50 protein-coding genes (2 of these 50 running past the window's edge) are annotated in these 57089 nt (G+C 69.8%); 27 read left to right on the forward strand and 23 right to left on the reverse strand.

From position 1 onward, the window contains the following. Nucleotides 1-881: the beginning of an ATP-dependent Clp protease ATP-binding subunit gene (locus tag WDU93_RS01140; RefSeq protein ID WP_337316495.1), read on the reverse strand. 1648 nt of this gene lie to the left of the window's left edge; the window shows 881 of its 2529 coding nt (coding positions 1-881); its start codon is at nucleotides 879-881; its stop codon lies beyond the left edge, outside the window. 180 nt (nucleotides 882-1061) lie between these two features. On the opposite strand from WDU93_RS01140, the gene WDU93_RS01145 reads away from it, so the two are divergent. The 6 genes from WDU93_RS01145 (at nucleotide 1062) to WDU93_RS01170 (ending at nucleotide 5058) form a co-directional block, all read left to right on the forward strand. Continuing rightward, nucleotides 1062-1670, forward strand: coding sequence for a DUF2975 domain-containing protein (locus tag WDU93_RS01145; RefSeq protein ID WP_337316498.1), 609 nt, complete (start codon nucleotides 1062-1064; stop codon nucleotides 1668-1670). Then, complete coding sequence (locus WDU93_RS01150) at nucleotides 1670-2404, forward strand: Rossmann-fold NAD(P)-binding domain-containing protein (RefSeq protein WP_337316500.1); 735 nt, start codon at nucleotides 1670-1672, stop codon at nucleotides 2402-2404. The genes WDU93_RS01145 and WDU93_RS01150 overlap by 1 nt, the downstream gene beginning before the upstream one ends. Continuing rightward, a complete protein-coding gene (locus WDU93_RS01155; RefSeq protein WP_337316502.1) occupies nucleotides 2401-2640 on the forward strand; it encodes a helix-turn-helix domain-containing protein in 240 nt (79 codons plus the stop codon). The genes WDU93_RS01150 and WDU93_RS01155 overlap by 4 nt, the downstream gene beginning before the upstream one ends. Nucleotides 2641-2701: 61 nt before the next feature. Next, nucleotides 2702-3049, forward strand: coding sequence for a hypothetical protein (locus WDU93_RS01160; protein ID WP_337316503.1), 348 nt, complete (start codon nucleotides 2702-2704; stop codon nucleotides 3047-3049). A 54-nt stretch (nucleotides 3050-3103) separates the two neighbouring features. Continuing rightward, nucleotides 3104-3451, forward strand: coding sequence for a hypothetical protein (locus tag WDU93_RS01165; RefSeq protein WP_337316505.1), 348 nt, complete (start codon nucleotides 3104-3106; stop codon nucleotides 3449-3451). A 146-nt stretch (nucleotides 3452-3597) separates the two neighbouring features. Then, entirely contained in the window at nucleotides 3598-5058 is a 1461-nt protein-coding gene (locus WDU93_RS01170) for a dicarboxylate/amino acid:cation symporter (protein WP_337316506.1), read from the forward strand. A 68-nt stretch (nucleotides 5059-5126) separates the two neighbouring features. Here WDU93_RS01170 and WDU93_RS01175 read toward each other — a convergent pair whose 3' ends face one another. Further along, complete coding sequence (locus WDU93_RS01175; RefSeq protein WP_337316508.1) at nucleotides 5127-6851, reverse strand: cation:proton antiporter; 1725 nt, start codon at nucleotides 6849-6851, stop codon at nucleotides 5127-5129. A 65-nt stretch (nucleotides 6852-6916) separates the two neighbouring features. Here WDU93_RS01175 and WDU93_RS01180 point away from each other — a divergent pair, with 65 nt between their 5' ends. Then, a complete protein-coding gene (locus WDU93_RS01180) occupies nucleotides 6917-7960 on the forward strand; it encodes an LLM class flavin-dependent oxidoreductase (protein WP_337316511.1) in 1044 nt (347 codons plus the stop codon). 219 nt (nucleotides 7961-8179) lie between these two features. Further along, nucleotides 8180-9121, forward strand: a complete 942-nt coding sequence (locus tag WDU93_RS01185; RefSeq protein ID WP_337316514.1) for a hypothetical protein — start codon at nucleotides 8180-8182, stop codon at nucleotides 9119-9121. Between the two features lie 240 nt (nucleotides 9122-9361). Here the strand turns inward: WDU93_RS01185 and pheA are convergent, their stop codons facing one another. Continuing rightward, nucleotides 9362-10312, reverse strand: coding sequence for a prephenate dehydratase (gene pheA / locus WDU93_RS01190; RefSeq protein WP_337316516.1), 951 nt, complete (start codon nucleotides 10310-10312; stop codon nucleotides 9362-9364). Nucleotides 10313-10391: 79 nt separating this feature from the next. Between pheA and pgm the strand changes: the two genes are divergently transcribed. Beyond that, entirely contained in the window at nucleotides 10392-12035 is a 1644-nt protein-coding gene (gene pgm, locus WDU93_RS01195; RefSeq protein ID WP_337316518.1) for a phosphoglucomutase (alpha-D-glucose-1,6-bisphosphate-dependent), read from the forward strand. A gap of 184 nt (nucleotides 12036-12219) precedes the next feature. Here pgm and WDU93_RS01200 read toward each other — a convergent pair whose 3' ends face one another. From WDU93_RS01200 to WDU93_RS01225, 6 genes are all read right to left on the reverse strand, one after another. Beyond that, a complete protein-coding gene (locus tag WDU93_RS01200; protein WP_337316519.1) occupies nucleotides 12220-13329 on the reverse strand; it encodes a glycerate kinase in 1110 nt (369 codons plus the stop codon). Further along, nucleotides 13326-14357, reverse strand: coding sequence for a LacI family DNA-binding transcriptional regulator (locus WDU93_RS01205; RefSeq protein WP_337316521.1), 1032 nt, complete (start codon nucleotides 14355-14357; stop codon nucleotides 13326-13328). Before WDU93_RS01205 ends, WDU93_RS01200 begins: the two co-directional genes overlap by 4 nt. Continuing rightward, the gene (locus WDU93_RS01210; protein ID WP_337316523.1) at nucleotides 14354-15136 is read right to left on the reverse strand and encodes a sugar phosphate isomerase/epimerase family protein; all 783 of its coding nucleotides are present in this window, start codon (nucleotides 15134-15136) and stop codon (nucleotides 14354-14356) included. Before WDU93_RS01210 ends, WDU93_RS01205 begins: the two co-directional genes overlap by 4 nt. Nucleotides 15137-15199: 63 nt before the next feature. Then, a complete protein-coding gene (locus WDU93_RS01215) occupies nucleotides 15200-16060 on the reverse strand; it encodes a sugar phosphate isomerase/epimerase family protein (RefSeq protein ID WP_337316525.1) in 861 nt (286 codons plus the stop codon). Then, the gene (locus WDU93_RS01220) at nucleotides 16057-17304 is read right to left on the reverse strand and encodes a dihydrodipicolinate synthase family protein (RefSeq protein ID WP_337316527.1); all 1248 of its coding nucleotides are present in this window, start codon (nucleotides 17302-17304) and stop codon (nucleotides 16057-16059) included. Before WDU93_RS01220 ends, WDU93_RS01215 begins: the two co-directional genes overlap by 4 nt. 4 nt (nucleotides 17305-17308) lie before the next feature. Continuing rightward, nucleotides 17309-18472, reverse strand: coding sequence for a Gfo/Idh/MocA family protein (locus tag WDU93_RS01225; RefSeq protein WP_337316529.1), 1164 nt, complete (start codon nucleotides 18470-18472; stop codon nucleotides 17309-17311). A 142-nt stretch (nucleotides 18473-18614) separates the two neighbouring features. Between WDU93_RS01225 and WDU93_RS01230 the strand changes: the two genes are divergently transcribed. The 3 genes from WDU93_RS01230 to WDU93_RS01240 all read left to right on the forward strand — a co-directional run bounded on the left by WDU93_RS01230 (nucleotide 18615) and on the right by WDU93_RS01240 (nucleotide 22259). After that, nucleotides 18615-20348, forward strand: a complete 1734-nt coding sequence (locus WDU93_RS01230) for a SulP family inorganic anion transporter (protein WP_337316531.1) — start codon at nucleotides 18615-18617, stop codon at nucleotides 20346-20348. Nucleotide 20349: 1 nt separating this feature from the next. Beyond that, entirely contained in the window at nucleotides 20350-21150 is an 801-nt protein-coding gene (locus WDU93_RS01235) for a tyrosine-protein phosphatase (protein WP_337316533.1), read from the forward strand. Nucleotides 21151-21242: 92 nt separating this feature from the next. Beyond that, nucleotides 21243-22259, forward strand: coding sequence for a hydroxyacid dehydrogenase (locus WDU93_RS01240; protein ID WP_337316535.1), 1017 nt, complete (start codon nucleotides 21243-21245; stop codon nucleotides 22257-22259). Between the two features lie 12 nt (nucleotides 22260-22271). Here WDU93_RS01240 and WDU93_RS01245 read toward each other — a convergent pair whose 3' ends face one another. After that, nucleotides 22272-23264 (reverse strand): LacI family DNA-binding transcriptional regulator, encoded by a 993-nt coding sequence (locus WDU93_RS01245; protein ID WP_337316537.1) that lies wholly within the window; start codon nucleotides 23262-23264, stop codon nucleotides 22272-22274. Nucleotides 23265-23344: 80 nt separating this feature from the next. Here WDU93_RS01245 and galT point away from each other — a divergent pair, with 80 nt between their 5' ends. The 7 genes from galT (at nucleotide 23345) to WDU93_RS01280 (ending at nucleotide 29982) form a co-directional block, all read left to right on the forward strand. Beyond that, the gene (gene galT / locus WDU93_RS01250; protein ID WP_337316539.1) at nucleotides 23345-24520 is read left to right on the forward strand and encodes a galactose-1-phosphate uridylyltransferase; all 1176 of its coding nucleotides are present in this window, start codon (nucleotides 23345-23347) and stop codon (nucleotides 24518-24520) included. Nucleotides 24521-24795: 275 nt separating this feature from the next. Then, nucleotides 24796-25971 carry a galactokinase gene (galK, locus tag WDU93_RS01255; RefSeq protein ID WP_337317270.1) on the forward strand — a complete coding sequence of 392 codons (1176 nt, stop codon included), beginning with the start codon at nucleotides 24796-24798 and terminating at the stop codon, nucleotides 25969-25971. 48 nt (nucleotides 25972-26019) lie between these two features. After that, nucleotides 26020-26997, forward strand: a complete 978-nt coding sequence (galE, locus tag WDU93_RS01260; protein ID WP_337316541.1) for a UDP-glucose 4-epimerase GalE — start codon at nucleotides 26020-26022, stop codon at nucleotides 26995-26997. Between the two features lie 4 nt (nucleotides 26998-27001). Then, on the forward strand, nucleotides 27002-27514 hold the full coding sequence (locus WDU93_RS01265) for a GNAT family N-acetyltransferase (protein ID WP_337316543.1): 513 nt from the start codon (nucleotides 27002-27004) through the stop codon (nucleotides 27512-27514). 203 nt (nucleotides 27515-27717) lie between these two features. After that, the gene (locus tag WDU93_RS01270) at nucleotides 27718-28185 is read left to right on the forward strand and encodes an Lrp/AsnC family transcriptional regulator (protein WP_337316545.1); all 468 of its coding nucleotides are present in this window, start codon (nucleotides 27718-27720) and stop codon (nucleotides 28183-28185) included. A 55-nt stretch (nucleotides 28186-28240) separates the two neighbouring features. Next, nucleotides 28241-29644: an NAD(P)/FAD-dependent oxidoreductase gene (locus WDU93_RS01275; protein ID WP_337316547.1), complete on the forward strand. Its 1404-nt coding sequence runs from the start codon at nucleotides 28241-28243 to the stop codon at nucleotides 29642-29644. Next, the gene (locus WDU93_RS01280) at nucleotides 29641-29982 is read left to right on the forward strand and encodes a cupin domain-containing protein (RefSeq protein WP_337316549.1); all 342 of its coding nucleotides are present in this window, start codon (nucleotides 29641-29643) and stop codon (nucleotides 29980-29982) included. Before WDU93_RS01275 ends, WDU93_RS01280 begins: the two co-directional genes overlap by 4 nt. A 32-nt stretch (nucleotides 29983-30014) precedes the next feature. On the opposite strand, the gene WDU93_RS01285 is transcribed toward WDU93_RS01280, so the two are convergent. Both WDU93_RS01285 and WDU93_RS01290 read right to left on the reverse strand, forming a co-directional pair. Further along, nucleotides 30015-30611 (reverse strand): TetR/AcrR family transcriptional regulator, encoded by a 597-nt coding sequence (locus WDU93_RS01285; RefSeq protein WP_337316551.1) that lies wholly within the window; start codon nucleotides 30609-30611, stop codon nucleotides 30015-30017. Beyond that, complete coding sequence (locus tag WDU93_RS01290; protein ID WP_337316553.1) at nucleotides 30608-32086, reverse strand: APC family permease; 1479 nt, start codon at nucleotides 32084-32086, stop codon at nucleotides 30608-30610. Before WDU93_RS01290 ends, WDU93_RS01285 begins: the two co-directional genes overlap by 4 nt. Before the next feature lie 121 nt (nucleotides 32087-32207). On the opposite strand from WDU93_RS01290, the gene WDU93_RS01295 reads away from it, so the two are divergent. Next, nucleotides 32208-33326, forward strand: a complete 1119-nt coding sequence (locus WDU93_RS01295) for a DmpA family aminopeptidase (protein ID WP_337316555.1) — start codon at nucleotides 32208-32210, stop codon at nucleotides 33324-33326. Nucleotides 33327-33459: 133 nt separating this feature from the next. Here the strand turns inward: WDU93_RS01295 and WDU93_RS01300 are convergent, their stop codons facing one another. Next, on the reverse strand, nucleotides 33460-35001 hold the full coding sequence (locus WDU93_RS01300; RefSeq protein ID WP_337316557.1) for a PucR family transcriptional regulator: 1542 nt from the start codon (nucleotides 34999-35001) through the stop codon (nucleotides 33460-33462). Nucleotides 35002-35103: 102 nt separating this feature from the next. Here WDU93_RS01300 and WDU93_RS01305 point away from each other — a divergent pair, with 102 nt between their 5' ends. The 3 genes from WDU93_RS01305 (at nucleotide 35104) to WDU93_RS01315 (ending at nucleotide 39621) form a co-directional block, all read left to right on the forward strand. Then, the gene (locus WDU93_RS01305) at nucleotides 35104-36588 is read left to right on the forward strand and encodes a CoA-acylating methylmalonate-semialdehyde dehydrogenase (protein ID WP_337316559.1); all 1485 of its coding nucleotides are present in this window, start codon (nucleotides 35104-35106) and stop codon (nucleotides 36586-36588) included. A 20-nt stretch (nucleotides 36589-36608) separates the two neighbouring features. Then, on the forward strand, nucleotides 36609-37997 hold the full coding sequence (locus WDU93_RS01310) for an aspartate aminotransferase family protein (protein ID WP_337316561.1): 1389 nt from the start codon (nucleotides 36609-36611) through the stop codon (nucleotides 37995-37997). Nucleotides 37998-38181: 184 nt separating this feature from the next. Then, nucleotides 38182-39621 (forward strand): carboxylesterase/lipase family protein, encoded by a 1440-nt coding sequence (locus tag WDU93_RS01315; protein WP_337316562.1) that lies wholly within the window; start codon nucleotides 38182-38184, stop codon nucleotides 39619-39621. A 77-nt stretch (nucleotides 39622-39698) separates the two neighbouring features. Here WDU93_RS01315 and WDU93_RS01320 read toward each other — a convergent pair whose 3' ends face one another. Further along, entirely contained in the window at nucleotides 39699-41711 is a 2013-nt protein-coding gene (locus WDU93_RS01320; protein ID WP_337316564.1) for a hypothetical protein, read from the reverse strand. Nucleotides 41712-41922: 211 nt separating this feature from the next. Then, nucleotides 41923-45363 carry a bifunctional proline dehydrogenase/L-glutamate gamma-semialdehyde dehydrogenase gene (locus WDU93_RS01325; protein ID WP_337316566.1) on the reverse strand — a complete coding sequence of 1147 codons (3441 nt, stop codon included), beginning with the start codon at nucleotides 45361-45363 and terminating at the stop codon, nucleotides 41923-41925. Nucleotides 45364-45453: 90 nt separating this feature from the next. On the opposite strand from WDU93_RS01325, the gene WDU93_RS01330 reads away from it, so the two are divergent. Then, a complete protein-coding gene (locus WDU93_RS01330) occupies nucleotides 45454-46347 on the forward strand; it encodes a LysR family transcriptional regulator (protein ID WP_337316568.1) in 894 nt (297 codons plus the stop codon). Nucleotides 46348-46370: 23 nt separating this feature from the next. Here WDU93_RS01330 and WDU93_RS01335 read toward each other — a convergent pair whose 3' ends face one another. From WDU93_RS01335 to WDU93_RS01350, 4 genes are read right to left on the reverse strand one after another with little or no spacing between them, the layout of a single operon-like run. Further along, entirely contained in the window at nucleotides 46371-47282 is a 912-nt protein-coding gene (locus WDU93_RS01335; protein ID WP_337316570.1) for a DNA-methyltransferase, read from the reverse strand. Next, nucleotides 47279-48328, reverse strand: a complete 1050-nt coding sequence (locus WDU93_RS01340; RefSeq protein ID WP_337316572.1) for a lipoate-protein ligase LplAB — start codon at nucleotides 48326-48328, stop codon at nucleotides 47279-47281. Before WDU93_RS01340 ends, WDU93_RS01335 begins: the two co-directional genes overlap by 4 nt. 43 nt (nucleotides 48329-48371) lie before the next feature. Further along, a complete protein-coding gene (locus WDU93_RS01345) occupies nucleotides 48372-49226 on the reverse strand; it encodes an alpha/beta hydrolase (protein WP_337316574.1) in 855 nt (284 codons plus the stop codon). 25 nt (nucleotides 49227-49251) lie between these two features. Then, the gene (locus tag WDU93_RS01350) at nucleotides 49252-49983 is read right to left on the reverse strand and encodes a copper homeostasis protein CutC (RefSeq protein ID WP_337316576.1); all 732 of its coding nucleotides are present in this window, start codon (nucleotides 49981-49983) and stop codon (nucleotides 49252-49254) included. A 70-nt stretch (nucleotides 49984-50053) separates the two neighbouring features. Here WDU93_RS01350 and WDU93_RS01355 point away from each other — a divergent pair, with 70 nt between their 5' ends. The 3 genes from WDU93_RS01355 to WDU93_RS01365 are packed head-to-tail and all read left to right on the forward strand — an operon-like array spanning nucleotide 50054 to nucleotide 53011. Further along, nucleotides 50054-50494 carry a MarR family winged helix-turn-helix transcriptional regulator gene (locus WDU93_RS01355; RefSeq protein ID WP_337316578.1) on the forward strand — a complete coding sequence of 147 codons (441 nt, stop codon included), beginning with the start codon at nucleotides 50054-50056 and terminating at the stop codon, nucleotides 50492-50494. A gap of 5 nt (nucleotides 50495-50499) precedes the next feature. Further along, nucleotides 50500-51828: an MFS transporter gene (locus tag WDU93_RS01360; RefSeq protein WP_420064035.1), complete on the forward strand. Its 1329-nt coding sequence runs from the start codon at nucleotides 50500-50502 to the stop codon at nucleotides 51826-51828. A gap of 4 nt (nucleotides 51829-51832) precedes the next feature. Continuing rightward, nucleotides 51833-53011, forward strand: a complete 1179-nt coding sequence (locus WDU93_RS01365; protein ID WP_337316582.1) for a multidrug effflux MFS transporter — start codon at nucleotides 51833-51835, stop codon at nucleotides 53009-53011. A gap of 4 nt (nucleotides 53012-53015) precedes the next feature. Here WDU93_RS01365 and rocD read toward each other — a convergent pair whose 3' ends face one another. From rocD to WDU93_RS01385, 4 genes are all read right to left on the reverse strand, one after another. Next, nucleotides 53016-54212 carry an ornithine--oxo-acid transaminase gene (rocD, locus tag WDU93_RS01370; protein WP_337316585.1) on the reverse strand — a complete coding sequence of 399 codons (1197 nt, stop codon included), beginning with the start codon at nucleotides 54210-54212 and terminating at the stop codon, nucleotides 53016-53018. Next, nucleotides 54205-55188 (reverse strand): type VI immunity family protein, encoded by a 984-nt coding sequence (locus tag WDU93_RS01375; RefSeq protein WP_337316587.1) that lies wholly within the window; start codon nucleotides 55186-55188, stop codon nucleotides 54205-54207. The genes rocD and WDU93_RS01375 overlap by 8 nt, the downstream gene beginning before the upstream one ends. A 9-nt stretch (nucleotides 55189-55197) precedes the next feature. Further along, nucleotides 55198-56073: a dimethylargininase gene (gene ddaH, locus WDU93_RS01380; protein ID WP_337316589.1), complete on the reverse strand. Its 876-nt coding sequence runs from the start codon at nucleotides 56071-56073 to the stop codon at nucleotides 55198-55200. A gap of 307 nt (nucleotides 56074-56380) precedes the next feature. Continuing rightward, on the reverse strand, nucleotides 56381-57089 hold the 3' end of the coding sequence (locus WDU93_RS01385; protein ID WP_337316591.1) for a proline dehydrogenase family protein. The gene runs 3128 nt beyond the window's last position; 709 of the gene's 3837 nt are visible here — the last part of the coding sequence; its start codon lies off the right edge, out of view; it ends in the stop codon at nucleotides 56381-56383.

Below are 57089 nucleotides of genomic sequence, written 5' to 3' on the forward strand. Positions count from 1 at the left end.
CCCACGAGGGTGTGGATCTCGTCGATGAAGACGATGATGTCGCCGCGCGTGCGGATCTCCTTGGTGACCTTCTTCAGACGCTCTTCGAAGTCACCGCGGTAGCGGGAACCGGCGATGAGCGAGCCGAGGTCGAGCGAGTAGAGCTGCTTGTCCTTGAGCGTCTCGGGCACATCGCCCTTGACGATCGCCTGGGCAAGGCCCTCGACGACGGCGGTCTTGCCGACGCCGGGCTCACCGATGAGGACGGGGTTGTTCTTGGAGCGACGCGAGAGGATCTGCATGACCCGCTCGATCTCCTTCTCACGGCCGATCACCGGGTCGAGCTTGTTGTCGCGCGCGGCCTGGGTGAGGTTACGGCCGAACTGGTCGAGCACCTGCGAACCGCCCTGCGCGGACTGCTGGTTCTCGTGCGTCTGCGCGCCGACCGCGGCCGGCTCACGGCCGGGAGCGCCCGAGAGCAGCTGGATGACCTGCTGGCGCACCTTGTTCAGGTCGGCGCCGAGCTTGACGAGCACCTGGGCGGCGACACCCTCGCCCTCACGGATGAGGCCGAGCAGGATGTGCTCGGTGCCGATGTAGTTGTGGCCGAGCTGCAGCGCTTCGCGCAGGCTCAGCTCGAGGACCTTCTTGGCGCGCGGGGTGAACGGGATGTGCCCCGTCGGCTGCTGCTGCCCCTGACCGATGATGTCCTGCACCTGCTCGCGCACGGCGTCGAGCGAGATGCCGAGGCTCTCGAGGGCCTTGGCCGCGACACCCTCGCCCTCGTGGATGAGGCCGAGCAGGATGTGCTCGGTGCCGATGTAGTTGTGGTTGAGCATCTTCGCCTCTTCTTGGGCGAGGACGACGACACGACGGGCTCGGTCGGTGAATCTCTCGAACATGCTGTGACTCCTTTTCGCACGCGGCGAAGCGGCTGTGCGCCTTGTACATCGAGAGTAACCACCGGGCGAAGCAGGAATGCCCGTGTTCGCCGTCGGCATAGAGGGGTCTTGACGGATTTATCGACAGTCGTTATGTTAACGAAAAGCGATAACAACGATTATCGATATGGAGGTCGGGACATGAGCGGTGAGACACGAACATTGAGCAGAGCGGATGCTCTTGCCATGGGCGCCTTCGTCGTCGCGGGGGTGGCGATCGCCGCCTGGACCGCGTGGAACGCAGGGGCGCGGATCGTCGAACTCGTCCGGGGCACGGACGTTGGGGTGGTGGTGGATTTCATGGGCACGCCCGTACAGGCAGCCGCTTCGGGTTCCGCTGTCCCCGTCGCGCTGGACAGCGGAACGGTCACCGTGCCGCAGCTGAACTCGGGCGCGATCGCCTACGGCGTCATGGGGCAGGTCGCCTTCGTCGTCACGGTCATCACGATCGTCTTCTGCCTGGTCGCGCTCAGCCGCCAGTTGCAGCGCGGTCGCGTGTTCGGCCGCCGCAACACGGCACTCGTGATGACCGCCGGTATCACGGGGCTCGTCGGCTTCACGGCATCCGACTTCTTCGGGAGCATGCTCGCGAACTCGGCCATGTTCCAGCTGGTGGACGACCCTGTCGAGATCGCGCTGCTGACCGTCGACCCCTTCACCTTCGTGCTCGCGGCGTTCGCGATTGCCATCGTCGGCAGCGTGTTCACAGTCGGGGCACGACTGCAGCGCGAAACGGAAGGATTGATCTGATGGGAACGTTCAACCTCGCCCTCACCGCCCTGGTGGTGGCGCTCGTGGCGATCGCTATCTGGCTTCTCGCGAAGCGCCTGAGTGAGGGCAACCAGCGGGCCTTCGATCTGCTGCGCTTGCTCGCATGGATCATCACCGTGCTCCTGCTCGTCGTCGGGGCAGTGGGCCTGGCCCTCAACCTGGCGAGCCCGTCGGTCACGATGGACGTGCCGTACAGCAATGTCTGGCCGATGCCGATGCCCGGTGTCACCATCGAATCCTCTGGTGCGAGCATCGAGGGGTCGACGACGGCGGTGGCACAGCTGACACTGTCTGGGCTGTCACCGGCTCCGCGCATCCTGTGGGCGATCGGGCAGTTGCTCTCCGTACTGCTGCCGGCCTCGGTGGCCTTCCTCGTCGCTCGTGCGGCGGGACAAATGAAGGCCGGCGCGCCGTTCGCTCCGGTGCTGGTGCGCACCATCCAGATCTGTGCTGTCGTCATCCTTGGAGCCGGTGTCCTCGGCCCGCTGCTCACCGACGTCGCCGGATCCATGGCCTCGAACGAGGCCCTGGTGTTCGGCGCCTCGATGACCGGATACCCGGACACGTGGACGGTGCAGGACGCACTGCCTCAGCCGGCCGTCCTCGTCACCCTCGACCTGTGGCCCATCGGTGTCGCCGTGGCGCTGTTCGTGCTGAGCGCCGCCTTCCGCTACGGCGCCCGGCTGCAGAAGGAGACGGAGGGCCTGGTATGAGCCCCGCAGCGAGCGACGACGAGTTCACCGGCATCCACTGCCGGCTCGACGAACTGCTCGCCGCGCGAGACATGACCCTCACCCAGCTCAGCGAGGCTGTCGGAGTGAGCATCGTGAACCTCTCGGTGCTCAAGAACGACCGAGCCCGCGCCATCCGCTATTCCACCCTGCGCGCGATCTGCGATGCGCTCGACTGCGAGGTGGGCGACCTGCTCGTGCTCGCACCTCGAGACTGATGGGTATTTGTCCCCATGCGCGGAACCCTAGCGATTGCCTGTGAGCCCGTAGCCTGGGGGCATGAACATCGACCGGAACCTGCGTTCACGTACCTCCCGCCTCCTCCTCGCGCTGCCCGTCGCGGCACTCGCCTTCTCCCTCGCCGCCTGCTCTGGAACCGTTGAGCGTCCCACGGCGGAAGAGGTCTCCACCGGCCTGAAGAAAGTCCTCGAAGAGCAGGGCGCCGGCGATGCCGTCACCGACGAGATCGCACTGTGCCTCTCAGAAGCGCTCGTCGACTCCAAGGTCTCCAACGAGACGCTCAAGGCCATCGCTGATGGCGACAGCGAAGCACGCACCAACAATGAGGACTACAACCTCGTGCTGACCACCATGCAGGAAGCCGGCACGGACTGCATCACGCAGTGACCTGTCTCACCCCGGCGCTTCTCGCCGGCTACCGCGAACCCGTACGCTGATCGCATGAACGTCGACCGGAACCTGCGTACACGCACCTCTCGCCTCCTCCTCGCGCTGCCCGTCGTGGCTGTCGCGCTGTCCCTCGCCGCCTGCTCGGCCCCCGTCGAGCGCCCGTCCTCCGACAAGGTCGCCGACGGCATCCAGCAGATCTTCGAAGACGGCGGCCTCGGCGACTCGTTCACCGAAGCGCAGATCACCTGCATCGCCGACATGCTCGTCGACTCCGACGTGTCCGACCAGGACCTCGCCAACATCGCCGACGGCAAGGACGTACAGACGAGCGCGGAGGCCGCGAAGCTCGTCGAGGAAGAGATGACCGTCGCCGCTCAGGAGTGCTTGACGGCGGAGTGACCCGAGGGTTTCGTGAAGGATGACGGATGCTGCGGCATCCGTCATCCTTCGTCATTCCCGCCCAAGGAATGAGGCAGGACTCCTAGCGTTGAGAAGGTAGGGCCGAAACTTCGAGCCCGCCGATGCACCCCCGAGCAAGGAGTCCCATGAGTACGACAGCGCGCGCCCAGAAGGCGCCAGACACCCGAGGTCCGGTCCGCAGACTGCTGACCTCCTTCGGCTTCCAGATCATCGCAGCACTCGTCCTCGGCATCGCCGTGGGCCTGCTCGCGCGGGGTCAGGGCGCGACCGCCGACAGCCCCACGGGTCTGTCGGCCACCCTCGACACCATCGGCAGCTCCTACGTCACGCTGCTGCGCGCCGCCGTCGTGCCGCTCATCTTCACCGCGATCATCGCCAGCATCTCGAACCTGCGTCGCGTGCAGAACGCCGCGCGCCTGGCCGGACAGACGCTGCTGTGGTTCGCGATCACCGCGTTCATCGCCGTCACGATCGGCATCGTGCTCGGCCTGGTCATCCAGCCGGGCGCGCGCGCCGGCGAGGGCCTCGAGACCGGTGAGCCGTACACCGTCGGCACCTGGTGGAACTTCCTCCTCGGGCTCATCCCGCAGAACTTCCTCGGCCTGGGTGTGAACACCCAGCTCGACCTCGAAGCCGGAACCGCGGCCTCCAGCGTCAGCTTCAACATCCTGCAGGTCATCGTCGTCGCCACCGTCGTCGGCATCGCCGCGCTGAAGGCCGGCAAGAAGGCCGAACCGTTCCTCGTGTTCACCGAGTCGCTGCTCAAGGTCATCCAGCGGGTGCTCTGGTGGATCATCCGCATCGCCCCGATCGGCACCTTCGGCCTCATCGGCGCCGCCGTCGTCAAGTACGGCTGGGAGAAGCTCGCCTCGCTCGCCTGGTTCGCCATCGCCGTCTACATCGGCCTCGCGCTCGTGCTGTTCGTCGTCTACCCGATCCTCGTGCGCAGCAACGGCCTGTCGATCAAACAGTACTTCTCGGGCGTGTGGCCGGCCGTCCAGCTCGCCTTCGTCAGCCGCTCGTCGATCGGCACGCTGCCACTGACCGAGCGAGTCACCGAGCGCAACCTCGGCGTGCCGCGGTCATACGCCTCGTTCGCGGTGCCGTTCGGCGCCACGACGAAGATGGACGGCTGCGCGGCGATCTATCCGGCGATCGCCGCGATCTTCGTCGCCCAGTTCTTCGACATCGAGCTCAGCATCATCCAGTACCTGCTGATCGTGCTCGTCTCAGTGGTCGGCTCTGCCGCCACCGCGGGCACCACGGGCGCTGTCGTCATGCTCACCCTCACGCTGTCGACCCTGGGCCTGCCGCTGGAAGGTGTCGGTCTGCTGCTCGCGATCGACCCGATCCTCGACATGGGCCGCACCGCGGTCAACGTCGCCGGCCAGGCGCTCGTGCCCACGATCGTCGCCAAGCGCGAGGGCATCCTCGACGAGGAGCTCTACAACGCACCGCGCCAGGGGCTGCCGTTCGCCGAGGACGACGTCGACGACGACAAGACGGATGCCACCCCGGATGCCGTCTCGGATGCCGCCTCGGATGCCGCGGAGTCGGACACCGCTGAGGCCGCGCCCACCCGCTGAGGCCTGACGAGAAAGCCGCCTGCCGAACCCGGCAGGCGGCTTTCTCGCGTCCAGAGGCCGTCGAGCGACTACGGCGAAGAGGGGGTGGGGCGCAGGGCGCCCTTCGCGTCGAGGGTCAGCTCTTCGGCATCCATCTCGTCGATGAGCTCACGCATCACCTCTTCGTTGAGCTTTCCGGCATCCCGCTCCTCGAGCACGATCCGACGGCGCACCGCCAGCCACCCGCGCGACATCGTCGAGAACTCGTCATAGGTGGGGCGCATGTCCTCGCGGCGCGAGCCCTCGGCATCCGTCTCGACGCGCACCAGGCGCTGCGCGAACGCATCGAACGCCGGCAGGCGATCCTCGCCGCGCTCGGCCGCCCAGGCCACGCGCTTCTTGCGCAGATAGGCCTTGCCCACCTCGCGGGTGCGGGAGCGCACCTCGGCGATCTCGCGCTGATCCTCCTGCGCCTCGGAGGCATCGACCACGCCCAGCGCACGGATCAGAGCCGGCAGCGTGAGGCCCTGCAGCAGCAGAGTGCCGACGGTCACGACAAACGCGACCACGACGATCGCGTGTGCGGATGCGGAGCTCAATCCGGCCAGATCGGATGCCGCCACCGCGATCGCGATCGTCACCACGCCCCGCATGCCCGCCCAGGAGATCACCGCGTTGTCGCGCCACGACAGGTGGGTCTTGCTGTGTTCGGCTTGCAGCTCCTCACGCGTGAGCGGCGGCCGGAACCGGCCGGGACGCTCGGTGGAGCGTTGCTGCCACTGCTCGAGCCGCCCGCTCGCCTCGGCGCGCTCCCAGCGGCGCAGCGCGGCACGCTGCCACATCTTGCCCCAGGACGACGCCGGGAAGACGAACATCGGCCGCACCACCAGCACCGTGACGAGCACGCCCACCGAGAGCAGCAGCACAGTGCCGGCCTCTCCCTCGCCGAGCTCCGTGAGCACACGAGGCAGCTGCAGGCCGATGTAGGCGAAGACGAACGCCTCGAGCAGGAAGTCCATCGACTGCCACAGCGGCTTCTCCTGCTGGCGGGTGGTGTAGCTCGTCTGCGGGGAGTTGTACCCGACGAACAGACCCATCGCGACGACCGCGAGTACCCCCGACCCCAGCAGATGCTCGGCGATCGCGTACGCGCCGAAGGGAGCCAGCAGGCCGAAGGTGCCATTGACGACCGGATCCGGCAGGCGCATGCGCAGCTGGTGCAGGCCGATCCCGAAGACAAGACCCACGGCCACCCCGACGACGACCGCGACGATGAACTGCCAGATGCCGTCCCACACGCTGAGCGTCGCGCCGGCGAGGATCGCCGCGAACACCCGGTAGAGCGTCAGCGAGGTGGCGTCGTTGATCAGGCTCTCACCGGAGAGCACGTTCATCACACGGCGGGGAAGCCCGAGTTTGCGTCCGATGGCGGCGGCCGAGACAGCATCCGGCGGGGCGACGATCGCGCCGAGCAGCAGAGCCCCCGGCAGGGTCAGCGAGGGCATGATCAGGTAGGCGATGAGCCCCACGGCCACCGCGGTGACCAGCACCAGCCCGATGCCGAGGCGGCGGATCTGCGGCAGCGCCTTCGTGAAACTCACGAACGAGACGTCGAGGGCCGCCGAGTACAGCAACGGCGGCAGCACGACGGCGAGCAGCACGTGGCCGTCGATCTCGAGTTCGGGCACGAACGGCAAGAAGGATGCGGCGAGCGCGACGACCGTGACCAGCAGGGGCGACGGCCACCCTCTCCAGCGGGCGATAGCCGCCACGGCGACCGCACCGACGAGCACGTAGAAGATCTCGGCATCCATGCCGAAATCGTACGGGGTGCGGAAGAGCCGGAATGGAGCCGTGAGGCCGGCGGTTGACCTTGGTGATGACTATGCCGCAGCTCTCCGTTCTTGACCTCGTCCCCGTGCGCAGCGGGCAGACCAGCGCGCAGGCGGTGGCCGCCTCGCTCGCGCTCGCGCAGCACGCGGATGCCCTCGGGTACACCCGTTACTGGTTCGCCGAACACCACAACATGCCGGCCGTGGCATCCACCACTCCCCCGGTGCTCATCGCGGCCGCAGCCGCGCGCACGCAGCGCATCCGGGTGGGATCGGGCGGCGTGATGCTGCCCAACCATGCGCCACTGATCGTGGCCGAGCAGTTCGCCGCTCTCGAGGCGATCGCCCCCGGGCGGATCGACCTCGGCCTCGGGCGCGCGCCCGGCAGCGATCCGGTGATCACCCAGCTGCTGCGCGCCTCAGGCACCGCGGGCGATGTGGACCGCTTCCCCTCGCACGTGCAGGACATCGCGCTCATGCTGCAGCCCGACGGCGCGACGGTGCAGTTCACGTCGGGTGGCGAGTACGGGGTGCGGGCGACGCCGGCGGCATCCGGCGCTCCGCAGATCTGGCTGCTCGGTTCGAGCGACTACTCCGCACAGCTGGCCGCCTCTCTGGGGCTGCCGTACGTGTTCGCGAACCACTTCTCCGGGCAGGGCCTGGAGCGTGCGCTCGACCTGTACCGCACCGGCTACCAGCCGAGTGAGGCGCACCCGGAGCCGGTGACGTTCCTGACGGTGAACGCGGTGGCCGCGCCGACGGCCGATGAGGCGGAGGCCCGCGCCCTGCCGCAGCTGCGCACGATGGCACGTCTGCGTCGCGGCCGGCCCCTGCGGGCGCTCGAAACCGTCGAAGAGGCGGTGGCCGGGCTGCGCGCCGACGCGGACGCCGAGGAGCAGCAGCTCATCGAGACCGTGCGCGGCAACTGGTTCATCGGGACGGGCGCGTCGGTGGCATCCGATCTGTCCGCCTTCGCCGCACGCTACGGCGTCGACGAGGTCATGATCTCCCCCGTCGCCGGCGCCTACGCCGACGAGCCCCTCGACGCACCCGCCGGCCCCCTGCAGACCCTGGAGCAGCTCGCGCGGTAGCCGCGCGTGGCGGCCGCGCGGTGCTGGCCGCGCGGCACGCGGTGAGCAGAAGTGCATCCAAATCGCGCGATCCAGCTGCATTTGCGCTCACCGCGCCGCTCATCGGGTGCACGGAGCGCCTGAAGCCTTCGTTCTCCACAAGAGGCGCGTTGCAGAAGTTGTGCACCGCTCCCGAGCACCCGCATCCGCGGGCACCCTGGTGACGATCACGATGGGTGGATGCGACACCGCATCGATCTGCCCGGGGCGCTGGGCACGGCGTTCTCTGTTCAGGATGCCGCGGCGCTCGGAATCGGCCGCGGGCGCCTCGACGCTCGGGACCTCGCCCGCCCGTTCCACGGAGTGCGTGCGCGGGCGACGCCTGACACCTTCGCGGCGCTCGCGCATAGCGCCGCGACGCGACTCGTGGCCGGACAGCGCTTCAGCGGGCTCACCGCGCTTCGGTGCTGGGGGCTCCCCTTGCACCGACCCTGGCGGTCGGACGAAGCACTCACGGTTGCATCCCCGACCGGCTCCGGCCAGTCGCGCGCGGCCGGCGTTCACGGCGTTCGGCTCGCGCGCGAGCGCGCGGTCACCTGGAGCGTGCACGGTCTGCCGGTTGTCGACCCGATCGCCGCATTGTTCAGCAGCGCCCGCTTTCTCGGTCCCCTCGAGATCGTGGTCATCATCGACGCGCTTCTGAGCCCGGCGGATAACTACCCCGGTCTGCACGAAGGGCGGCCGGTGTTCACTGCGACCGACATCGCCGACAGGCTCGCAGAGTGGGGAGCGTTCCCGGGTTGTCGCATGATCCGACGAGCCCTGCTGCAAGCGCGCGCTGGCGTTGAGTCGCCGAAAGAGACCGAAACCCGGATGCTGATCACGCGGGCTGGGTTGCCGGAGCCGGTCGTACAGTACGAAGTGCGCCTGGACGGACACCTGGTCGCGCGCACGGATCTCGCTTACCCCGAGTTGCGCATCGCCGTGGAGTACGAGGGAGACGGGCATCGCACGGACTCCCGTCAATGGCGCCTCGACATCCGTAGGCAACGCGAACTCGAGGATTGCGGGTGGATCGTCATCCGCCTGACGCAACACGACCTCGGTCCAGGAGCAGCGTCATTCCTGACTCGTCTGCGCCGCGCAATCTCCTCCCGCAGCAGCACTTCGCGCACCGAGTGAGCAGAAACGCATCCCCTACCGCGATCTCAGCCGCATTTGCGCTCACTGCGCGCGACGGCACGTGGCGCGGGCGGGTGCACGCGGCGTGCGCGGGTGCACGTGGCGTGGGCGGCGCGCGGGCGGGCCTTGATGCCGAGTGAGCAGAAAAGCATCCGCCATCGTGGATTCAGGCGCGTTTGCGCTCACCGCGCGCGGCGCACCTACGAAAGTGAACACCGCGCGCGAGGACCCGGCCCGGGGTCAGGCGTCGGGGGCGCCGGCGACGAGGGCGCGCAGCCAGTCGCGGGCCTCGACGAAGACCTCGTCGGCATAGCGCTCGGGGTAGTGCACGATCTTGCGGTCCGCACGAGGGTACGAACCCAGGAACACCACGCGCGGGCTGAACCGGCGGATGCCGAGCAGCGCGTCGGCCATGCGCTCGTCGTGGATGTGGCCGTCGGCATCCAGCACGAACCGGTACCGGCCCAGCTCATCGCCGATCGGCCGCGACTGGATGAGCGAAAGGTTGATACCGCGCGTCGAGAACTGCTCGAGCAGTTCGAGCAGGGCGCCCGGCTGGTCGACGGGCAGCTCGACGATGAGCGAGGTCTTGTCGGCACCCGTCGGTGCCGCCGGCGCCGTCGTACGCGTGACGAGCACGAACCGGGTGACGGCGTTGTCGTTGTCGCCGATCTGCTCGGCCAGCACCTCGACGTCATGGTGCGCGACGATGCCGGGGGCGGCGATCGCGGCCTCCGCGGGCAGGCTGCCATCGAGGATGCCGATGGCGGATGCCACATTGCTCGATGCCGGCACATGCGAATGCTGCGGCAGGTGCGCGCCCAACCATCCGTGGCACTGGGCATAGGCGACCGGATGCGCGGCGATCACCTGCACCTGATCGATCCGGGTGCCGGGCGCTGCGACCAGCACGAAGTTCACCTTGACGAGGTACTCGCCCACGATCCGCAGTCCGGGGAGCGTGGCGAGGGCGTCGAGAGTGGTCGACACACCACCCTCGATCGAGTTCTCGATGGCGATCATCGCCGCGTCGCTGCGGCCCTCGAGCACGTCGGCGAGCGCCTCACCGACGTTGTGCACCGGCCGCCATTCGTGACCGCGCGCCTCCGGCACCTGGTCGAGCGCTGCTTCGGTGAAGGTTCCTGCAGGGCCCAGATAGCTGTAGGTGCGGCGTTCGGTCACGCGTTTCACCTTAGCCCTCACACCTCGGCGCTGATTTTCCCATGTCACGTCGGATGCGATCCGGGGCGACAGCGTGCAGACTGTCTGCATGACCAGCCGTGCCGGCCTCCCCGCGGAGGAAAAAGACCTCATCGATGTCGACGAGTTGATCGCCGCCTACTACGACCGCCACCCTGATCCGGCCGAGCCGACGCAGCGCGTGGTGTTCGGCACGAGCGGCCACCGCGGTTCGTCGTTGTCGTCGAGCTTCAACGAGGACCACATCCTCGCGACCACGCAGGCCATCGTCGACTACCGCACGCAGCAGGGCATCCAGGGCCCGCTGTTCCTCGGCCGTGACACCCACGCCCTCTCTCTCCCCGCCGAGCGCAGCGCGATCGAGGTGCTGCTCGCGAACGGCATCGACGTGCGCGTCGACTCGCGCGATGCATGGGTTCCGACACCCGCGTTGAGTCACGCCATCCTCACCTACAACCGTGGCCGCGCCGCGAACGACCCCGGCCGCGCCGACGGCATCGTCGTCACTCCGTCGCACAACCCACCGCGCGACGGTGGCTTCAAGTACAACCCGCCGAACGGCGGCCCCGCCGACACGGATGCCACGGGCTGGATCGCCAACCGCGCCAACGAGCTCATCGCCGCAGGCCTGGAGGGCGTCAAGCGCGAACGCTTCGCCGACGTCGACTGGGATGCGATCCCGTCGTACGACTTCCGTGACGCCTATGTGCGCGATCTGCCGTCGATCATCGACATCGACGCGATCAAGAAGGCCGGCGTGCGCATCGGGGCCGACCCGCTGGGCGGCGCCTCGGTGGAGTACTGGCAGCTGATCGCCGAGATGCACGGCATCGATCTGACCGTGGTGAACCCCGAGGTCGACCCGACGTGGCGGTTCATGACGCTCGACTGGGACGAGAAGATCCGCATGGATCCGTCCTCGCCCAACGCGATGGCGTCGCTCGTCGCGAAGCGCGGCGACTACGACGTGCTCACCGGCAACGACGCGGATGCCGACCGGCACGGCATCGTCACCCCGGATGCCGGGCTGATGAACCCCAACCACTACCTGGCTGTCGCGATCGACTACCTGTTCTCGCACCGCGCCGAGTGGCCGCGGGATGCCGCGATCGGCAAGACCCTCGTGTCGTCGATGATCATCGACCGCGTGGCGGAGTCGCTGGGTCGTCGTCTGCTGGAGGTCCCCGTCGGCTTCAAGTGGTTCGTGCCCGGTCTGCTCGACGGCACGGTCGCGTTCGGTGGTGAGGAGTCGGCCGGTGCGTCGTTCCTGCGCCGCGACGGCAGCGTGTGGTCGACGGACAAGGACGGCATCCTGCTGTGCCTGCTGGCGGCGGAGATCATCGCCGTGACCGGCAAGAGCCCCTCGGAGCGGTACCGCGAGCTCGAAGAGGCCTTCGGCGCCTCGACCTACCAGCGCGTGGATGCACCGGCGACGCCGGAGCAGAAGGCGGCGCTGGGCAAGTTGGCTCCGGATGCCGTCAGCGCGACCACCCTCGCCGGTGAGGAGATCACCGCGAAGCTGTCGCACGCACCGGGCAACGGCGCGCCGATCGGCGGGCTCAAGGTGCAGACCGAGCACGCCTGGTTCGCGGCCCGCCCCTCCGGCACGGAGGACGTGTACAAGCTGTACGCCGAGAGCCTGCGTGGCCCCGAGCACCTCGCACAGGTGCAGGAGGAGGCCCGCGCCGTCGTCTCGGCAGCGCTGGGCAGCTGAGTCCTACGGCGCTGAGCCTGTCGAAGGGCGGTCCCTGAGCCTGTCGAAGGGGGGTTCCTGAGCCTGTCGAAGGGCGGGGGGACGCTTCGACAAGCTCAGCGGCCCATCAACGCTGAGCGACCCATCCGGACCGGACGCTTCGACAGGCTCAGCGACCCATCCAGGCTGAGCGACCCATCCAGGCTCAGCGAGCGAAGGCGCCGGCAAGCTGGGCGCCGGCGCGGCGCAGCCAGCGGGCGGGGTCGTCGAGTGCGGCTTGGGATGAACCGGCGAGCTCGGTGAGTGAGGCGGATGCGGCGAACAGCGCGGTATCCGCCTCTTCTGTGATGCGGCCGGCGGCAATCAGGGCAGGGATGCCGGCCCCGCTCGCCAGGCCCGCGATGAACGAGGGCACCTTGCCGTCGCCGGACTGCCCGTCGTAGGAGCCCTCGCCGGTGATCACGACGTCGGCGGCGGCGATCGCGTCGCCGAGGCCGATGAGCGCCGCGACCTCCTCCGCGCCGGGAGCGAGCACCCCGCCCCAGGCCAAGAGAGCCCCACCCGTGCCGCCGGCCGCACCCGCGCCGGGTGTCGCGCCGTCCAGGGCGAGCAGGTCAGCCAGGCGCGCAAGCGCGGCATCCACCTGCGCGATGTCGGCAGCGCCGACCAATCCCTTCTGCGGCCCGAACACCGCCGCAGCGCCGCGCGGGCCGGTGAGCGGATTCGTGACATCCGTCAGCACGCGCACCTCGGGCACCGCCCGCAGACCCGACAGGTCGACCGCGGCGAGCGCGCCGAGCCCTCGGGCGCCACGCGTGACCGGCTGTCCGTCGGCATCCACGAACCGGGCACCGAGCGCGCTCAGCATGCCGGTGCCACCGTCCGTCGAGGCGCTCGATCCGATGCCCAGCACGAGCCGAGAAACCCCGTAGTCGAGCGCGGCCGCTATCGCCTGGCCGAACCCGGTGGTGTCGGCATCCCACGGCCGCAGCTCGTCGAGCAACTCGATACCGCTCGTCGATGCCAGGTCGATCACGCCGGTGCCGCCTGGCACCGCGTCGGATGCCGGCAGAAGCAGCCACTCCGTCTCGATCGCCGCCCCTGCGGGGCCGTCCACGGTCACCGGCATCCGTAACGCCCCCGGCACGGCGGCATCGAACGCGGCGACAGTGCCCTCGCCGCCATCGGCCATCGGCCGGTGCACGAAATCGGCACCAGGGTCGACGCTGGCCCACCCCTCAGCGAGGGCGGCGGCGGCATCCGCAGCGGTGATCGTACCCTTGAAGCTGTCAGGCGCCAGCACGACCCGGGTCATGTGCGATCGGGGGTGCTCGCGCGCACGATCACCTCGAGCGGCGCATCGGCCTGCTCCCATTCGCTGTCGACGGTGGCGCGGAAGGCCTGGTACCCGAGCTCGCTGAGCGGCACGCGCACAGTCGTCAGCTGAGGGGTCACATCACGACTCACGGGCACATCGTCGAAGCCGGCCACGGCGATGTCGGCACCCACCGAACGCCCGGCGTCATGGATGGCAGAGACCGCGCCGATCGCGACGACATCGCTGAGCGCGAAGACGAGCGTGCCCTGCTCGACACCGTCATCGAGAGCCTGCTGCATCGATGCGGCGCCGTCCTCGCGAGCGAAGCCGCTGCGGTACACCCGCACGACCTCTCCCCCACCGCCGGTGAACCCGGCGGTGAACCCGGCGAGTCGATCATCAGAGGTGCGCACCCCATCGGCCGCGGCGAGCGCGATCGCGCGCCGGTATCCCCGCGCCGCCATCTCGGCGCCGAGCCGTTCGGCACCGCCGCGGTTGTCGATGCGGATGCTGCGATCCGCCCCATCCCCGAAGGCGACAGTGCGCCCGCCGAGCCTGGCGAAGGCCGACAGCTCATCGCTGGTGGTCTCGGCGTTGTCGTCGCGGGAAGCGGCGAGGATGACACCCCGCGGCCGCTGACCGCGCAGCGCGCGAAGGATGCGCGTCTCTCGGGTGGGGTCGCGGTCGGTGATCGCAATCGTGACGACAAGTCCCTGCTCGTCCGCCCCGCGGGCGACCCCGGCAGCGATGAGACCGAAGTAGGGGTCGGCGATGTCGGCGACGAGCAACGCGATCACCGGCGAGGTGCCGCGCGCCGTGGCCTGCGCCGAGACGTTGGCGGTGTAGCCGAGTTCTTCGGCCGCCCGCTCCACCCGCTCACGGAACGACTCCGCGACCTTCCGCTCCGAACCGTTCAGCACCCGCGAGGCGGTCGCGAGGGAGACTCCGGCCTTTGCGGCCACATCATGCAGGGTGGGCGCGGCGCCCCCGTTGCCGCGAGCCGATCGGCGTGCCTCAGCAGTCATGCCCCGAGCCTACTGGCGGCGTCGATCCAGCCCCGCAGAGTGGCCGCCTCGGCGGCCAAGAGATCGGGATCGTCACCGGGCACGAATTCGATGAGTGCGTCCCGCGGTGGCCGCTCGGCGGTCTGTGCGGCAGCGAACAGCCGCTCCCACAACGAGGCTCTCTCGGCGAGACGCTGCCGCTCGGTGGCCGGCCGCCATGAGAACACGTGCACGGCGCTGACGCGGTCGACGATCAGGGCGAAGTCGACGAGCGCCGCACCGTCGGCAGCACCGACGCGTGGTTGCCAATACGCTGTGATGCTCGGGTCGCCGATCGCCTCGAGGAGCCGCAGGGTGCCGGATGCCGAATCTGTGAGCGTGCCGCCGTGGAACTCCAGCGCCAGGGTGAGCCCACGCGCGCGCGCCGCCGATGCGGCATCCGCCAATCGCTCGGCGGTACCCGCCCAGTCCGCGTCCGTCGCTTCATCCGCACCGCGCGTGCCCGCCCAGACCCGGATGCGGTCGGCACCGAGTGCCTCGGCGCTGTCGAGCACCGCGGTAATGCTCTCTCGCTCGGTGGCCCGGAAGTACGAGCCGTACGAGGCGACGACGAGTCCGGCATCCGTGGTGAGCGCGGCGACCTGCGCGGCCCTGGAGGTATCGCCGGCCGGGACGTGCACATCGGCTCCCCACTCGATGGTTTCGAGTCCGGCGGCGGCCGTGAGCGGCACGATCTGCTCGGGCGCCAGCTGCCGGTAGGTCACCGAGCACAGGCCGGGCCTGATGCGGGGCGCGGTCATGGGAGGCTCCTCTCCCGGCCTCGAACCGAAGCCGTCGTGTGGGTCAGGGTAGCGGGTGCGCCGTCACAAATGCGGCGAGATCGCCGCCCCGAATGTCTCGGCGGTGCGGCGCACGACGTGAGCGGGGTCGTCGGCCCAGATCTCAGCGTTGAAGATCTCCACCTCGATGTCACGGTCGTACCCGGTGTCGATCACGGCACGGGTGAGGGAGGCGAAGTCGATCACACCGTCTCCCGTGTAGTGCCGCGAGAGCAGCACATCTTCGGCGAGGGGGGTCTTCCAGTCGCACACCTGGTAGGTCGCGATGCGCCCGTCGCGGCCGGCGCGGGCGATCTGGTCGAGCACCTGCGGATCCCACCAGATGTGGAACGTGTCGACCGCGGCACCGACCACGTCGGCGTCGAAGTCGGCGGCGATGTCAAGCGCCTGGCCGAGCGTCGAGACCACGGCCCGGTCCGAGGCGTACATCGGATGCAGCGGCTCGATCGCCAGGGTGACGCCGGCCGCCTTCGCCTCGGGAGCCAGGATTCCGATGGCATCCCGCACGCGCTCGCGGGCGCCGATCAGGTCACGCGACCCCTCCGGCAGGCCGCCTGCGACGAGCACGAGGACGGCCGTCGACCCCGCGGCGCCGGATGCGGCGAGGGTCGCGGTCTCTTCGATGGCGCGACGGTTCTCGTCGAGGGCGGCCATGCGCGCGGCCCCGTCGGGAAGGGTGAAGAACCCGCCCCGGCAGTGCGTGGTGAACCGCAGACCGGAATCGGCGAGCATCCGGGCGGCGGTGTCGAGGCCGACCTCGTTCACGGGTTCGCGCCACAGGCCGATCGCCTGGATGCCCGCCTCGGCGGTCACCCGGAGGGCCGTGGCGAGATCAGCGTGCTTGATGGTGGCCTGGTTGATCGACAGGCGAGGGTCGGCGCTCATGCGTCCACTCCGTTCAGGCGGAGCATCCCGTGCCAGCGCTCGCGCGCCAGCTCGGGGTTCTCGAGGGCGAGCGAGACGTTGGCCAGCTCGACGATCCGGCTCAGGTGCGGCAGGCTGCGCGCGGAGTGCAGGCCGCCGACCATCTGGAAGGCCGGCTGGTGACCGTTCAGCCACGACAGGAACGCAACACCCGTCTTGTAGTAGAACGTCGGTGCGGCGAAGACCTGACGGCTGAGTTCTTCGGTCGGGCCGAGGATCTCGAGGTAGCGGGCCGGGTCGCCGGCATCCAGTGCCTGGATCGCGGCGGATGCTACCGGGGTGATCGCAGCGAACGCGCCGAGCAGGGCGTCGGAGTAGGTGTGGGCCGGGCCCTTCGACAGGCTCAGGGACCCATCACCCATCTGGGACCCATCTGCGTCCGGTCCCTGAGCGAGCGAAGCGAGACGAAGGGCGTCACCGCCGATGAGGCCGACGTAGTTGAAGTCGTCGCCGGTGAACATGCGCACGCCCTCCGGCAGACGCTCGCGCACCCAGATCTCGCTGTCGGCGTTGAGCAGACTCATCTTCACGCCGGCGACCTTGTCGGGGTTCTCACCGATGATCTCGAGCAGCACCTGTGCAGCGCTCTGCCAGTCGTCGGCGCCGAAGTAGCCGGCAAGTTCGGGGTCGAAGGCGGTGCCCAGCCAGTGCAGCACGACCGGCACGGTCGCCGACGAGAGCACCTCACGGTAGACGCGGCGGTAGTCCTCGGCGGATGCCGCAACCCGGGCGAGGTGGCGGGAGGCCATCAGCACCGGCCCCGCCCCCTGCTCCTCGGTGAAGTGCAGCTGACTCTTGTACGCGTCGATGACCTGGTCCAGCGAGATGTGCGTCTCGGCGACGTGATCGGTGTTGACGCCCACCACGACCGACCCACCCTCTTCGCGGGCGACCTCGGCGCTGCGCGCGATGAGCTCGCGGGTGGCCCCAGCATCCAGTCCCATGTTCCGCTGGGCGGTGTCCATGGCGTCCGCGACGCCCAGGCCCCACGAGTACACGTTGCGGCGGAAGGCGAGGGTGGCATCCCAGTCGATGTCTGCGGGCTGGCCAGGGGTGTTGTCGGCGTACGCCTTGGGCACCACGTGCGCGGCCGCGTAGGCGACGCGACTGCGCAGTGGCGATGCCGGGCGCGTGTACGCGCCGCCCTCATTCAGGCTGGTCTCGGTGACGGCGCCGTCGGCGCCGAGCAGTCGAAGAGTGCTCATCGGGTCAGTCCAGGCTCAGCGGGGCGATGGCGATCTTGCGGCCCTCGGCACTCGAGGCGAGCCCCGCCTCGGCGAACTGCACCCCGCGGGCGCCGGCGAGCAGATCGAAGGGGTAGTCGGTACCGAGCACGTAGCTGGTGAGGTACTCCTCCCACTGCTGGCGGAAGCCGTTGAGGAACACGTCGTTCGTGGGTACCTGCTGCCAGTCGGCGTCGTAGTCGTGGCTGTCTTCGAGGTCAGGGTTCCACACCGGCTTCGGCGTGGCGTTGCGGGGCTGGATCTTCGCTCCGAACAGTCCGACGACAGCCGAGCCGTGCGTGCCGTCGACCTGGAACTCGACGAGCTCGTCCCTGTTGACGCGTACCGTCCACGAGGAGTTGATCTCGGCGATGATGTCGCCCTCGAGCTCGAAGATGCCGTACGCGGCATCCTCGGCGGTGGCGGTGTAGTGCTCGCCCTTCTCATCCCAGCGGTCGGCGATGTGCACCGCAGCCTGGGCGTAGACGCTCTTGACCTCGCCGAAGAGGTTCTCGAGCACGTAGTTCCAGTGCGGGAACATGTCGCTGATGATGCCGCCGCCGTCTTCGGTGCGGTAGTTCCAGCTGGGCCGCTGCGCGGGCTGCCAGTCACCCTCGAACACCCAGTAGCCGAACTCGCCGCGCACCGAGAGGATGCGACCGAAGAAGCCCGAGTCGATCAGTCGCTTGAGCTTCTGCAGGCCCGGCAGGTACAGCTTGTCGTGCACGACCCCGGTCTTCACCCCGGCTTCCTTCGCGAGGCGGGCGAGCTCCAGCGCCTCGTCGAGCGATTCGGCGGTGGGCTTCTCGGTGTAGATGGCCTTGCCCGCAGCGATCGCCTTGCGGATCGCGGCGGCGCGAGCCTTGGTGACGAGGAAGTCGGCGTAGATCTCCCACTGCGGGTCGGCGAGCGCGGCGTCGAGGTCGGTGGTGTAGTCGGCGATGCCGTGCAGGGCGGCGAGCTCGGCGAGCTTCTGCTCGTTGCGGCCGACGAGCAGCGGCTTGACGGTGATCTTCGTTCCGTCGGGCAGCTCGATGCCGCCCTGGTCGCGGATCGCGAGGATCGAGCGCACCAGGTGCTGGCGGTAGCCCATGCGTCCGGAGACGCCGTTCATGATGATGCCGATCTCGCGGGTCGTCGACTGTGTCATGGGTGGTCCGTTTCTGTGTCGGATTGAATATGGGTAAGCGCTTTCCGATATGAAAGCAGGTTCCGTGCGGATACGCAAGCGCCGACCGTCTGCCCACCACGCCGGCCACGCAGTAGCATCGGCAGAAAAGTGAAGGCGGCCCGTGAAACTCCCGACCCTGCAGGCGCTCGTCCCTCCCTCGATGCGGGGGTATCGCCGGGCATATCTGTGGCCCGACATCGTCGCGGGCTTGACGCTCGCCGCCGTCGCCATCCCCGAGGTGATGGGCTACACCTCGATCGCCCGCACGCCCCTGGCGACGGGCCTGTACACGATCCTGCTGCCGCTGGCCCTGTTCGCCCTGCTCGGCGCATCACGCACGCTCGTCGTCGGCGGCGACTCCGCGACGGCGGCCGTGCTCGCCGCCGGGCTCATCGTGCTCGGCACGTCCGTGAGCGGTGGTCCCGGCTCAGAGAGGTGGGTGGCCCTGTGTGCCCTGACGGCCCTGATCACGGGGCTCTTCCTCGCCGTCGCCCGCATCCTGCGCCTGGGCATGCTCGGCGACTTCCTCTCGGGCCCCGCCCTCATCGGGCTGTTCACCGGCATCGGCATCCAGGTCGCCTCGGGGCAGATCCCCGCGCTGCTGGGCGTCAAGGCGACGGGCAGCACGTGGCTCGAGCAGCAGTGGGGTTGGATGACCGCGCTGCCGACGCTGTCCTGGAGCACACTCGCCTTCGGTGGGGCGACGATCGCCATCATCCTTGTGGGCAAGCTGTTCGCACCCCGGCTGCCCGGCTCACTCATCGCCGTGGTCGGACTGCTCATCGTCTCCATCGTCAGCGGCGCCGCCTCGCACGGCGTCGCCGTCATCGGCACCGTGACCGGCGGGTTGCCCTCGTTGAGCTTTCCGGGCGGAGTGACCTGGGCGGATGCCATCACCGTCACCCCCGTCGCCTTCTCGTGCACTCTGCTGGTGATCGCGCAGAGCGCCGCCACCGCCCGCAAGGTCGCCATGGCCGCCGGCGAGCGTGCCGACGTGAACCGCGACCTCGTCGGGCTGTCGGCGGCGAACATCGCCGCCGCCTTCAGCGGCACCTTCGTCGTGAACGGCTCACCGACCAAGACGCAGATCCTCGAGCAGGCCCGGGGGCGCACCCAGGTGGCCAACCTCGTCGTGGTCGGGGTCACCGCCCTGGTGCTCACCTTCGCCACCGGGGTCCTCGCCGATCTGCCGCATGCGGTGCTCGCCGGCGTCGTCTTAATGATCGGCGTGAGCCTCATCGACATCCGAGGCCTGCGCACGCTTGCCCGCCGCACGCGGTGGGAGTTCACGGTCGCGATCGCCACCATGCTCGCCGCGTTCCTGGTGAGCATCACCGCGGCCATCATCGCGGCGGTGGCCCTCTCCTTGCTCGATGTGATCGTGCGGCAGTACCGCACCCCCGGCGACGTGCTCGTGCCGAAGCAGGGCGGCGGCTACACATACGACCCGGCGCATCCGGGCGTGCAGTCCGAGCCCGGCCTGATCGTCTTCCGCTACGGCGGCGACCTCTTCTTCGCCAACGCGAACGCGTTCATCGACAAGGTCGAGGATGTCGTATCGGCCGCGAAAGATCCGGTGCGCTGGCTCATCCTCGACACCTCGAGCATCTCGCACGTCGACTACTCGGCCAGCGCCAACGTCGTCGACCTGCTGCACTACCTCGATCAGCGCGGCATCCATGTCGCCTTCGCCCGCCCCGCGCCGACGATGATGGCCACCCTGCGCCACTACGGGCTCACCGGGCCGCTCAAGGATGTGCAGGTGTTCGCCGATCTCGACACCGCCATCGCGGCGTTCCGCGCGGCGCCCCTTCCGACCACGTCACCCACCACTGAGCAGAACGGGAAACCCTGACATGACCAGTCGCAAAGTCGACCTCACCTCCGTTCCCAACTTCCGCGATCTGGGCACGCTCCCCGTCGCGGGCGGCACCTTCCGCACCGGCGTCGTGTATCGATCCACAGATCTGGCCGGCCTCTCCGACGCCGACCTGCCGCGCTACCTCGAGCTCGGCGTGCAGACGGTGTTCGATCTGCGCACCGCCGCCGAGCGCGCCCAGGCCCCCGATCGCCTCACCTCGGGCGAGAAGGACGTCGCGCTCGACGTGCTGGCCGACAGCGTGAACGACGCAGCCGCCAGCATCACCACACTCCTCGACGACCCCTCGCGGGCCGAGAAGCTGCTTGCCAACGGCCGCTCCGTCAAACTGATGATCGACTCGTACCGCAACATCATCACGCTCCCGTCGGCACTCACCTCGTACCAGGCGTTCTTCAACGACCTGGCTGATCCGGCGCGTGAGGGTGCGGCCCTGTTCCACTGCACCACGGGCAAGGACCGCACCGGCTGGGCAGCCGCGTCGCTGCTCAGCCTGCTCGGCGCCGACCACGCGACGATCTACGCCGACTACCTCGAGACGAACACCGACCTCGCGCCGGCGACCGAGCCGGTGCTGGAGCAGGCCGAAGCGAAGGGCATCAGCCGCAGCGCCCTGGAACCGGTACTGGGCGTGCGCCGCGAGTACCTCGACACGGCCTTCCAGCAGGTCGACGACACGTTCGGGTCGATGGATGCGTACTTCCACGACGGGCTCGGACTCACCGACGAGCTCGAAGGCGCCCTGCGTGCGCGTTTCGTCGTCGCCGCGTCGAGCTGATCGTCAATCGGGCGGGTAAACGCATTCCGGCCTAGACTGGCGTCATTGCCCACGAAGGTGGCACCCACCTCGAGATCGCAATGGAGCCCAGGATGCCGACCACCCGCCCCCGCGCCTGCGCGGTGATGGCCGCCGACTCCTTCGCGGCGCTGTTCGACGATGCACGCACGGCCCGCTTCGCCGCTCTCGCCGAGATCACCGGCGCCGTGCTCGTCGACGATGTGACCGACCCCGGCCACGCCGCGCACCTCGCCGAGGCCGAGGTCGTCATCACGTCATGGGGGGCCCCGCCCTTCGATGCGGCGCTGCTGGAGCGGATGCCGCAGCTGCGCGCGATCTTCCACGCCGCGGGCAGCGTTCGACACCATGTCGACGAGGCGGTCTGGGATCGGGGCATCCTGGTGACCTCGGCGGCGGATGCCAACGCCGTGCCGGTCGCGGAGTACACGCTCGCCGCGATCATCCTCTCCGGCAAACGCGCCTTCGCCCATGTGCACACCGACGTGCGCGACGACGAATCGGGGAACGTACTGGCCCCCGAGCGGACGATCGGCAATGTCGACCGCACGGTCGGCATCGTCGGATTCTCGCGCATCGGTCGTCGCGTGGTCGAGCTGCTGCGACCCCTCGACGGCCTGCGCGTGCTCGTCGCCGACCCCTATGCCGACGCCGGCGCCGTCGCCGCGGCCGGCGCGACATTGGTCACGCTCGATGAGCTGCTGCCGCAGCTCGACGTGCTCTCGCTGCACGCCCCCGATCTGCCGTCGACCCGCCACATGATCGGCACCGCCCAATTGGCCGCCCTCCCCGACGGCGCGACGGTCATCAACACCGCCCGCGGCGCACTGCTCGACCATGATGCGCTGCTGGCCGAGTGCCGCGCCGGGCGCCTGGACGCCGTACTGGATGTCACCGAACCGGAGCCGCTGCCGGCGGCATCCGCGCTGCGGCACCTCCCCAACGTCACCATCACTCCGCATCTGGCCGGGTCGCTGGGCACCGAACTGCGCCGCCTCGCCGACGCGGCCCTTGACGAGCTGGTCGCCTACGTTGCCGGACGGCCGCCGCGGCATCCGGTCACCCGCGCCGATATGGAGACAACGGCCTGATCTCCCGCGGCGTCAAGCGCGGGGCGCGGTGACGCTGTCCCGTGTGATGAGCGCGGTCGGCAGCCGCAGATCCGACGGCGCAGCATCCTGCTCGATCTGCGCGATCAACTGCGTCACCGCCTGCTCGCCGAGAGCCCCGAAGTCCTGCCGCACGGTCGTGAGGGCCGGCCGGTACTGCGCGGCATCCGCGACGTCGTCGAAACCCACGACCGAGACGTCGCCCGGCACGGCCCGGCCGTGATCGGCCAGGGCGTGCAGCACGCCCAGGGCCATCTGGTCATTCGCGACGAAGACGGCAGTCGCATCGGCCGGCAGCGACGCCGCCAATGCGCCCCCCGACTGCGACGACCAGTCACCACGCAGCGGCGTGGATGCCCGGATGCCGGCCGCCTCGAGCTCTTCGCGCCAGCCGCGTTCCCGCTCGGCGGCCGCGTAGGAGCCGGCGGGTCCTGCCACGTGGTGCACCGCGCGGTGCCCCTGGTCGAGCAGGTGCCGCACGGCGGCGCGGGCGCCCGCGGCGTGGTCGATGGCGATCACGCCGAAACGGGGATCGGGCGGTGAATCCACGATCACGAGCCGCAGCCCCGCCACGTCGGCGTGCTGTCCGACGAGGGCGGTCGCCTCGTTGAGCACGATCGCGCCGTCGACCCCCTGATCGTGCAGGCGCTCGAACGCCTCGGCGATGGCACCGTCTGCGCCGAGCGTGACCACCGTCAGGGCGTAGCCGCGGGCGGAAGCCGCTTCGGCCACCGCCTGCAGCATCCGTGAGTTCCCGACGGTGGCGAGGGTGGTCGCGACCAGGCCGATCGTGCGCGATCGTCCGGTGCGCAGGGCGCGGGCGGCGCGGTTGGGGCGGTAGCCGAGCTCCGCCATGGCCTGCTCGACGCGCGCACGGGTATCGGGGTCGACGTGGGGGCTGTCGTTCGCGACGCGAGAGACGGTCTGTCCCGAGACGCCGGCGCGGGCGGCGACCATGGCCATCGAGACTCGTGCCTGCCGTGGCATCCGCTCCCCCTTTGCCGTGTTCTGCTCTTTCAGCGCTGCGCTTGTTGACGTTACCACGGCACAGGGGTTACCGTGTTTACGTGAACACGAACGAGATTTCGGAGCTCCGCGTCGACGAACTTGGCGCCGGCGTTGTCAAGCGCAGCACGCACCTGGCCGATGGCCGCGAGCTGTTCTACTACGACGATCCGGGCACCACCCTCGGTGCAGACCGCCGCGTGGATGCCCGTGATCTCGACCCGCGCCCCGCCACCGCCGCCATGCGCCAGGACGTGCTCACCGGCGACTGGATCACCTTCGCCACGCAGCGCCAGAACCGGGTGATGCTGCCCAGCGCCGACGCCGACCCGCTTGCGCCGCAGTCGCCGACGAACCCCTCCGAGGTGCCGTCGCTGTACGACGTCGCCGTGTTCGAGAACCGCTCCCCCGCATTCGGCCCGGCTCTGGCCGAAGCGGTCGGCACCGCGCCCGAGGCCGCCGACGCCCCGCGCGGGCTTGACGACCTCGCCCACCTCGGGCTGGGCCGCACCCGCACCAGCATCGGCCGCTGCGAGGTCGTCTGCTTCAGCCCCGATCACGCCGGCTCGTTCGGCACCCAGTCGGTCACTCGCGCCCGCACGGTGATCGAGGCATGGGCCGACCGCACCGCCGCACTGTCGGCGCTGCCGGGCATCCAGCAGGTGTTCCCGTTTGAGAACCGCGGCGAGGCGATCGGCGTGACCCTGCCGCATCCGCACGGCCAGATCTACTCCTACCCGTACATCACCCCGCGCACGACGCGGCTGCTCGACAGTATCGACCGCACCGCCCCTGACCTCATGGCGCGCGTGCTGGAGTTCGAGCAGCAGTCCGAGCGCGTCGTGCTGCAGGGGGAGCACTGGACCGCGTTCGTGCCCTTCGCCGCACGGTGGCCGGTCGAGGTGCAGCTCATGCCGCACCGGCACGTGCCCGACTTCGCCAGCCTCACAGCCGAGGAGCGCGATGAGCTCGCTCCGCTGTACCTGCGGCTGCTGCGCGGGGTGGATGCCCTGTACGACACCCCCACGCCCTACATCGCCGCCTGGCATCAGGCGCCCGTGCACGTCGGGCGCGACACCGTGCGGATGCGCCTTGAGCTCACCAGCCCCCGGCGTGCCGCCGACAAGGTGAAGTTCCTCGCCGGATCCGAGGCGGCGATGTCGGCCTGGACCGCCGAGATCCTGCCCGAGGTCGCCGCCGAGCGCCTCCGCGCCGCCGTGGCATCCATCACCGTCTGATCCCCCGCCGCACCGCCCCACCAGCCAGCCCTTCCCGCCCCGCCACCCTTCCCCACCCTTCCCTTGTCCCACTTTCTGCCGTCCGTGTCCCACTTTCTGCAGACCATGTCCCAAAAACTGCTGTCAAACCGGCGTTATAACAGCAGAAATTGGGACATGCCCCGGTGGGTCACCAGCACCAGCACCAGCACCAGCACCAGCACCAGCACCAGCACCAGCACCAGCACCAGCACCAGCACCAGCCAGGAGACACCATGACTGCTTCGGATGCCGCGATGACCGCGCCGGATGCCGCGCGCGACCTGTTCATCGCCCTCACCAGCCACGCCCCCACCGGCGTCTGGTCGGCTCCCGGACGGGTCAACCTCATCGGTGAGCACACCGACTACAACGACGGATTCGTGCTGCCGTTCGCGATCCAGCACCGCACCTATGCGGCGGCGAGCCTGCGCGATGACGACCGCATCCGCGTCGCGTCGACCTTCGCAGCCGACCCCGTCCAGGTGTCTGTCGCCGACCTCGACACGCTCTTCCCCGGCGCGGGCGCCCCGACCGTGCCGGAGTGGTCGGCGTACGTCCTCGGCGTCGCGTGGGCGCTGCGCGCGCTCACGCCGGATGCCCCAGGGCGCGGCTTCGATCTCGCTATCGCCTCCGACGTGCCGGTCGGCGCCGGGCTGTCGTCTTCCGCCGCGATCGAAGGGGCGACGGCATCCGCCCTCAACGACCTCTGGGCGCTTGACCTCGACCCCGTGACCCTTGCCCGCGCCGGGCGCCGGGCCGAGAACGAGGCCGTCGGCGCCCCCACCGGGATCATGGACCAGATGGCATCCATGCTCGGCCAGCCCGATGCCGCGACGTTCCTCGACTGCCGCACCCTCGATGCCGTATCGATCCCGACCGGATTCGCGCCCGCCGGTCTCGAGGTGCTCGTGATGGACACCAAGGTCAGCCACTCGCACTCCACCGGCGGCTACCGCGAACGGCGTGAGGCGTGCGAACGCGGGGCGGCGCTCATGGGCGTCCCGGCGCTGCGCGACCTCGGGGTCGGCGACCTGCCGCGCGCCGCCGAGCTGATGGACGACGTGACCTTCCGCCGGGTGCGCCACGTGGTCACCGAGGATCAGCGCGTGCTCGACACGGTGCGGATGCTGCGCGAGCAGGGTCCGCGGGCGATCGGCGACCTGCTGATCGCCTCGCACGCCTCGATGCGCGACGACTTCGAGATCTCCGTGCCCGAGCTCGACCTCGCCGTCGACACCGCTCTTGCCACAGGGGCTGTGGGGGCGCGGATGACCGGCGGCGGTTTCGGCGGGGCGGCGATCGCGCTCGTCGACCGCGACCGGGTGGCGGCCGTGTCGGATGCCGTGCGGCACGCGTTCGCCGACGCCGGATTCGGCGCCCCGCACCTGTTCACGGTGACCCCCTCCGAGGGTCCACGACGCGACGCGTGACACAATGAACACCGCGTGCCCGGACGGGTCGCGCGACTGAGGAGGAACATGTCCTGGCTTGTCACCGGCGGCGCCGGCTACATCGGATCGCACGTCGTTCGGGCTCTTTCGGCGGCCGGCATGACCCCGGTCGTGCTCGATGATCTCTCCAGCGGGCATCCCTCCTTCGTGCCCGAAGACGTCGCTCTCGTGGAAGGCAGCATCCTCGACCGCGAGCTCGTCGAGCGCACACTGCGCGACTACGCCGTGGAGGGCGTCATCCATGTCGCCGGCTTCAAGTACGCCGGTGTCTCGGTCGAGCGCCCGCTGCACACCTACGAGCAGAACGTCGAGGGCACCCGCGTCATCCTCGAGGCGATGCAGGCGGCCGCGGTGACGAACATCGTCTTCTCGTCGAGCGCCGCCGTGTTCGGCACCCCCGACGTCGACCTCGTCGTCGAGGACACCGCCAAGCGCCCCGCGAGCCCCTACGGCGAGTCGAAGCTCATCGGAGAATGGCTCCTGCGTGATCAGGGCATCGCGACGGCAGGCACCGACATCGCCCTGCGCCACACCTCGCTGCGCTACTTCAACGTGGTCGGCTCCGCCGATCTGACGGTCTACGACGTCAGCCCGCACAACCTCTTCCCGATCGTGTTCGAGGCGCTCCTCGCAGGCAACACCCCGCGTATCTTCGGCGACGATTACAACACCCCCGACGGCACCAATGTGCGCGACTACGTGCACGTCGGCGACATCGCGGCGGCACACGTCGTCGCCGCCCAGCGACTGGCCGCCGGCGAACCGATCGAACCGGCCTACAACCTCGGTTCGGGTGACGGGCTGAGCGTGAAGCAGATCATGGATGCCATGGTGCGCGTCACCGGCATCGAGTTCACCCCGACCGTGGCGCCGCGCCGCCCCGGTGACCCCGACCGCATCGTCGCCACCGGCGAGCTGGCCGCGCGCGACCTCGACTGGCAGATGCGGTACACGGTCGACGAGATGGTCGAGAGCGGCTGGAACGCCCGCCGCAACGCGGGCTGAGCGGATGCCGGTCCGCCGCGCCACGGCAGAGGATGCACACGGCCTCGCGGTCGTGCACGTGCTCGGCTGGCAGCGCGCCTACCGCGGACTGCTGCCGCAGCACGTGCTCGATGACCTCTCGATCCCCGATCGCGAGGCCGGCTGGGTGACGATTCTCGGCGACCCGGAGCGGCAGGCACGCACGCTGGTCGTCGAGCGTGACGGCGTGATCGCTGGGTGGGCGGGCTATGGCGCCGCGCGGGATGCCGATGGCCCGGCGAGCGGCGAGCTGTGGGGGATCTACGCCCACCCCCAGTACTGGTCCACAGGCGTCGGGCACGAATTGCTGGTCGCCGTGGAAGACGCGCTGCGCGCCGAGGGGCACGATGCCGCCTACCTCTGGGTGCTCGAGGGCAATGAGCGCGCCGCGTCGTTCTATGAGCGACACGGATGGCTCGACGATGGTGGCACCCGCATCGAGGAGCGGCCAGGCCTCTCGCTGCGCGAGCGCCGGCAGGTGAAAGCGCTCCGGGCCTGAGCGCCCTTCGTCTCGCTGCGCTCGCTCAGGGACCGGGGGAACGCTGCGCTCGCTCAGGGACCGGGGGAACGCTGCGCTCGCTCAGGGACCGGGGGAACGCTGCGCTCGCTCAGGGATCGGGCAGGATGCGGATTCAAAAGCAATCTTGGGCTATTTCTGCGGATTCGGTTGCATGAGCTGCTTTCGGATGCCAAGATCATCACATGAGCGAGAAGCCCAAGGCCCCCGTGCTGGATGACGTGTCGAAGCGGATCATCGAACTGCTGCAGCAGGACGGTCGCCGGCCGTATGCCGACATCGGCCGCACGGTGGGCCTGAGCGAAGCGGCCGTGCGCCAGCGCGTGCAGCGGCTCACCGACGCGGGTGTCGTGCAGATCGTCGCGGTCACCGACCCCCGCCAGCTCGGCTTCTCGCGGATGGCGATGATCGGCATCCGCGTCAAGGGTGACCCCCGCGAGGTGGCCGAGGCTGTCAAGGCCTTCGACGAGATCGCCTACGTGGTCGTCACCCTCGGCTCGTTCGACGTGCTCGCCGAGGCGATCTGCGAGACCGACGAAGACCTGCTCGAACTCGTCTCGACGCGGGTGCGCGCGATCCCCGGCGTCGCCGAGACCGAGTGCTTCCTCTACGCGGGCCTGCACAAGGACTTCTACAACTGGGGCACGCGCTGACCTAGCCGCGCCTTTCGCCGCACCCCCCTCCCCTCATCACATCGGAGTGACCCCCATGGGAACGACCGTCTTCGAACGGCTCCAGCCCGCAGCATCCCTCATCAACGACGCGCTGCGCGACTCCGTGCAGGGTGCCTTCTGGCTCGACGACATCGAACGCCCGATCTACCCGGCACTCACCGGCAGCATCCGCACCGACCTCGTGATCGTCGGCGGCGGCTACGCCGGACTGTGGACGGCCGTGCGAGCCAAGGAGCGCGACCCGCAGCGGCGGGTGGTGCTGCTCGAGGCCGCCCGCATCGGCTGGGCGGCATCCGGTCGCAACGGCGGCTTCTGCGAGGCGAGCCTCACGCACGGTCATGACAACGGCGCCAGCCGCTGGCCCGACGAGATCGAGCGGCTGGAGGAGCTCGGTCTCGAGAACCTCGACGGCATCCAGGACGCCGTCGAGCGCTACGGCATGGATGTCGACTGGGAACGCACCGGGCAGCTCGCCCTCGCACTCGAGCCGCACCAGGTGCCGTGGATGCGCGAGGGCGAGGGCGAGTTCCTCGATCAGGATGCCGTGCGCGCCGAGGTGCACTCCCCGACCTATCTCGCCGGCAACTGGTCGCGGGACACCTGCGCGATCATCCACCCCGCCAAACTCGCCGTGGAGCTCGCCCGCGTCGCCACCGAGCTGGGCGTCGAGATCTACGAGCACAGCCGGGTGATCGGTGTGAGCGGTACAGGCGCCCAGACGGTGACGCTCGCCGGCGGGGCATCGGTGACCGCCGAGCAGGTGGCGCTGGCGACCAACGTGTTCCCCTCGCTGCTCAAGCGCAACCGGCTGATGACGGTGCCGGTGTACGACTACGCCCTGATGACCGAGCCGCTCACGAGCGAGCAGTATGACGCGATCGGCTGGAAGAACCGGCAGGGGCTCGCAGACAGCGCCAACCAGTTCCACTACTACCGGCTCAGCGCGGACAACCGCATCCTGTTCGGCGGATACGACGCCGTATACCACTACGGCGGCAAGGTGCGCGCCAAGTACGAGGAGCGCCCAGAGACCTTCCGCACCCTGGCCTCGCACTTCTTCACCACGTTCCCGCAGCTCGAGGACGTGCGCTTCAGCCACCGCTGGGCCGGCGCGATCGATACCTGCAGTCGGTTCTGCGCCTTCTTCGGCGTGGCCCGCGGCGGCCGGGTCGCCTACGCCACCGGCTTCACGGGTTTGGGCGTGGGTGCGACCCGCTTCGCGGCCGACGTCATGCTCGACAAGCTCGCCGGGGTCGAGACCGAGCGCACGCAGCTGAAGATGGTGCGGACACGCCCCGTGCCCTTCCCGCCCGAGCCGGCGGCATCCGTCGGCGTCAACCTCACCCGCGCGTCACTCGACCGCGCCGACCACAACGAGGGCAAGCGCAACCTCCTGCTGAAGACGCTCGACGCCCTCGGGATGGGATTCGACTCATGACCGATCTCGACCCCGGCACCGTGGTCTCCGCGCTCACGGTGCCGGTGCCGCTCGATGCCGTACCGGCCGCGCAGATCGTCTCCGGCGCCCCGCGCACCGGTTCGCTCGACCTCGATGAGGATCTCGGCATCGGCGTGTGGGAGATGACCCCCGGCGCGATGCGCGACACCGAGATCGACGAGGTCTTCGTCGTGCTGACCGGGGAGGCGACCGTCGAGTTCATCGAGCCGGCACTGCCTGGCATCGAGCTGCGACCGGGCTCGCTGGTGTCACTCACCTCGGGAATGCGCACGATCTGGACGGTGCGCGAGACGCTGCGCAAGATCTACCTGGTGTGACCGGCGCGCGCTCGCGGCGCATTCGTGCTTTCTCAGAGCAGATCGGCGCCCAGCGCCTGCGAGGCGTAAGCGAGCACGGCCTCCCGGCACGCCTGGCGGTCGAGATCGAGACCCACAAGCGGATACAGGTCGTACGCGTCTTCCAGGGCGACGATGTTGCGGGCGATCTCACCCGCGGTCCGGGAGGGCGTGAACACGCCCAGGCCCACGCCGAGTTCGATCGTCGTGCGGTACAGCAACACCTGGCGCTCGACGATCGAACGCATGAGCGGACCGTACTGCGGCTTCTCGCGCACAAGTCCGATGCTCTCGTAGACCATGCGCAGGTCGTCGGAGACGACGTCGGGGATGCCGGCGGTGATCAGTGACCGCATCCGGTCGGCCGGGTCGGGCAGCGTCTGGGCGATGCGATCGCGCCGGTCGTAGAACTCCTCGAGCACGCCCTCCACGCAGGTATAGACCAGCTCGTCGAAGGTGGGGAAGTAGTAGAGCACGCTCCCCGCGCTGACGTCTGCCTCGGCCGCGACCGCGCGCACGTTGGTCTGCGCGAGGCCGCGCTGGGCCGCCACCTTTCGGGTGGCGGCCACGAGCGCGGCTCGGCGGTGCGGATGACGGGGTGACGGCGTCACGGGCGGGGCGCCTCCTCGGCCACGATCGGGATGGACTGCGTCAGTTCGGAGTACGCGCCGGGGTCACGGCGCCGCAGCATCAGGCCCACAACGATACCGGCGATGAACAGCACCGGTGTCGGCAGCAGCAGCCAGAAGTTGATCGGCCCCGGCATACCCGAGACGATCTCGAAGTTGAGCACGACCAGCACGAACGCCACTACCAGCCCGAGCGCTCCGAGCGCCGGGGCGATGATCACGCGCCACACGCTGTGCCCGTGCCGGTCGCGCGAGAAGAACGCGACAGCCGAGATCGCGGCGACGGCCTGGGCGAAGATGACGCCCGCGACGCCGACGGCGTACGTCCAGATCGCCAAGTGCAGGTACGGGTCGGCACCGGTGACGGCGGCGATGAGGATCGCGACGCCGGCGATGGCCACCATCACGGCGCTGGCCACCCAGGGGGCGCCGGTGCGCTCTCCCGTGCGGCCGAGCGCGGCCGGCAGCAGACGCTCGCGGCCGAGAGCGAACAGGTAGCGGCTGGTGGCGTTGTGGAAGGCGAGCACGCAGGCGAAGAAGCTGGTGACGATGAGGATCTGAATGACCACAGCAGCCCAGGCGCCGAGGTAGTTCTCGCCGGCGATGATGACCATGCCGGTGAACGCGTCAGACTGCGCCATCGCGATGACGCCCTCGACGCCGAAGGCGAGGGTGACGATCCAGAACGCGAAGGCGTAGAAGAGGCCGAGGAAGGCGACGGCGATGTAGGTGGCCCGCGGGATCGTCTTCTCGGGATCCTTCGCCTCTTCGGCGTAGATCGCGGTGCCCTCGAAGCCGAGGAAGGCGCCGAAGGCGATGACGATGAGCGCCGCCACGCCGGGTCCGCTGAAGACCGACTCGGGCGAGAACGGCACGGTGCTGGCGGGCTCGGGTCCACCGTTGATCAGCACGGCGATCGAGAGGATGACGAGGATGCCGACCTCGGCCGTGAGCAGCACGGCGAGCACCCGCGCGCCGACGTCGATCTTGCGGGAGCCCAAGACAGCGATCAGCACGAGCGCGGCAAGCGACCACACCCACCACGGGATGTCGATGCCGAGCAGGCTCGCGGCCGTCATCTGCGCGAAGAAGCCGATGAAGCCGTAGAACGAGACGCCGAGCACGGCGTAGGCGAGCACCGTGACGAAAGCGATACCAATGCCGGCCGGCTTGCCCAGCCCTCGCCCGACGTAGGCGTAGAAGGCGCCCGCGTTACGCACGTGGGTCGACATCGCCGTGAAGCCGAAGGAGAACAGGATGAGCACGCCGGCGGCGAAGAGCATGGCACCGGGCGCGCCGATGCCGCCCAGGCGGAACGCCGCAGGTGCGGCGCTCACGACGACGGTCAGCGGAGCCGCCGCCGACATGACGAAGAACACGATGTCCCAGACCCCCAGCCTTCCGACCGCGAGACTGCCGGTGGGCGTGGGGTCGACTTCGGGTGTCGACGTGGTCATGGATCCTCCTTGATCGCTGCCTGACTTTGAACACTCATTCAAAGTCCTTGAACACTTCCGCGTCAAGAGTGCTATGTTGCGAACACGTAAACCCTGACGTGTGTTCAGAGTGGAGGACACGATGACGACGACGCGCGCCCGAGACCTCGGCATCCCCCTGGAGGGGACGCCGGGTCAGTGGAATGCCCTCACCGACGTACCCGGCGTCGAGATCGGCTACACGACGCTCATTGAAGGCGAACCCGGCGCCGAGAGCGTTGCGCGCACTGGCGTCACGGCGATCCTCCCGCGGGGGCGAGCAGGTGCCGGTACGCCGGTCGCGGCCGGCACCTACTCGCTCAACGGCAACGGCGAGCTCACCGGGCGCACCTGGATCGACGAGGCAGGCATGTTCTCGACGCCCATCGCGATCACCAACTCCCACAGCGTCGGCGCCGTGCACCGCGGGGTCGACCTGTGGATGCACGAGCACCACCCGGAGGCCTCCGTGCAGTGGATGCTGCCGGTCGTCGGCGAGACGTGGGACGGCTACCTCAACCAGATCAACGGCGACCATGTCACCAGCGAGCATGCCCGCGCGGCCCTCGATGCCGCGGCATCCGGCCCTGTCGCCGAGGGCAACGTCGGCGGCGGCACCGGCATGAACTGCTACAGCTTCAAGGGCGGTTCGGGCACCGCGTCGCGCGTCGTCGCCTACGGCGACCGCGACTACACCGTGGGGGTGTTCCTGCAGGCGAACTTCGGCTCCCGGGCAGAGTTCACCGTGCTCGGTCACCACCTCGGACCCGCTTCGTCCGCACCCGCTCCGATCGAGGACGCGGCGTGGTTCGTGCGCGAGGGCGAGGCGGCCCGGCGCTCCGTTCCCGGCGCCGGCAGCGTGATCGTCATCGTGGGCACCGATGCCCCGCTGCTGCCCGGTCAGTGCGAGGCGCTCGCCCGTCGGGTGCCGCTCGGGCTTGCCCGCACCGGCACCACCGGCGGTCATTTCTCGGGCGACATCTTCCTGGCGTTCTCGACCGCGAACGAAGGGTCGCTGGTGTCGAGCATGGCCGACCAGCGCGACCTCGACTCCCTGGCGTTCATCCCCTGGGGCCGCATCGACGCGTTCTACACTGCCGTGGTCCAGGCTGTGGAAGAGGCCATCCTCAATGCCCTGGTCGCCGCAGAGGACCTCGCCGGTCGCGACGACCACATCAGCTACGCGCTCCCCCACGACGAGGTGCGCGCCGCGTTCTCCTGAACGCACACCCAGCCCCGCGTGCCACCCCCATTCGCACGCGGACCCGGCGCGCGGTGTGCAGAAACGTCGCGGAATCGGCCCTGCGAGCGGCGTTACTGCACACCGCGCGAAAACATGTGCGCCCCGAGCCGACTCAGCGCGCGGCGGCGAGCAGGGCCAGGTGCAGGCCCGCGAGCGTCTCACCATCGTCGAGATCAGCACCCAGCAGGTCGGAGATCAGCGCGATCCGCTGGTAGAAGACCGACCGCGACAGGTGCGAGGCCGCGGCCGCGGCCGTGCGATTGCCCGGATGCGCCACGACAGCGCGCAACACCCGCACGAGGTCGCCGCCGGTGGCGTCATCGTGACGGATCAGCGGGGCCAGCATCCGCTCGCTGTGTTCCTGCAGGCGGTGGTCGGCGCCGAGCTCGGTGACCAACCGGGTGAGGGGGCGGTCATCGACCCGGCGCAGCTCGCCCGGTTGCAGGCGTGCGGCGAGCAGCCGGGCGGCCCGCACGCTCGCCAACAGTTCCGGCACGTTCGCGGCGGGCGCTCCCACGGCGAGCCCGGCGGGCAGGACGGATGCCACGCGCGCCAGCGCCGCCGTCGGCACAGGTTCCGCCGACGAGAGCACGAACACTCCCGCACCGTCGTGCACCGCTCCACGGGCGTGAAGCCCGTCGATCTCGTTGCACACGGCCAACGCTGCGGCGACAGCTGCGGCATCCGCCCGCTCTGCCACCCACACGCCGAGCACCCGACCCCGCAGCGGCAGCCCCGCAGACTCCAGGCGTGCCGCGACGTCGTCGACGCCAGTGTGCTGACCGCCGGCGACGGCGGAGACGAGCTCCCTCGCCGCCAGAGCAGTCCAGGCGCCGGGCCCGTCGGCCAGGCGGGAGAACGCCAGCGCGGTCGCGGCCAGCTGCAGTACGGTCATGGTGCCGGCCGGGTGTGCGGGCGCGTCGAGGGTCGCCAGCGTGCCCCACCGCTCGCCGCGGGCCTCGACGGGTACAGCTGTCAGCCCGACCCCTGCGCGCGAGCGCGCCGCCCAGCCGGCGAGGAGTTCGGCGACCGAGAGGTCACGGGTGTCGGCGGCGACGACCTCGCGATCCAGCGCCTCGAGTACGACGGGCGCGCCGAGTACGCGGGCGGTCTCGTGCACCACGGTGTCGGCCGGGGCGCCACGCAGGCTGAGCCCGGTGAACAATTCATGCAGGCGCTGCCGCTCCTGCAGCGCCTCCAGCTGGCCGGCGATGATACGCCGGTGCACGGCCTCGGTCAGTGCGACGAACTTCACCTCCCGGTGCAGCACGATCAGCGCCAGCCCTCGCTCACGGCAGGCCGCGACGAACGCCGGCGGCATCACCGAGAAGCGGTTGCCGAGCTCGACCACCACACCGGCAACGCCGACGTCGGCGAGACTATCCGCGAGAGCCCGCAGCGCGGCGGAATCCCCCGACCAGGCCGCGGCCGTCGACAGGAGCAGTTCGCCGCCGTCGAGCAGAGGCGCGACGCGATCACTGTCCGAGACGTGCACCCAGCGCACGGGCGCCTGCAGCGCGGCGCCCCCGACGAGCACCTCCGGGTCGCCCAGGCGCACGGCCCGCTCGGCCAGCACCTCACCCACACTCGGCAGCGCCGCACCCTCCGGACGATCTGTCCGAAAGGTCGTCAAGTCCTGACGGTCTGCGCTCATGCATCCATCCTCTCCTTTGAAAGCATGGGGATCAAGCCGCCAGGACCACCCCGGTCACTCTGTGCGGCACGCATCCACCCCCACCTCGATGAGGAGCCTTCCGTGACCACGATCCGTCACTTCATCGGCGGCGCAGACGCCGGCGAGACCACGCGCACCCTGCCCGTCTACAACCCCGCCACCGGCGAGGCGCACCGTGAGGTCGCCGCGGCGTCGACGGCCGAGGTCGAGCAGGCGATCGCCGTGGCGAAGGCGGCACTGCCCGCATGGCGCGCCTCGAGCCTGATCAAGCGCGCCGACGTGTTCTTCCGTCTGCGCCAGATCCTCGCCGAGCGCACCGACGAGCTGGCAGCGATCGTCACCAGCGAGCACGGCAAGGTGCTCTCGGATGCCGCCGGCGAGGTCTCGCGCGGCATCGAGAACGTCGAATTCGCCGCCGGTCTCGTGCACCTGCTCAAGGGTGAGCGCGCCGAGCAGGTCTCGCGCGGTGTCGACGTGCACTCGGTCAAGCAGCCCGTGGGCGTGGTCGCCGCCATCACCCCGTTCAACTTCCCCGTCATGGTGCCGCTGTGGATGATCGCCTCGGCGATCGCGTGCGGCAACACCGTCGTGCTCAAGCCCAGCGAGAAGGACCCGTCGGCGGCGATCTGGCTGGCCAAGGCCTTCCAGGAGGCGGGCCTGCCCGATGGCGTGCTCAACGTCGTCAACGGCGACAAGGAGGCCGTCGACGCACTGCTCGAGTCGCCCGACATCGCCGCGGTGAGCTTCGTCGGCTCCACCCCGATCGCGCAGTCGATCTACCAGCGCGCCTCGGCCGCCGGCAAGCGCGTGCAGGCGCTGGGTGGCGCCAAGAACCACATGGTCGTCATGCCGGATGCCGACATCGACGGCGCTGCGGCGGCCGCGGTCTCGGCCGCGTACGGCTCCGCCGGCGAGCGCTGCATGGCCGTGTCGGTGCTCGTGGCGGTCGGCGACATCGCGGATGACCTCGTCGAGGGCATCCGCTCCCGCATCGCCGACCTGCGCATCGGCGACGGCACCGACCCCGCCAGCGAGATGGGTCCGCTGATCACCCGTGAACACCGCGACCGCGTCGAGTCGTACGTGACCGGTGCGGCGGCCGAGGGCGCCACCGTGGTCGTCGACGGCACGCAGAAGGCCTTCGAGGGTGACGGGTTCTTCACCGGCGTCAGCCTGCTCGACAACGTGCGCCCCGGCATGAAGGTCTACGAGGACGAGATCTTCGGACCGGTGCTCGCCGTCGTGCGCGTCGACAGCTACGCCGAGGCCGTGGAACTCGTCAACGCCCACACTTTCGGCAACGGCACGGCGATCTTCACCCGCGATGGCGGCACCGCCCGTCAGTACGAGTTCGACGTCGAGGTCGGCATGGTCGGCATCAACGTGCCGATCCCCGTGCCGGTGGGCGCGTTCTCGTTCGGCGGTTGGAAGAAGTCGCTGTTCGGCGACTCGCACATCTACGGCCCCGAGTCGATCCACTTCTACACGCGCTCGAAGGTCGTCACCACCCGCTGGCCCGACCACACGCCCGCCCAGGTCGACCTCGGCTTCCCGAGCAACCACTGACCCGCGAAGGAGCACACGTCATGACCGAGTACACCGACCGCCAGGGCCACACGCACGCGCTACCGGATGCCGCAGCCGAGGCGCAGGTGCGCGCCGACGATCGCGCGCATGTGTTCCACTCGTGGAGCGCCCAGGGCCTGATCGACCCGCTGCCTGTCGCCGCCGGCGAGGGTTCGACGTTCTGGGACTACGAGGGCAACGCCTACCTCGACTTCTCCAGCCAGCTGGTGAACCTGAACCTCGGGCATCAGCATCCTGATCTCGTCGCGTCGATCCAGCAGCAGGCGGGTCGCCTCGCGACCATCCAGCCGGCGATCGCGAGCGATGTGCGCGGCGAGCTCGCCCGGCTGATCGCCGAGGTCGCGCCCGACGGCTTCGAGAAGGTGTTCTTCACCAACGGCGGCGCCGAGGCGAACGAGTATGCCGTCCGCATGGCCCGGCAGGTGACCGGCCGCCGCAAGGTGCTGTCGATGTACCGCAGCTACCACGGCTCGACGTCGACGGCGATCTCGCTGACCGGCGACCCGCGCCGGTGGGCGAACGACCCCAGCGACATCGGCGCGGTGCGGTTCTTCGGCCCCTACCTGTACCGTTCGCCGTTCCACTCCGAGACCCTGGAGCAGGAGAGCGAGCGGGCACTGGCCCACCTGGAGCAGACGATCCTGCTCGAGGGCCCGTCGACGATCGCCGCGATCATCATCGAGACGGTCGTCGGCACCAACGGCGTGCTCGTGCCGCCGCCCGGCTATCTGCAGGGCGTGCGCGAGCTGTGCGACCGGTTCGGCATCCTGTACATCGCCGACGAGGTCATGGTCGGCTTCGGCCGCCTGGGCGAGTGGTTCGGCATCGACGCGTTCGGCGCCCGCCCCGACCTCATCACCTTCGCGAAGGGTGTGAACTCGGGGTACGTGCCCCTGGGCGGCGTGGTCATCTCCGACCGCGTGGCGGAGTTCTTCGACCGCACGGCGTTCCCCGGCGGGCTCACCTACTCAGGGCACCCGCTGGCCTGCGCCGCCGGTGTGGCGACCTTCGAGGTGTTCCGTCGCGACGGCATCCTGGAGCGCGTGCGCGACCTGGGTGAGCGGATCGTCGAGCCGACCCTGCGCGGCTGGGTGGAATCGCACCCGAGCGTCGGCGAGGTGCGCGGGCGCGGGCTGTTCTGGGCCGTGGAGCTCGTGCGCGACAAGGAGACCCGCGAGCCGCTGGTGCCGTTCAACGCGGCCGGAGCGGATGCTGCGCCGATGGGCGCCTTCGCGGCCGCAGCCAAGAAGGCGGGCGTCTGGCCGTTCGTGCACTTCAACCGCACGCACATCGCCCCGCCGCTGGTGATCAGCGAGGACGACCTGGTGCGCGGCCTGTCGGTGATCGACGAGGCCCTCACCGTCGCCGACGCCTACACCACCTCCTGACCCCACCCCGCACCACCTCCCCGCACCGCCCCGCACCACCTCCGCCGAGACCCCGTCCTGTCGCCCACACCCCGTGCTGTGGGCGCCCGTAGGGCGGGGTCTCGACGCGTACCCGGGGTCTCGGCGAGGGTCGGAGTCACGCGGAGTTCAGAAACGCCATGAGGGCGCGGGCGATACTGGGGAGGTGGAAGAGGATGCTGTCGTGCGCACGGTCGAGGGGCCGGTGCGCGGCATCCGACGGGCGGGGGACATCGCGTTTCTCGGCATCCCGTACGCAGCCTCACCGACCGGCAAGCGGCGGTTCCTTCCCCCGCAGCCGCTGACGCCGTGGACCGAGGTCCGCGATGCGACGACCTACGGCCCCACCCCGCAGCGGCGCGAGGAGGATGACGCGATCATCCCCGAGCGCAGCGTGCAGGGCGCCGAGACCCTGAACCTCAACATCTTCACCCCCGCGCTGCAGGGCGCCCGGCCCGTGCTCGTCTGGATCCATGGCGGTGGCTTCTCGTCGGGTTCACCGGTGAGCGAGTGGTACGACGGCTCCACGTTCACGCGTGACGGCGTGGTGCTGGTCACCATCTCGTACCGGCTCGGATTCGACGGGTTCGGCGTCATCGACGGCGCACCCGACAACCGCGGGGTGCGCGACTGGCTCGCTGCCCTCGAGTGGGTGCAGCGCAACATCGCCGCCTTCGGAGGCGATCCGGGACGGGTCACGATCGGCGGCCATTCCGCGGGCGGCGGGGCCGTGCTCACACTGCTCGGGATGCCGCAGGCCCAGCATCTGTTCCGCGCCGGGATGTCGTTCAGCGGGGCGTTGGGTGATCTGCCGCGCGAACTGGCCGAGCGGCGCAGCATCCGCCTCGCCGAACTCGTCGGCGTCGAGCCAACCCTGGCGGGGTTCCGCTCGGTCCGCGAGCGCGCCCTCACCCGCCGCCAGTACGAGGCATCACTGCTCGGCCGGCGCGGGCTCGGCGAGGCGACGGCCGCGATCGAAGACGGACTCCCCTGGGCGCCGGTGATCGACGGTGATCTGCTCGCGCGCCCCACCGTCGATGCTCTCGCCGCCGGTGTCGGCGCCGACAAGCCGCTGCTTCTCGGCGCCACGGATGACGAGTTCACCATGGCGCTCGACTCCGCCCCGCGCATCCTGCGGTATGTGCCCGCGCGGATCGCCCTGCGAGCGCTGGAGCGCACCACCGCGTTGCGCCGCCTCTGGTTCCGCAGCAACCGCGCCCGCAGGGGAACCGTCGCGGTCCTCGGGCGCTACGTCGCCGACCGGGTGTTCCGGGCGCTCGTCGTGCGCGTCGCCGAGGCCAGGCGGGATGCCACGACCTGGGTCTATCGCTTCGCCTGGCCGTCGCCGGTGACCGGCTGGGCGCACCACTGCCTCGACGTGCCGTTCTGGTTCGACCGTCTGGACGCCGAACAGGTCACTCCCATCGCCGGCGAGCATCCGCCACAGCACCTCGCCGATGACCTGCACGCCGCCGCCGTCGCGTTCGTGACCTCAGGCGACCCGGGGTGGCCCGCCTGGCGGACCGACCCCGGGATCACCCGCGTCTTCGGCGCCGAACCTGCCCTCTCCCGCACCGCCTACGACGACGCCCTCCCCCTCGTCTGACCCATTCCGCACCGCGTGAGGAGTCAGTCCGCGAGCGAGAGCTCGTGCTTGGAGAGACGGCGGAAGGGCGGGCCAGGTCAGCGCTGGTTGACCGTGATCTGAATGAGGTTGCGCCCGCGAATTGCGTAGAAGTTGTCGTGCTCATCGACGGCCGAGCGCGGGATGCCGTACCACTCCCCATTCAGGGTGGTGAGGTCAGTGCGCGCGAAGGTCTTCGGGTCGAACCGGAAGAACGCGGCACTGGAGGTGCCGTACACCGCCCCGCGGTTCACGAGCAACGTGCCGTAGTTCGGCACGACGTCGCGATGCCGGGAACGGTGGATCACGGCGCGGGTGCGCAGATCGACCACAACCAGTTCGCCGCGGTAGCCCATGACATACAGGTGGTGCCCCCGCACCGCGAGCCCCGTGACGCCGGCGGTGTCTTCCAGGGGGTCGATGCGCCACAGTTCGCTGTGTGTGACGGGGTTCCACGCGACCACGACCCCGCGACCTCCGGTGACGTCCCCGCCGAGGTAGGCGACGCCTTCGTGCGTGGCGACCGAGCGCACCATCTGACGTGCGTCGATCGGGTTGATCGCCGAGGTGAGTACGTCGGCCACGGGGTCGTAGGCGAGCAGGCTGCCACCGCCGAGGGTGTCGCTCTGCACGCCGAGCAGCAGCAGCTGATTCACGTCATCCCACACCACCTGATGCGGGCGGTTCTGCGCGGTGGGGAACTTCTCGACGATCTTCGGCCACTGGCCATCCACCGCGGGGTCGTGCCGCACGATGCCGACGTTGCTGTATTGGCCGAAGTAGGCCACGCCGTTCACGATGTCGATGTCCTTCGCCTCGGAGCCGGCGAACAGGCGGGTCGTGGTGCCCGTGGCCAGTTCGCGCCGCGAGACCGCGTTGGTGCCTCCGACGTAGACCACACCGCCGCTCGCCGCGACTGACATCGCCAACTGCGCGTCGGCTGGCGCCCCTGCCGCGATCACGTCATGCACCACATGGGCGCCGGTGCCGAGGTCGATTTCGACGGCAAGGCCAAAGGCCGAGACGGTCCAGATCTTGCCATCACGCACGAATAGACCCCACAGCTCGCCCAGGTCAACCCCCTGCGGGGTCAGATTCCGTACGGCGCCCGTGCTGCGGTCAAGCTCATTGATGCCGCCGAGCAGCGTGTACACCTTGCCGTCGGCGTGGGTGAGGTTCTTCGCCGAGCCACCCTTGCCGAGGCGGGCGAGCGTGTACTGGGTCGGGTCGTTGCGGTCGATGAACGCGATCGCGGCACCCTGTGGGGTGATGCCAGTGGCGCAGACGGTGGTCTCGTCGAGGATGATGAGGTCGCGCACCTCGATCCCGGCGGCGAACTCGGGCGGCAGGATCGAGCGGACAGCCCCTGTCGCGCGATCCATCACCCACAGACCCGCCTTACTGCTGGTGGGCAGGGCGTTGAGCACGCTGCCGGTGCCGATGTAGACCTCGTTCTCGCTGGCGGCGAGCGCGCGGATCATGGTGGCCTTCGGGTCGGGGATAGCGGCAACGTCGAGCACACCGGTTGTGGTGTTGTAGCGCCGTAGGCGTGGACGCAGATCGCTGCTCATCTCTCGTCCACCGAAGAAGAGCACGCCGTCGGGAGCGACTGCGAGCGCATACGGGTCGAGCGCGGGGATGTCGTGCAGATCCTGCTTGGGAGCGCCGGGCTGGCTGAGGTCGAGGCGGATGAGGCCGGGCCCTGGCGCGGTGTTGTACTGGCGGATCGCCGCGTACAGGTAGCGCCCCTCGGCGTCGGGCACGAGGAGCTGGGTGCTGATGCCAGGGCCGTTCGTGACGCTCGTGACCGTGCCCGTGGGGATGTGGTACCCGACGATCCGGAATGGCGCGATGTTGCGCGAGGCGATGTAGACGGTGTCCCCTACGCGCGTGGCGGCGGCATGCGAGAAGGCCGTGACGGCGGGGCCGAGGTCGGTCACCGTGACGGCGGGGTTGCTGCCGGGGCCCGCGAAGGCGGGGGTGACGGCACATGCGGCGAGCGTGAGGCCGCCGATGGCTCCGAACTGGAGCAGCTGCCGGCGCGAGAGCGGGGAGGTCGCGAGAGGGGGCATGGGGATTCCTCTTCGTTGAGGGGCTGTCGGACGATCACAAGCTAGTGATCACCGCCATCCGATCTCCACAAAACGCACAGAACCTCACACGTCCGCACGCCCCGCCGAGACCCCGCCTCAGCGTCGAGACCCCGGGCTGCAGACACCCAAAGGGCGGGGTGTCGGCGACAGCACGGGGTCTCGGCGAAAGGGGAAAGATCGCGCTCGCGGGTCAGCGGCTGGCGGGCGCCAGCAGCGGGATCTCGTAGCGGTGCGGGGTGCCGAAGCGGTGCGCGGTCACCGACACGGCCTGCTCGCGCAGGAAGGTCACCTGCTCCACGCGGCCGGCGGCGACCACCGGGTTGGCGTAGATCGCCAGGCTCGGCGAGCCGTTCACGGCGAGGGCCGTGGCGGCAGCATCCGCACCGATCAATCGCACGCGACCGGCGGAACCGGCGAGGCGACGCGCATGAGCGCCCCATGCATCGGCATCCTCGGTGACGACGGTGACGTCGTGCGCACCGAGCCAGGTGACCACCGGCGCGGGCAGCGCGGCGGCAGCGCTGACGGTCAGGCGCGAGCCGGTACGGATGCCGGCGGCGACGACCCGGATGAGCTCCGCCACCCGCTCGCCTTCGAACCGCACCGTGACCGGAACGGCCTGGTAGCGCAGAGCGTTCTGCTCGGTGACGAGGCCGGTCGCGTCGCGCACGACACCGAACTCATCGGCCCAGGCGTCGATGTCGGTGGCGAGGGCGCCGCGCAGCCACGCGGCATCCGCACCGTCGACGAGCGCCGCAGCCGACTGGCCCAGCTCGTCCAGCGCGGTGGCGGTGTTGACCGGCGCATCCGTCCACTCCGACAGACCAACGAGGTAGTTCGGGCCACCGGCCTTGGAGCCGGCACCGACGGCCGCCTTCTTCCAGCCGCCGAACGGCTGACGCTGCACGATGGCGCCGGTGGTTCCGCGGTTGACGTACACGTTGCCGGCCTCGATGCGGGCGAGCCACTGCTGGATCTCGTCCTCGTCGAGGGAGTGCAGGCCGCTGGTGAGGCCGTACTCGATGGTGTTGACGATGTCGATGGCCTCATCGAGCGTGTCGGCGGTCATGATGCCCAGCACCGGACCGAAGTACTCGACCAGGTGGAACTCGCTGCCGGGCTTGACGCCGTCGCGGATGCCGGGGCGCCACAGCTGCCCGTCGGCGTCGAGCTTCTCGGGCTCGAGCAGCCACGACTGACCCGGGTGCAGTTCGGTGAGCGCGCCGAGCAGCTTGCCTTCGGCCGGTCCGATCAGCGGGCCGATGCGGGTGGAGCCGTCACTCGGCTCACCCACCTCGTAGGCGCGTACGGCGTCGACGAGCTGGCGGCGGAAGCGCTCCGAGGTCGCGGCAGAGCCGACGAGCACGACGAGGGATGCTGCCGAGCATTTCTGACCTGCGTGGCCGAAGGCCGAGTACGCGACATCCTTCGCGGCAAGGTCGAGGTCGGCCGCCGGGGTGACGATGATGGCGTTCTTGCCGCTGGTCTCGGCGAGCAGGGGCAGGTCGGGGCGGAAGCCGCGGAACAGCTCGGCGGTCTCGAAACCACCGGTGAGGATGACGCGGCCGACGGCCGGGTCGCTCACGAGCTGGGTGCCGAGGTCGCGGCCGTCGAGCTGCACGTACTGCAGCACCTCGCGCGGCACGCCGGCCTCCCACAGCGCCTCGACCATGACGGCACCCGAACGGCGCGCCTGACGGGCGGGCTTGATGATGACAGGCGATCCGGTGGCGAGCGCCGAGAGCACGGAGCCGGCGGGAATGGCGACCGGGAAGTTCCACGGCGGGGTGACGACGGTCAGCCCGACCGGCTGCATGGTGGCACCGTCGACGGCGGCGAGGGCACGGGCCGACTCGGCGTAGTAGTGCGCGAAGTCGATCGCCTCGGAGACCTCGGGGTCACCCTGCTCGATGACCTTGCCGGCCTCAGAGCCCATCACCTCGAGCAGCTCGGCGCGACGCGCCTCGAGGATGTCACCAGCGCGGTGCAGGATCTCGGCACGCCCCTCGGCGCCCAGCGCACGCCACGCCTCACCGGCGGCGACCGCGGTCGCGATGCGCTCGTCGACCTGCGCGGCACTGCTGAGCGTGTTCGCCGCGACGGTGTCATTGCCGAGCGTGGAGTCCTTCATGCGGGCGCGGATGGCATCGCCCCAGGCGCGGTTGGCCGCGAGCGAGGGGTCGGTGTCGGGGGTGTTCACGAAGCCATCGCGCAGCGCCGGGGCCGCAGGGGCGGTGCGGTCCTGCACGCGGTTGGAGGCGGGAACCTCGGCCGGCATCGTCGCGACGGATGCCAGGAAGCGCTGCTTCTCACGCTCGAACAGCTGCGGGTCGGTGTCGAGGTCGAAGACCGCCGACATGAAGTTCTCGTGCGAGGCGCCCTCTTCCAGGCGGCGGATGAGGTACGCGATCGCGACGTCGAACTCGGCCGGGTGCACGACCGGCGTGTAGAGCAGCAGCGAGCCGACGGTGCGCTTGACGACCTCGGCCTGGGCGGATGCCATGCCGAGCAGCATCTCGAATTCGATCCCCTCGGTCACGCCGCGCTTCTCGGCGAGCAGCCAGGCGAGGGCGATGTCGAAGAGGTTGTGGCCGGCGACGCCGATGCGCACGTTACCGATGTGCTCCGGGCGCAGCGAGTAGTCGAGCACGGCCTTGTACGACGAGTCGGACTCCTGCTTGGTCGACCAGGTCGCCAGCGGCCAGCCGTGCGTCTCGGCATCCACCGTCTCCATCGGCAGGTTGGCGCCCTTGACGACGCGCACCTTGATCGGGGCGCCACCGGCGGCAACGCGGGCGGCTGCCCACTCCTGCAGGCGCACCATGGCCGAGAGGGCGTCGGGCAGGTAGGCCTGCAGCACGATGCCGGCCTCGAGGTTCTGGAACTCGGGACGGTCGAGGATGCTGGTGAAGACCGCGATCGTCAGGTCGAGGTCCTTGTACTCCTCCATGTCGAGGTTGATGAACTTCTTGCCGCGCGCGGCGATCGTGTACAGCGGCACAAGGGCATCGGCGGCGTGCGCGACGGCCTCATCGAAGGCCCACGGGCTGTGCGGGGCGACGGTGGAAGACACCTTGATCGAGACGTAGTCGACGTCGTCGCGCTGCAGTAGACGACGGGTGCCTTCGAGGCGGCGCGCGGCCTCGTCCTTGCCGAGGATGGCCTCACCGAGCAGGTTGATGTTCAGGCGCACGTTCTCGGCCTGCGTGATGCGCCCGATGGCCGAACCCAGCTGCGCGTCACGGGCGTCGACGATGAGGTGGCGCACCATGCTGCGCAGCACGCGCCGGCTGATCGGCACCACGATGCCCGGCATGATCGGAGCCATCGCGCCGCCCAGGGCGATCGCACCGCGGAGCGGGGCGGGGAGGAACTTCGGGGTGAGCGGCACGATCTCGCGCAGCTTCTGCGCGGCGACCTTGGTGTCTTCGGGGCGCACCACGCCGTCGACGAAGCCGACGGTGAAGGCGAGACCGTTCGGGTCGCGCAGCACGCCGGCGAGTCGCTCGGCGGCCTTGTCGACCGGAATCTCGCGGCTTTCGATCAGCCACTGACGCACGAGGGCGACGGCGTCATCGGCGAGTTCGGCCAGTTCTGCGGGGGAGGTGAGGGGGGCGGCAGCGGTGCTCATCCTCTCAGTGTGCGCCTGTTAACCGTGCAAGAAAAGCGATCGTTGATGAACGATAATGTTCAGCATCATCGATGCTTTGGAAGGATGCCGATGTTCGAACTCCGCCGGCTGCGTCTGCTGCACGAGCTGGCCCTGCGCGGCACGATCGCCGAGGTCGCAGCATCCCTCTCGTACAGCCCCTCGACGGTGTCCCAGCAGCTCGCGCTGCTCGAGCGCGAGGCGGGTGTTCCGCTGCTCGAGCCCGACGGCCGACGCGTGCGACTCACCCCGCAGGGGCGGATGCTTGCCGCCCATGCGGCCCGCGCGCTGGAGCTCGATGAGGCTGCCCGCGCTGCGCTCTCGGCGCACAGCGGTCTGGAGACCGTGCGGATGGCTGCCATGCCGACCGCCGCGGAGACCATCGTGCCCACGGCCCTGACGATGCTCGCCGAGCGCGTGCCGCAGTTGCGAGTCGAGCTTTCCGAACTGCCCCCGGAGGAGAGCCTGTTCGAACTCTCCGCGCGGCGCTTCGACCTCGTGATCGCTGAGCAGTACCCCGGCCACACCCGCGAGCTGCGCGCGGGGGTCGTGCACGAACTGCTCGGCGAAGACCCGATCCGCATCGTCATGCCTCCCGATGAAGACCCCGCACCCCTGTCGGCGCTGCGCGACCGCGCCTGGGTCATGGAGCCCTCAGGCACCGCAGCGCGCCTGTGGGCCGTGCAGCAGTGCCGGGCCGCCGGGTTCGAACCGGATGTGCGCTATGAGGCATCCGATCTCACCGCGCACATCCGCCTGATCGCAGCCGGGCGCGCAGTGGGGATGCTGCCCGACCTCATCTGGGGCGATGCGCCCAGTGGCATGACCCTCGCCGAGCTGCCCGGCTCTCCCGTGCGCGAGGTGTTCACGGCCGTGCGCGAGTCGGCCGAGGCCGATGAGGCCGTCGATCTCGTGCGCTCTGCCCTCGCCGAAGCCTTCGCGGCGCACCGCCGCGTGGCCCCGTAGCACCGCGCCTGCGAAGCTGCGGGTCAGCGCGTGCGGATCTCGGCGTGCGGCATCCGCTCGCGCATCACCCGGATCGCCTCGGGGTTGTCGTCGACGAGCACCACGTCGCGCCCCAGAGCGGATGCCACAGCACCGGTGGTGCCGGAGCCGGCGAAGAGGTCGAGCACTCGGTCGCCGGGGCGGCTCGACGCGCGCACGATGCGGCGCAGGATGCCCTCGGGCTTCTGCGTCGGATAGCCGGTCTTCTCGCGCCCCGTCGTCGGCACGATGGTGTGCCACCAGACGTCGGTGGGCAGCTTGCCGCGCGCGGCCTTCTCGGCCGTGACGAGTCCCGGCGCCATATACGGCTCGCGATCGACGTCGTCGGCGTTGAACACGTGCGCACCAGGATTCTTCACGTACACGAGGATCGTGTCGTGCTTGGTGGGCCAGCGGCTGCGCGACTTCGCGCCGTAGTCGTAGGCCCAGATCAGCTCATTGAGAAAGCAGTCCCGCCCGAACACCGCATCGAGCATGACCTTGGCGTAGTGCGCCTCACGGTAGTCCAGGTGCAGGTACAGCGTGCCGTCATCGGCGAGCAGCCGCCAGGCCTCCTCGAGCCGCGGCATGAGGAAGTCGCCGTAGTCGTCGAAGCGGTCGTCGTAGGTGCGCAGCATGCCACGCACCCGCTCGTACTGGTGGCCGTGGAAGCCGTGCCGAACTTCCCCCTCAGCCGGCTGTTCGGCAGCATCGCTGCGCCGCGCGGTGACCACCTGGCGCCCCTGCGTGCGGCCCGTGTTGAACGGCGGGTCGAGATAGATGAGGGTGAAGGATGCCGACGGCAACTCGGCCGCGACGTCGAGGTTGTCGCCCTGGATGATCTCGACGTGGCCGGGCCCTTCGACAGGCTCAGGGACCGAAGGCGCCGGCTCAGGGACCGAAGCGTTATCGGTCACGGAACCCTGTGCAGCCACGCCTCAGTGGAGAACTTCGACTCCACGAGGGCCTCGGCGTCGGCGTACTCGTCGGCCGTGATCGCCCCATCCTCGGCATCCGTGAGGGCACGGAAGGTGGCGATGAACTGGTCGATGATCTCCGACCGGGCCATGCCGGTCTGGGTGCGCAGCGGGTCGACGCGCTTGGCGGCCGAGGTGGTGCCCTTGTCGCTGAGCTTCTCGCGTCCGATGCGCAGCACCTCGGTCATCACCTGCCCGTCGATGTCGTACGAGATCGTGGCATGGTGCAGCACCCCACCGTTGGCGAGGCGTTTCTGTGCCGCGCCGCCGATCTTGCCGGTGGGGCTGGCGATGTCGTTGAGGGGCTGATACGTGGCATCCACCCCGACCGCGCGCAGCGCCTGCAGCACCCAGTCATCGAGGAACGCATACGAGTCGGCGAAGGTCATGCCCGCCACGAGCGAGGCCGGCACGTACAGCGAGTAGGTGATGATCTGGCCGGCGGCCATCATCATCGCGCCGCCGCCCGAGATGCGACGCACGACATCGAATCCGTGCGTCGCGGCCCCCTCCGGGTCGACCTCGTTGCGATACGACTGGAACGAGCCGATCACCACGGCCGACTGGTCCCACTCCCAGATGCGCAGGGTGGGACGGCGCCGCCCCTCGCCGACACGGGCGGTGAGCACCTCGTCGAGGGCGAGGTTCATGCGCGGCGAGACAGCCTTCTCGTGCACGATCTCCCAGTCGAAATCGCGCCACCCCGGGGCGGTCACGAGGGCGCGGCGCACGGCGGTGCCGACGGCATCCGGCGAGAAGCCGAGCAGCTGCGCCCCCTCGGGCAGTGCTGCGCGCACCGCGGCGGAGATGCCCGAGGCGTCGGTCTCGACGGGCAGACCCTCGATCGCCGCGTTGATGGCCTCGAGCGCCGTGTCGGGCTCGAGGAAGAAGTCGCCCGCGAGGCGGAAGTTGCGGATCAGACCGTTCTCGACCTCGAGGTCGACGACGACGAGCTTGCCACCTGGAACCTTGTATTCACCGTGCACCCCTCCAGCTTAGGCGGGCACCCGCACCGCGGCTCTGGTGCGTTCAGCCTCGAGGGATGTGCGTGTCGAGCCAGGCCAGCAGGTCGGCGCGCACCTCGTCCTGCTGCAGCTCGTGGAAGATCTCGTGTCTCGCATCCGGGTAGACCAGCGTGGTGACATCGGTGAAGCCCGAGCGGTGCTTGTACGCATCGGCGAGCTTGTGCACGCTGCGCGGCCCACCGACCGGGTCGTCCCGACCGACCATGAGCAGCATCGGGATGTCGACACCGAGATCCTTGCGGGGGCGACCGTACAGCCGGGCGGCCTCGATCGGCCCGAACAGCCGCAGCAGCGGCGTCTCGGTGGTGAGGGGATCGTCGTGGAACTGCTGCCAGACCTCCGGGTCGCGGGACAGCCACTCCAGCCCGTCGGCATCCGGCCCCCTCCACCGCGCGTTCAGCGGGGCGGAGTTCAACGTCGTCGGGGTGCGCAGCGCCGAGCCGGAGAGCACGACCGCGTCCCAGGCATCCGGGTGGTCGTTGACGAGCATCTGCGCGAGGAACGAGCCCCACGAGTGCCCGAGCAGCACGAGCGGCAGATCGGGGTGCTCGGCCCGGATGATGCCGGTGAGCTGCCAGATCGCTGCCTCGGCCGCACGCAGACCGCCCTTGCCGAGGCGCCCGAGCTTCGCCGGCCCGCCGTGCTGACGGATGCCGGTACGCCCGTGCCCGCGGTGATCGTCGGCGTAGACGTGGAAGCCGGCGCCGGTGAGGGCGCTGATCAGCGCGCCGTAGCGGCCGGCGTGCTCGCCGACCCCATGCAGCAGCTGCACCACCCCGCGCGCGGGGCCATCGGCCTCGTACGCGTCGTAGACGATGTCGACGCCATCGGCGTCGGTGAACTCGGCGGTGCGGACCATGCCCGAGAGTCTACGGGTGAGGCCCTCAGAGCCCGAGCGCTCGTGCCACGGCAACCGCGGCGTCTCGGTCAGTGACCTCGTACCCGCCGCCACCGTCGGCTGCCGACCCCATCTGCACGCCAGTGCCCGCCGCGATGACGCGCTTGGCCGAGAAGTGCAGGGCGTCGACACCGGACGCCGCGATGGTGGCAGCGTTGCCGGCATCCACCCCGCTGCCGGCCATGACCTCGATGTGCCCGCGGGCCTCGGCGACGAGGGCGCGCAGCACGTCGAGCCCGTCAATGGCGCGCGACGCCGCCCCCGAGGACAGCACGCGCCGAAAGCCGAGGTCGATCGCGAGGCGGAGCGCGGCGACAGGGTCGGGGGTCACGTCGATGGCGCGGTGCAGGGTGGCGGGCGCACCGCCGGTGGCGTCGATGAGCAGGGCGAGCGCGTCGCGATCGAGGATGCCGCTGCGGGCCTGTGCTCCGATGACGACGCCGTGCGCACCGGCATCCAGCGCGTGGCGGATGTCGCGCGCGGTGAGCTCGAGTTCTTCGCGGTCGTAGTGGAAGTCGCCGCCGCGCGGACGCACGAGCACGTGCACCTCGGGGCCGCCTGGCCCGGCCGCCGCGAGCACCTGCCCCACGGTGGCGGCCGACGGCGTGAGCCCGCCCAGCGCCAGCGCCTGGCAGAGCTCGACCCTGGCAGCGCCGATCTCGCGCGCGATGCGCGCTCCGGCGGAGTCCTGGACGGCGAGCTCGAGGGCGAGGGGCATGACCCCATTCTTCCCGGTCTGGCTTCCCCATCTGGCGTCGCACGAGAAAGTTAGTTAGGCTATCTAAGCAATGACTGACGACACACCTCCCCTGCTGCAGACAGCGGCCGAGGTGCGGATGGCCGTCTTCCGCCTGACCAGGCGCCTGCGCGGCATCCGCGCCGCCGAGTCCATCAGCGACGCACAACTCGGCGCGCTCGCCGCGCTTGCCCTGCACGGCCGATACACGCTGTCGGCCCTGGCCGAGCACGAGCGGGTCACCGCGCCCACGATGAGCACGATCGTCGCGGGGCTCGTCGATCTCGGCTACGTCACCCGCATCCCCGACGAGCACGACCGCCGTCGCGTGCAGGTCGAGATCACCGAGGCCGGCGTAGCCATCGTCGACGAGACCGTGCGACGACGGGATGCCCGCCTCGCCGACCTGCTCGACGGCCTCGACCTCGACCAGAACCAGCTCGACGCGCTGCGCGAAGCCGCCGCCGTACTGCGAAGGCTGGCCGAACGATGAGCGCCATGTTCCGCTCGTTCGCGTCGTTCAACTACCGCACGTGGTTCGCCGGCGCCGTCATCTCGAACATCGGTGGCTGGATGCAGGCGACCGCCCAGGACTGGGTGGTGCTGACCGAGCTGACCGACAACGACGCCACCGCGATGGGCATCACCATGGCCCTGCAGTTCGGCCCTCCCCTGCTGCTGGTGAGCCTCACCGGCTGGGTCGCCGACCGCTTCGACCGACGCAAGGTGCTGCTGACGACCCAGACGACCCTCATGGTGCTCGCCCTCGGTGTCGCCGCCCTGCTGCTGACCGGGGTGATGACCCTGCCGCTGATGTTCTGCTTCGCCGCCGCCTTCGGCGTCACGAACGCCTTCGACGCCCCCGCCCGGCAGGCGTTCGTCTCCGACATGGTGAGCCTCGAGGACACCTCGAACGCCGTGGCGCTCAACTCGGCATCCTTCAACATGGCGCGTCTGATCGGGCCCGCCGTGGGCGGTCTGCTCATCGTCGCCCTCGGCAGCGGTTGGGTGTTCGTCGCCAACGCCGTGACGTTCCTCGCCATGATCATCGCGCTGCTGCTGATCCGCACCGATCAGCTCGTGCCGCGGGTGAAGAACCGCGCCTCCGGTGGCCTCGCGCGGGGGTTCCGCTATGTGGCGGGGCGCCCCGATCTCATCGTCGTGTTCGTGATGGTCTTCCTCATCGGCGCGTTCGGCATGAACTTCCCGATCTTCGCCTCGACGATGGCGCTGGAATTCGACCGCGGGGCCGACGGCTACGGCGTGCTCAGCTCGGTGCTGGCGATCGGCTCGCTCACCGGCGCGCTGCTGGCCGCTCGCCGCGACCGCGCCCGCGTGCGCGTGCTGGTGATCGCCGCCGGCGTGTTCGGCGTGGCATCCCTGCTCTCCGCGGCCATGCCGACCTACTGGGCCTATGCCGCCGTGCTCGTGCTCGTGGGGTTCAGCACCGTGACGATGCTGACGACTGCGAACGGCTACGTGCAGACCACCACCACGCCCGCCCTGCGCGGCCGCGTGCTGGCGCTCTACATGGCGGTCGTGATGGGTTCCACGCCGATCGGCGCGCCGATCGCCGGCTGGGTGGTCGACGCGTTCGGTCCGCGCGCCGCGATCGTCGTCGGCGGCGTCGCCGGTCTGCTCGCGTTCACGATCGGTGTCGGGTGGATGCTGTGGTCGGGCCGACTGCACCGCCGTGAGGATGCCCGGTTCCTGCTCACCCTCGATGAGACCAGGCCATTGTCTGTGGTCAAGGCCATGCAGCCGCGCGCTTTCGATGACCGGGCGACGGCCGCGACGACGCCGATCCGGCTGCCGCGCGAGGACTGACCCGGTGCGCAGGTCGTCACGGTCGCTCATGCTCGCCCTCGGCGCGCTGTCGGCGTTCGGACCGATCTCGCTGGATGTGTACCTGCCCTCGCTGCCGCAGCTCGCCGACGAGCTGGGAGCGTCCGAGTCGCTCGCGCAGTTCACGATGAGCGCCTGCATGATCGGCCTCGCGCTCGGCCAGCTCGTGTGGGGACCGGTGAGCGACCGTTACGGCCGCCGGGTGCCGCTGATCCTCGCCGTGTCGGGGTTCACTGCGCTCTCGGTGGCGTGCGCCTTCGCACCCACGATCGAGGTGCTCATCGCCGTGCGGTTCGTGCAGGGCCTGTGCGGCGCGGCGGGGATGGTCATCGCCCGCGCCATCGTGCACGATGTGTTCTCCGGCGCGGGGGCGATCGCCGCGTACTCGACTCTCGCCGCGGTGATGGGTGTCGCCCCCGTGCTTGCACCGTTGGTCGGTGGCGCGGTGGCGACACTCGCCGGCTGGCGTGGCGTGTTCATCGCGCTCGCGCTGATCGGCATCCTGCTCGTCGCCCTCTCGGACTTCGCCGTGCCCGAGACGCTCGCTCCGGCGCAGCGCACGAGCGGCGGTGTCGTCAACGACGTGCGCGGGGTCACCATCGCCCTGCGCAACGGCACGTTCATGCTCACGGCAGCGACCCTCGCAGTGGCCTCGCTCGCACTGTTCGGCTACCTGCAGATGTCGCCGTTCGTACTGCAGGAGCAGTACGGACTCGACACGCAGGGCTTCGCCGTCGTCTTCGCGGTGAACGCCGTCGGCATCATGCTCGCCGCGCAGCTGAACCGCAGACTCGCCGGACGGATGCCGGTCGCCCGCGCGGTGCAGTGGTCGCTGACGATCGGGATCGCGGCCGCGACCGCCCTGGTGCTGGCCGCCGTGTTCGGCTCGTCGCTGCCCTGGCTGCTGGCGCCGCTGTTCCTTGCGATCTCGATGCACGGGGTGAACAACCCCGGCCTCACGGCGCTCGCGCTCGGCCGCATCCAGCGGGGGGCCGGCTCGGCGTCGGCGGTGCTGGGCACCCTGCCTCTGCTGCTGGGGGCGATCGTGCCGCCGTTGCTCTCAGGCCTCGGCGTCTCAGCGGTACTGCTGGGCGCGACGATGCTCGGCGCCTTCGTCGGCGCGCTCGCGCTGCTGCTCCTCACGCGCGCCCTGCCCCACCGCTGACCTCTCAGGCGCCGAGCACGTGTCGGAGCTGTTCGACGGCCCAGTCCAGCTCGGTCGCGCGGATCACGAGCGGCGGGGCGATACGGATCGTCTGACCGTGGGTGTCCTTCACGAGCACGCCACGCTCGAGCAGCGCCTCGGCGATCTCGCGGCCGGTGCCCTTGGCGAGGTCGATGTCGACGCCGGCCCACAGGCCGGCGATGCGCACGGCGGTGACACCCTGGCCGATCAGCGGTTCGAGCGCGGCCGCGAGGTGCGCTCCGAGCTCTCGGGCACGCTCCTGGTAGTGGCCGGTGGCCAGCGTCTCGACGACGCGGTGTCCGACGGCGGCCGCGAGCGGGTTGCCGCCGAAGGTCGACCCGTGCTCGCCCGGGCGGATGACACCGAGCACATCGGCGTTGCCGACGACGGCAGACACGGGCAGGATGCCGCCACCGAGCGCCTTGCCCAGCAGGTACAGGTCGGGCACGACGCCCTCACGGTCGCATGCGAAGGTCTCGCCGACGCGGCCGAGCCCCGACTGGATCTCGTCGGCGATGAACAGCACATTGTTCTCGTCGCAGATCTCGCGGATGCGGCGCAGGTAGCCCTCGGGCGGGATGATCACGCCACCCTCACCCTGAATCGGCTCGATCAGCACGGCCGCGGTGTCGGGCGTGATGGCCGCGGCGATGGCATCCGCGTCGCCGTAGGGCACCGCGTCGAAACCCGGTGTGTACGGGCCGAAGTCTGCGCGCGCCTCTTCGTCATCGCTGAAGCTGATGATCGTGGTGGTGCGCCCGTGGAAGTTGCCGGCGGCGACGATGATGCGGGCACGCCCCTCGGGGATGCCCTTGACGCGGTAGCCCCAGGCGCGGGCGACCTTGATGCCGGTCTCGACGGCCTCGGCGCCGGTGTTCATCGGCAGCACCATGTCTTTGCCGGCAAGCGCGGCGAGCGCCGCGGCGAACGGTTCGAGCTGGTCGCTCATGAACGCCCGGCTGGTGAGGGTGACCCGGCCGAGCTGCTCGGTGAGCGCGGCGACCAGCTCGGGATTGCGGTGCCCGAAGTTCACTGCCGAGTAGGCGGCGAGCAGGTCGAGGTACTTCTTGCCGTCGACGTCGGTCACCCACGCCCCGTCGCCGGTGGCGATCGTGACGGGCAGCGGCTTGTAGTTGCGCGCGACGTGCGGTTCGGTCGTGGTGGTTTCGGAGTCAAGCATCAGGAGTACCTCTCGATCCAGCGCCGGTCGTAGAACCGGTTCGCCCATTCATTGTTGAGTAGTTCAGACGTGCGCCCAGCTCGACGTACAGAGGCAGCAGCTCATCGTCGACGTCATGCTGCCCCGTGACCGGACGAGCACCGAGCTGGAAGAGAACGACGCCGTCGCCCGCGCGCCACGTGATGCGCGGGTCGAGCCCGTCCGTGACCGCCTCGATCCCACCGAGACGCGACAGGAACGGCTCGCCCACGAGCGTCAGCCAGTTGATGCCGAGCAGCCAGTGCTCCGGGAGGTCGTCCGCATCGCCGCCGCGCCACGTGCGGTCGGCCGGCCGATACAGGTCCAGCACGGGGTAACGCTTCGCAATCGGCTCGAGGAGCCAGCTGCCGGCACCCAGCGACCCGAAGGAGTCGGTGAAACCCAAGCCGTAGCCCGCGATCGCCGTGCTGACGGGCAGCGCGAGGAGTGCGTCCTTCAGGCCCTCGAGATCGAAGTCCGGCGCGTGGAAGTCGTCCAGGGGAATAGTCACATCCAGGTTGATCGCGTCCTCCACGTGCAGGAAGAACTTCGTCGACGCGACGCCAGAGCGCTGCTCTGCCTGGGGGCTCGGCTGGTAGTCGAACCCGATGAATCGCCATTCCGTGATCTCGTCGCGCGGCATCGCCCCGGCGAGCACGGCATCCTGCAGAGCGCGGAAGGGTTCCCAGTCCTCATCGCGGATGCGGGTCCGGCGCCGGGGATGGCGACCGGCGGTCTCGATCATGACCAGCCGGTCGGCGTCTCGGCGAAGATAGGGCTCGAAGACCGAGAAGAGCTTCTCGTACTGCGCGCGGTATTCGAACGGATGCCCCTGCTGCCAGTGCGACTGGAGCGTCAGCCGGAACGCCGGCGCTGCGAACTCGTCGAGACGGAACACGTTCTGGCAGGACTGTCGATCCTGTGCGGAGAACAGCGGATCGTCATACCAGTTCGTCATGGCCCGCTGCTACGCGCCGCGAAGTTCGAGCGTGCAGCACTTGATGCCGCCGCCGCCGAGCAGCAGCTCGGAGAGGTCGACCATGATCGGGTTGTAACCGCGCTCGCGCAGCTGCTTCTCGAAGCCGACCGCGCGCGGCGAGATGATGACGTTGTAGCCGTCGCTGGCCGAGTTCAGGCCGAACACGGCCCCGTCCTCGTCCGAGACGAGGATCGCGTCGGGGAAGCGCTCCTCGAGGATGGCACGGCTGGCGTCGTCGAAGGCGCCGGGCAGGTAGGCGATGTTGGCACACTCGGGGCCGCCGTTCTCCACACCCTGCACGGGGTCGAGCACCGCGATGGCGGTGTCGAGGTGGTAGAAGCGCGGGTCGATGAGGTTCAGCGAGACGACCTCACGGCCGAAGACCTCGCCCACCTCACGGTGACTGTCGCCGGTGGAGCGGAAGCCGGTGCCGGCGAGGATCACGTCGCCGACGAGCAGGAAGTCGCCCTCGCCTTCGTTGACCTCTTCAGGCATGACGGTGTCGAAGCCGTTGGCACGGAACCAGTCGGCGAACGCGGGAGCCTCACCCTGACGCTCCACGAAGCGGAACTCGGGCACGTAGGCGCGTCCGCCGATGACGAAGCCGCCGTTGGCGGTGTAGACCATGTCGGGGTAGCCGGCGAGCGGCTCGATGAGTTCGACCTCGTGGCCCAGCTCGAGGTACAGGTCGTGGAGCTTCTGCCACTGCGCAACAGCCTTGGCGGTGTCGGTGGGCTTGGCCGGCTCCATCCACGGGTTGATCGTGTAGCTGACCGTGAAGTGCTCGGGACGGCACATCAGGTAGCGGCGGTGGTGCGCGGTGCGGGCGGGCGCGGGCGTCGCGATGGTCTCAGGCGTCGACAAGGGATGCTCCTCGATGAAGGTGCGGCGGACGCTGTCCAGGGGCCCGGCGGTCCTTCGACTCGGAGCCCCCGCGGGAGCCGGCCGAGGAAGATGCGCTCGAGCACGCCGCATCCATTCTGACACCCGGATGCTGAACGTCGCCAGCACCCGGTATCCGCCCGCCGTCTTCCCCGCCCCTCCCCCGCGCGACGCCGAGACCCCGGGTTATCGCCCAGACCCCGGGATATGGACGTCTGCAACTGGGGGTCTGGACGCTACCTCGGGGTCTCGGCGGAGGTAGCGGGCGTCCGGCGTCGGGTGTCGGGTGTCAGATGACCGCCGCGCTCCAGTCGTCCGGGTTGCCGAAGCGGTGCGCGGTGATCGTGATCGACTGCTCGTGCACGAAAGGCAGCAGCTCGATCCGCCCGGCCGAGGTCACCTCGCCGTCGTAGACCGCCAGGTCGGGGTCGCCCCCGGTCGCCCTGGCCAGGTCGCCATGCAGAGTGGCGACCTGCTCACGTCCGCCGACCAGGCGCACCCGCCGAACGTCGGCGAGCGCACGGGCGGCCGGGTCCACAGACTCGGATGCCCCGGCATCGACCTCCGTGGCATCCGCTCGCGCGGCCATCCGCTCGATCCATTCCCCATCGCTCTCGACCGCGACCAGGGCCCCGGCATCGCCGAGCTCCCGCCGCACCGCCGCCGGCAGGCCGGCCGGCACGGACAGCACGAATCCGGCGCCGGCGCGCAGCGCGGCGATCACGACCCGCAACAGCTCCTGCAGCGGAGCATCCGCCGTCGCCCGGATCACCACGGACTGCGGGCGGTACCGGAACAGGTTGCGCTCCACACCGAGCCGCGACACGTCACGCACCTGACCGAACTCGCGATCCCAGGCCACGGCGTCGGCGAGTGCCGACTGACGCAGCCATTCGAAGGCGTCGAAGTCCAGCGACGGCTGCGCCGCCTCGATGAGACCCGAGATGCGGCTGTCGAGACCGCGCAAGTGCAGCGTGCTCGACGACTTGCCGCGCGGG

The sequence above is a fragment of the Microbacterium istanbulense genome (assembly GCF_037204145.1).
Classification (GTDB): domain Bacteria; phylum Actinomycetota; class Actinomycetes; order Actinomycetales; family Microbacteriaceae; genus Microbacterium; species Microbacterium istanbulense.

Bases quoted from the DNA above. Each gene is read 5' to 3' on its own strand.
- WDU93_RS01375 (WP_337316587.1), bottom strand. From the start codon at position 55,188: ATGACGAACTGGTATGACGATCCGCTGTTCTCCGCACAGGATCGACAG.
- WDU93_RS01265 (WP_337316543.1), top strand. From the start codon at position 27,002: ATGCCGGTCCGCCGCGCCACGGCAGAGGATGCACACGGCCTCGCGGTC.
- WDU93_RS01310 (WP_337316561.1), top strand. From the start codon at position 36,609: ATGACCGAGTACACCGACCGCCAGGGCCACACGCACGCGCTACCGGAT.
- WDU93_RS01330 (WP_337316568.1), top strand. From the start codon at position 45,454: ATGTTCGAACTCCGCCGGCTGCGTCTGCTGCACGAGCTGGCCCTGCGC.
- WDU93_RS01280 (WP_337316549.1), top strand. From the start codon at position 29,641: ATGACCGATCTCGACCCCGGCACCGTGGTCTCCGCGCTCACGGTGCCG.
- WDU93_RS01150 (WP_337316500.1), top strand. From the start codon at position 1,670: ATGGGAACGTTCAACCTCGCCCTCACCGCCCTGGTGGTGGCGCTCGTG.
- WDU93_RS01290 (WP_337316553.1), bottom strand. From the start codon at position 32,086: ATGACCACGTCGACACCCGAAGTCGACCCCACGCCCACCGGCAGTCTC.
- WDU93_RS01210 (WP_337316523.1), bottom strand. From the start codon at position 15,136: ATGACCGCGCCCCGCATCAGGCCCGGCCTGTGCTCGGTGACCTACCGG.
- WDU93_RS01300 (WP_337316557.1), bottom strand. From the start codon at position 35,001: ATGAGCGCAGACCGTCAGGACTTGACGACCTTTCGGACAGATCGTCCG.
- WDU93_RS01235 (WP_337316533.1), top strand. From the start codon at position 20,350: ATGACCAGTCGCAAAGTCGACCTCACCTCCGTTCCCAACTTCCGCGAT.
- WDU93_RS01215 (WP_337316525.1), bottom strand. From the start codon at position 16,060: ATGAGCGCCGACCCTCGCCTGTCGATCAACCAGGCCACCATCAAGCAC.
- WDU93_RS01145 (WP_337316498.1), top strand. From the start codon at position 1,062: ATGAGCGGTGAGACACGAACATTGAGCAGAGCGGATGCTCTTGCCATG.
- WDU93_RS01270 (WP_337316545.1), top strand. From the start codon at position 27,718: ATGAGCGAGAAGCCCAAGGCCCCCGTGCTGGATGACGTGTCGAAGCGG.
- WDU93_RS01180 (WP_337316511.1), top strand. From the start codon at position 6,917: ATGACTATGCCGCAGCTCTCCGTTCTTGACCTCGTCCCCGTGCGCAGC.
- WDU93_RS01165 (WP_337316505.1), top strand. From the start codon at position 3,104: ATGAACGTCGACCGGAACCTGCGTACACGCACCTCTCGCCTCCTCCTC.
- WDU93_RS01325 (WP_337316566.1), bottom strand. From the start codon at position 45,363: ATGAGCACCGCTGCCGCCCCCCTCACCTCCCCCGCAGAACTGGCCGAA.
- pgm (WP_337316518.1), top strand. From the start codon at position 10,392: ATGACCAGCCGTGCCGGCCTCCCCGCGGAGGAAAAAGACCTCATCGAT.
- WDU93_RS01360 (WP_420064035.1), top strand. From the start codon at position 50,500: ATGTTCCGCTCGTTCGCGTCGTTCAACTACCGCACGTGGTTCGCCGGC.
- WDU93_RS01245 (WP_337316537.1), bottom strand. From the start codon at position 23,264: ATGCCACGGCAGGCACGAGTCTCGATGGCCATGGTCGCCGCCCGCGCC.
- rocD (WP_337316585.1), bottom strand. From the start codon at position 54,212: ATGCTTGACTCCGAAACCACCACGACCGAACCGCACGTCGCGCGCAAC.
- WDU93_RS01275 (WP_337316547.1), top strand. From the start codon at position 28,241: ATGGGAACGACCGTCTTCGAACGGCTCCAGCCCGCAGCATCCCTCATC.
- WDU93_RS01345 (WP_337316574.1), bottom strand. From the start codon at position 49,226: ATGGTCCGCACCGCCGAGTTCACCGACGCCGATGGCGTCGACATCGTC.
- WDU93_RS01160 (WP_337316503.1), top strand. From the start codon at position 2,702: ATGAACATCGACCGGAACCTGCGTTCACGTACCTCCCGCCTCCTCCTC.
- WDU93_RS01175 (WP_337316508.1), bottom strand. From the start codon at position 6,851: ATGGATGCCGAGATCTTCTACGTGCTCGTCGGTGCGGTCGCCGTGGCG.
- WDU93_RS01350 (WP_337316576.1), bottom strand. From the start codon at position 49,983: ATGCCCCTCGCCCTCGAGCTCGCCGTCCAGGACTCCGCCGGAGCGCGC.
- galE (WP_337316541.1), top strand. From the start codon at position 26,020: ATGTCCTGGCTTGTCACCGGCGGCGCCGGCTACATCGGATCGCACGTC.
- WDU93_RS01220 (WP_337316527.1), bottom strand. From the start codon at position 17,304: ATGAGCACTCTTCGACTGCTCGGCGCCGACGGCGCCGTCACCGAGACC.
- WDU93_RS01240 (WP_337316535.1), top strand. From the start codon at position 21,243: ATGCCGACCACCCGCCCCCGCGCCTGCGCGGTGATGGCCGCCGACTCC.
- WDU93_RS01225 (WP_337316529.1), bottom strand. From the start codon at position 18,472: ATGACACAGTCGACGACCCGCGAGATCGGCATCATCATGAACGGCGTC.
- WDU93_RS01320 (WP_337316564.1), bottom strand. From the start codon at position 41,711: ATGCCCCCTCTCGCGACCTCCCCGCTCTCGCGCCGGCAGCTGCTCCAG.
- WDU93_RS01295 (WP_337316555.1), top strand. From the start codon at position 32,208: ATGACGACGACGCGCGCCCGAGACCTCGGCATCCCCCTGGAGGGGACG.
- WDU93_RS01200 (WP_337316519.1), bottom strand. From the start codon at position 13,329: ATGACCCGGGTCGTGCTGGCGCCTGACAGCTTCAAGGGTACGATCACC.
- WDU93_RS01155 (WP_337316502.1), top strand. From the start codon at position 2,401: ATGAGCCCCGCAGCGAGCGACGACGAGTTCACCGGCATCCACTGCCGG.
- WDU93_RS01185 (WP_337316514.1), top strand. From the start codon at position 8,180: ATGCGACACCGCATCGATCTGCCCGGGGCGCTGGGCACGGCGTTCTCT.
- WDU93_RS01355 (WP_337316578.1), top strand. From the start codon at position 50,054: ATGACTGACGACACACCTCCCCTGCTGCAGACAGCGGCCGAGGTGCGG.
- galK (WP_337317270.1), top strand. From the start codon at position 24,796: ATGACCGCGCCGGATGCCGCGCGCGACCTGTTCATCGCCCTCACCAGC.
- WDU93_RS01170 (WP_337316506.1), top strand. From the start codon at position 3,598: ATGAGTACGACAGCGCGCGCCCAGAAGGCGCCAGACACCCGAGGTCCG.
- WDU93_RS01205 (WP_337316521.1), bottom strand. From the start codon at position 14,357: ATGACTGCTGAGGCACGCCGATCGGCTCGCGGCAACGGGGGCGCCGCG.